General features: G+C 70.7%; 46 protein-coding genes, 1 tRNA gene and 5 pseudogenes (2 of these 52 running past the window's edge). 33 read left to right on the top strand and 19 right to left on the bottom strand.

Annotation, left to right across the window (positions count from 1 at the left end; translation table 11 throughout):
* On the bottom strand, positions 1-78 hold the 5' end (the start) of the coding sequence (locus tag KSNIM_RS00755) for a carbohydrate ABC transporter permease (RefSeq protein ID WP_263101231.1). The gene continues 831 nt to the left of window position 1, outside the view; the window shows 78 of its 909 coding nt (coding positions 1-78); its start codon is at positions 76-78; its stop codon lies beyond the left edge, outside the window.
* Positions 75-1,406 carry an ABC transporter substrate-binding protein gene (locus KSNIM_RS00750; RefSeq protein ID WP_263101230.1) on the bottom strand — a complete coding sequence of 444 codons (1,332 nt, stop codon included), beginning with the start codon at positions 1,404-1,406 and terminating at the stop codon, positions 75-77. Before KSNIM_RS00750 ends, KSNIM_RS00755 begins: the two co-directional genes overlap by 4 nt.
* Before the next feature lie 365 nt (positions 1,407-1,771).
* Here KSNIM_RS00750 and KSNIM_RS00745 point away from each other — a divergent pair, with 365 nt between their 5' ends.
* Positions 1,772-2,572, top strand: coding sequence for a FadR/GntR family transcriptional regulator (locus tag KSNIM_RS00745; protein WP_263101229.1), 801 nt, complete (start codon positions 1,772-1,774; stop codon positions 2,570-2,572).
* Positions 2,573-3,217: 645 nt separating this feature from the next.
* Here the strand turns inward: KSNIM_RS00745 and KSNIM_RS00740 are convergent.
* A complete protein-coding gene (locus tag KSNIM_RS00740) occupies positions 3,218-4,195 on the bottom strand; it encodes an ABC transporter substrate-binding protein (protein ID WP_263101228.1) in 978 nt (325 codons plus the stop codon).
* Positions 4,196-4,452: 257 nt separating this feature from the next.
* On the opposite strand from KSNIM_RS00740, the gene KSNIM_RS00735 reads away from it, so the two are divergent.
* Complete coding sequence (locus tag KSNIM_RS00735; protein WP_263101227.1) at positions 4,453-5,901, top strand: aspartate ammonia-lyase; 1,449 nt, start codon at positions 4,453-4,455, stop codon at positions 5,899-5,901.
* An 88-nt stretch (positions 5,902-5,989) separates the two neighbouring features.
* Here KSNIM_RS00735 and KSNIM_RS00730 read toward each other — a convergent pair whose 3' ends face one another.
* A complete protein-coding gene (locus KSNIM_RS00730) occupies positions 5,990-7,264 on the bottom strand; it encodes a cyanophycinase (RefSeq protein ID WP_263101226.1) in 1,275 nt (424 codons plus the stop codon).
* A 355-nt stretch (positions 7,265-7,619) separates the two neighbouring features.
* On the opposite strand from KSNIM_RS00730, the gene KSNIM_RS00725 reads away from it, so the two are divergent.
* The 6 genes from KSNIM_RS00725 to KSNIM_RS00700 all read left to right on the top strand — a co-directional run bounded on the left by KSNIM_RS00725 (position 7,620) and on the right by KSNIM_RS00700 (position 14,012).
* Positions 7,620-8,573 carry an ABC transporter substrate-binding protein gene (locus KSNIM_RS00725; RefSeq protein ID WP_263101225.1) on the top strand — a complete coding sequence of 318 codons (954 nt, stop codon included), beginning with the start codon at positions 7,620-7,622 and terminating at the stop codon, positions 8,571-8,573.
* Between the two features lies 1 nt (position 8,574).
* Positions 8,575-9,540 (top strand): amino acid ABC transporter permease, encoded by a 966-nt coding sequence (locus KSNIM_RS00720; RefSeq protein ID WP_263101224.1) that lies wholly within the window; start codon positions 8,575-8,577, stop codon positions 9,538-9,540.
* A gap of 4 nt (positions 9,541-9,544) precedes the next feature.
* A complete protein-coding gene (locus KSNIM_RS00715) occupies positions 9,545-10,309 on the top strand; it encodes an amino acid ABC transporter ATP-binding protein (RefSeq protein ID WP_317633974.1) in 765 nt (254 codons plus the stop codon).
* Entirely contained in the window at positions 10,306-11,532 is a 1,227-nt protein-coding gene (locus tag KSNIM_RS00710; RefSeq protein ID WP_263101223.1) for a M20 family metallopeptidase, read from the top strand. The genes KSNIM_RS00715 and KSNIM_RS00710 overlap by 4 nt, the downstream gene beginning before the upstream one ends.
* Positions 11,533-11,676: 144 nt before the next feature.
* Positions 11,677-12,984, top strand: coding sequence for a cyanophycinase (locus KSNIM_RS00705; RefSeq protein ID WP_263101222.1), 1,308 nt, complete (start codon positions 11,677-11,679; stop codon positions 12,982-12,984).
* Positions 12,985-13,127: 143 nt separating this feature from the next.
* A complete protein-coding gene (locus KSNIM_RS00700) occupies positions 13,128-14,012 on the top strand; it encodes a MurR/RpiR family transcriptional regulator (protein WP_263101221.1) in 885 nt (294 codons plus the stop codon).
* Between the two features lie 68 nt (positions 14,013-14,080).
* Here the strand turns inward: KSNIM_RS00700 and KSNIM_RS00695 are convergent, their stop codons facing one another.
* Positions 14,081-14,275, bottom strand: coding sequence for a hypothetical protein (locus KSNIM_RS00695; RefSeq protein WP_263101220.1), 195 nt, complete (start codon positions 14,273-14,275; stop codon positions 14,081-14,083).
* 578 nt (positions 14,276-14,853) lie between these two features.
* On the opposite strand from KSNIM_RS00695, the gene KSNIM_RS00690 reads away from it, so the two are divergent.
* The 5 genes and pseudogenes from KSNIM_RS00690 (at position 14,854) to KSNIM_RS00670 (ending at position 18,261) form a co-directional block, all read left to right on the top strand.
* The gene (locus KSNIM_RS00690) at positions 14,854-15,405 is read left to right on the top strand and encodes an EF-hand domain-containing protein (RefSeq protein WP_263101219.1); all 552 of its coding nucleotides are present in this window, start codon (positions 14,854-14,856) and stop codon (positions 15,403-15,405) included.
* 91 nt (positions 15,406-15,496) lie between these two features.
* Positions 15,497-15,723, top strand: a pseudogene (locus KSNIM_RS00685) (DUF4193 family protein); the annotation flags it as partial.
* Positions 15,724-15,803: 80 nt separating this feature from the next.
* Positions 15,804-16,250 (top strand): hypothetical protein, encoded by a 447-nt coding sequence (locus tag KSNIM_RS00680; protein ID WP_263101218.1) that lies wholly within the window; start codon positions 15,804-15,806, stop codon positions 16,248-16,250.
* 392 nt (positions 16,251-16,642) lie between these two features.
* Entirely contained in the window at positions 16,643-17,296 is a 654-nt protein-coding gene (locus tag KSNIM_RS00675) for a fasciclin domain-containing protein (RefSeq protein WP_411543633.1), read from the top strand.
* A gap of 185 nt (positions 17,297-17,481) precedes the next feature.
* Positions 17,482-18,261, top strand: a complete 780-nt coding sequence (locus tag KSNIM_RS00670; protein ID WP_263101217.1) for a lysophospholipase — start codon at positions 17,482-17,484, stop codon at positions 18,259-18,261.
* Positions 18,262-18,366: 105 nt separating this feature from the next.
* Here the strand turns inward: KSNIM_RS00670 and KSNIM_RS00665 are convergent, their stop codons facing one another.
* Together KSNIM_RS00665 and sigK are read right to left on the bottom strand one after the other, a co-directional pair.
* Entirely contained in the window at positions 18,367-19,122 is a 756-nt protein-coding gene (locus KSNIM_RS00665; protein ID WP_263101216.1) for an anti-sigma factor, read from the bottom strand.
* Positions 19,119-19,703 carry an ECF RNA polymerase sigma factor SigK gene (gene sigK / locus KSNIM_RS00660; protein WP_411543632.1) on the bottom strand — a complete coding sequence of 195 codons (585 nt, stop codon included), beginning with the start codon at positions 19,701-19,703 and terminating at the stop codon, positions 19,119-19,121. The genes KSNIM_RS00665 and sigK overlap by 4 nt, the downstream gene beginning before the upstream one ends.
* A 342-nt stretch (positions 19,704-20,045) precedes the next feature.
* Between sigK and KSNIM_RS00655 the strand changes: the two genes are divergently transcribed.
* Both KSNIM_RS00655 and KSNIM_RS00650 read left to right on the top strand, forming a co-directional pair.
* Positions 20,046-20,423 carry a hypothetical protein gene (locus KSNIM_RS00655; RefSeq protein WP_263101215.1) on the top strand — a complete coding sequence of 126 codons (378 nt, stop codon included), beginning with the start codon at positions 20,046-20,048 and terminating at the stop codon, positions 20,421-20,423.
* Between the two features lie 109 nt (positions 20,424-20,532).
* Positions 20,533-21,018, top strand: coding sequence for an ATP-binding protein (locus tag KSNIM_RS00650; protein ID WP_263101214.1), 486 nt, complete (start codon positions 20,533-20,535; stop codon positions 21,016-21,018).
* Positions 21,019-22,084: 1,066 nt separating this feature from the next.
* Here KSNIM_RS00650 and KSNIM_RS00645 read toward each other — a convergent pair.
* Positions 22,085-22,309, bottom strand: coding sequence for a hypothetical protein (locus KSNIM_RS00645; protein WP_263101213.1), 225 nt, complete (start codon positions 22,307-22,309; stop codon positions 22,085-22,087).
* 742 nt (positions 22,310-23,051) lie between these two features.
* On the opposite strand from KSNIM_RS00645, the gene KSNIM_RS00640 reads away from it, so the two are divergent.
* The 6 genes and pseudogenes from KSNIM_RS00640 to KSNIM_RS00615 all read left to right on the top strand — a co-directional run.
* Positions 23,052-23,333 carry a MerR family transcriptional regulator gene (locus KSNIM_RS00640; RefSeq protein WP_263107783.1) on the top strand — a complete coding sequence of 94 codons (282 nt, stop codon included), beginning with the start codon at positions 23,052-23,054 and terminating at the stop codon, positions 23,331-23,333.
* Between the two features lie 1,260 nt (positions 23,334-24,593).
* The gene (locus KSNIM_RS00635; RefSeq protein WP_030918248.1) at positions 24,594-24,797 is read left to right on the top strand and encodes a cold-shock protein; all 204 of its coding nucleotides are present in this window, start codon (positions 24,594-24,596) and stop codon (positions 24,795-24,797) included.
* Between the two features lie 364 nt (positions 24,798-25,161).
* Complete coding sequence (locus KSNIM_RS00630; RefSeq protein WP_263101212.1) at positions 25,162-26,664, top strand: DEAD/DEAH box helicase; 1,503 nt, start codon at positions 25,162-25,164, stop codon at positions 26,662-26,664.
* A 46-nt stretch (positions 26,665-26,710) separates the two neighbouring features.
* Entirely contained in the window at positions 26,711-27,115 is a 405-nt protein-coding gene (locus KSNIM_RS00625; RefSeq protein WP_263101211.1) for a hypothetical protein, read from the top strand.
* Positions 27,116-27,161: 46 nt separating this feature from the next.
* Positions 27,162-27,461 (top strand): annotated as a pseudogene (locus tag KSNIM_RS00620) (SCO5918 family protein); the annotation flags it as partial.
* A gap of 291 nt (positions 27,462-27,752) precedes the next feature.
* Positions 27,753-28,217: pseudogene (locus tag KSNIM_RS00615) on the top strand (DUF5994 family protein); the annotation flags it as partial.
* Positions 28,218-28,373: 156 nt separating this feature from the next.
* On the opposite strand, the gene KSNIM_RS00610 reads toward KSNIM_RS00615, so the two are convergent.
* Positions 28,374-28,634, bottom strand: coding sequence for a hypothetical protein (locus KSNIM_RS00610; RefSeq protein ID WP_263108260.1), 261 nt, complete (start codon positions 28,632-28,634; stop codon positions 28,374-28,376).
* Positions 28,635-28,842: 208 nt separating this feature from the next.
* Between KSNIM_RS00610 and KSNIM_RS00605 the strand changes: the two are divergent.
* A pseudogene (locus tag KSNIM_RS00605) lies at positions 28,843-29,004 on the top strand (SOS response-associated peptidase); the annotation flags it as partial.
* A 368-nt stretch (positions 29,005-29,372) separates the two neighbouring features.
* Here the strand turns inward: KSNIM_RS00605 and KSNIM_RS00600 are convergent.
* Positions 29,373-29,891: a winged helix-turn-helix transcriptional regulator gene (locus KSNIM_RS00600; RefSeq protein WP_263101210.1), complete on the bottom strand. Its 519-nt coding sequence runs from the start codon at positions 29,889-29,891 to the stop codon at positions 29,373-29,375.
* Positions 29,892-29,990: 99 nt separating this feature from the next.
* Here KSNIM_RS00600 and KSNIM_RS00595 point away from each other — a divergent pair, with 99 nt between their 5' ends.
* The 7 genes from KSNIM_RS00595 (at position 29,991) to KSNIM_RS00565 (ending at position 35,619) form a co-directional block, all read left to right on the top strand.
* Complete coding sequence (locus tag KSNIM_RS00595; RefSeq protein ID WP_263101209.1) at positions 29,991-30,776, top strand: SDR family oxidoreductase; 786 nt, start codon at positions 29,991-29,993, stop codon at positions 30,774-30,776.
* Positions 30,777-30,801: 25 nt separating this feature from the next.
* Positions 30,802-31,161, top strand: coding sequence for a nuclear transport factor 2 family protein (locus tag KSNIM_RS00590; RefSeq protein ID WP_263101208.1), 360 nt, complete (start codon positions 30,802-30,804; stop codon positions 31,159-31,161).
* 121 nt (positions 31,162-31,282) lie between these two features.
* Positions 31,283-31,359, top strand: a tRNA-Met gene (locus KSNIM_RS00585).
* Positions 31,360-31,567: 208 nt separating this feature from the next.
* Positions 31,568-31,939, top strand: coding sequence for a hypothetical protein (locus tag KSNIM_RS00580; RefSeq protein ID WP_263101207.1), 372 nt, complete (start codon positions 31,568-31,570; stop codon positions 31,937-31,939).
* Positions 31,936-34,323, top strand: coding sequence for a telomere-associated protein Tap (tap, locus tag KSNIM_RS00575; protein WP_263101205.1), 2,388 nt, complete (start codon positions 31,936-31,938; stop codon positions 34,321-34,323). Before KSNIM_RS00580 ends, tap begins: the two co-directional genes overlap by 4 nt.
* 6 nt (positions 34,324-34,329) lie before the next feature.
* Positions 34,330-34,866, top strand: coding sequence for a telomere-protecting terminal protein Tpg (gene tpg / locus KSNIM_RS00570; protein WP_263101204.1), 537 nt, complete (start codon positions 34,330-34,332; stop codon positions 34,864-34,866).
* A gap of 543 nt (positions 34,867-35,409) precedes the next feature.
* Positions 35,410-35,619: a hypothetical protein gene (locus tag KSNIM_RS00565; protein WP_263101203.1), complete on the top strand. Its 210-nt coding sequence runs from the start codon at positions 35,410-35,412 to the stop codon at positions 35,617-35,619.
* A gap of 8 nt (positions 35,620-35,627) precedes the next feature.
* Here the strand turns inward: KSNIM_RS00565 and KSNIM_RS00560 are convergent, their stop codons facing one another.
* Positions 35,628-36,959, bottom strand: a complete 1,332-nt coding sequence (locus KSNIM_RS00560) for a transposase (protein WP_263101202.1) — start codon at positions 36,957-36,959, stop codon at positions 35,628-35,630.
* 194 nt (positions 36,960-37,153) lie between these two features.
* Between KSNIM_RS00560 and KSNIM_RS00555 the strand changes: the two are divergent.
* Positions 37,154-37,610, top strand: a pseudogene (locus KSNIM_RS00555) (VOC family protein).
* A gap of 21 nt (positions 37,611-37,631) precedes the next feature.
* Here KSNIM_RS00555 and KSNIM_RS00550 read toward each other — a convergent pair.
* The gene (locus KSNIM_RS00550) at positions 37,632-37,922 is read right to left on the bottom strand and encodes a hypothetical protein (RefSeq protein ID WP_263101201.1); all 291 of its coding nucleotides are present in this window, start codon (positions 37,920-37,922) and stop codon (positions 37,632-37,634) included.
* Between the two features lie 486 nt (positions 37,923-38,408).
* Here KSNIM_RS00550 and KSNIM_RS00545 point away from each other — a divergent pair, with 486 nt between their 5' ends.
* Positions 38,409-41,507: an RICIN domain-containing protein gene (locus KSNIM_RS00545; protein ID WP_263101200.1), complete on the top strand. Its 3,099-nt coding sequence runs from the start codon at positions 38,409-38,411 to the stop codon at positions 41,505-41,507.
* 150 nt (positions 41,508-41,657) lie between these two features.
* Here KSNIM_RS00545 and KSNIM_RS00540 read toward each other — a convergent pair whose 3' ends face one another.
* The 6 genes from KSNIM_RS00540 to KSNIM_RS00515 all read right to left on the bottom strand — a co-directional run bounded on the left by KSNIM_RS00540 (position 41,658) and on the right by KSNIM_RS00515 (position 50,604).
* Positions 41,658-43,157, bottom strand: coding sequence for an alpha-N-arabinofuranosidase (locus KSNIM_RS00540; protein WP_263101199.1), 1,500 nt, complete (start codon positions 43,155-43,157; stop codon positions 41,658-41,660).
* A gap of 44 nt (positions 43,158-43,201) precedes the next feature.
* Positions 43,202-44,080, bottom strand: a complete 879-nt coding sequence (locus tag KSNIM_RS00535) for a carbohydrate ABC transporter permease (RefSeq protein WP_263101198.1) — start codon at positions 44,078-44,080, stop codon at positions 43,202-43,204.
* Positions 44,077-45,057 carry a carbohydrate ABC transporter permease gene (locus KSNIM_RS00530; RefSeq protein ID WP_263101197.1) on the bottom strand — a complete coding sequence of 327 codons (981 nt, stop codon included), beginning with the start codon at positions 45,055-45,057 and terminating at the stop codon, positions 44,077-44,079. The genes KSNIM_RS00535 and KSNIM_RS00530 overlap by 4 nt, the downstream gene beginning before the upstream one ends.
* A gap of 100 nt (positions 45,058-45,157) precedes the next feature.
* Positions 45,158-46,471 (bottom strand): ABC transporter substrate-binding protein, encoded by a 1,314-nt coding sequence (locus KSNIM_RS00525; RefSeq protein WP_263101196.1) that lies wholly within the window; start codon positions 46,469-46,471, stop codon positions 45,158-45,160.
* 72 nt (positions 46,472-46,543) lie between these two features.
* On the bottom strand, positions 46,544-49,507 hold the full coding sequence (locus KSNIM_RS00520; protein ID WP_263101195.1) for a glycoside hydrolase family 2 TIM barrel-domain containing protein: 2,964 nt from the start codon (positions 49,505-49,507) through the stop codon (positions 46,544-46,546).
* A 98-nt stretch (positions 49,508-49,605) separates the two neighbouring features.
* The gene (locus tag KSNIM_RS00515) at positions 49,606-50,604 is read right to left on the bottom strand and encodes a LacI family DNA-binding transcriptional regulator (RefSeq protein ID WP_263107782.1); all 999 of its coding nucleotides are present in this window, start codon (positions 50,602-50,604) and stop codon (positions 49,606-49,608) included.
* 496 nt (positions 50,605-51,100) lie between these two features.
* Here KSNIM_RS00515 and KSNIM_RS00510 point away from each other — a divergent pair, with 496 nt between their 5' ends.
* Positions 51,101-53,905 (top strand): hypothetical protein, encoded by a 2,805-nt coding sequence (locus KSNIM_RS00510; RefSeq protein WP_263101194.1) that lies wholly within the window; start codon positions 51,101-51,103, stop codon positions 53,903-53,905.
* Between the two features lie 175 nt (positions 53,906-54,080).
* Complete coding sequence (locus tag KSNIM_RS00505; RefSeq protein ID WP_263101192.1) at positions 54,081-56,978, top strand: glycosyl hydrolase family 95 catalytic domain-containing protein; 2,898 nt, start codon at positions 54,081-54,083, stop codon at positions 56,976-56,978.
* A gap of 248 nt (positions 56,979-57,226) precedes the next feature.
* Here KSNIM_RS00505 and KSNIM_RS00500 read toward each other — a convergent pair whose 3' ends face one another.
* Positions 57,227-57,671, bottom strand: the end of a protein-coding gene (locus KSNIM_RS00500) for a DUF5996 family protein (RefSeq protein ID WP_263101191.1). 500 nt of this gene lie beyond the right edge of the window; the window shows 445 of its 945 coding nt (coding positions 501-945); the start codon falls outside the window, past its right edge; it ends in the stop codon at positions 57,227-57,229.

Raw genomic sequence — 57,671 nt, 5'->3', positions numbered from 1 at the left:
GAAGGCCGGGCCGGCCCAGCCCCGGCCGGCGCCGCGGGGGCGCCGGCCGGATCCGACCGGGGAGACGGTGGCGGTCACTGCGAGACCTTGTAGCCGAACGACTGGGCGTGCTTGCCGATCGCGTCCTGCCAGGCGGGCAGCTGGGAGACGATGGTCTGCCCCTGGGTCAGGCCCGGCTTGACCGTGGCGGCCCAGATCGCCTCCTGGCTGAACTGGCCCGAGCCCCAGCCCGGCCACACCTGGGAGGAGGCGTCCTTCAGGGCGCCGAGGTCACCGACGAAGTAGCCGGAGGCGGCCTGCGCCTTCAGCCAGTTCTCGGCCGCGGGCGCGTACGCCGGGAAGCCCGGGGCCTTCTCGCCCTGGTAGGCGTTGTCGGTGGTGACCCACTTCAGGAAGTCGGTGGCCGCCTTCAGGTGGGCCGAGTGCTGGGACAGCAGCCAGGTGCCGCCGCCGACGTTGCCGGTGGACGGCGAGGTGTCGCCCTGCCACTGCGGCATCGGGGCCACCGCGATCGTCTTGTCCGCGGTCTTCAGCGTGTCCTTGAACACCGCGCCGCCGTACCACGCCGGGCCGGGCATCAGCAGGACCTTGTCGGCCTGGTTCTTGGCGAAGTCGGTGCTGAAGACGCCGCTGACCGACATGGACTTGTTCTTGATCAGCCCGTCCATCAGCTTGGCCATCTTGGTGCAGTTCTCACCGCCGGTGTTGGCCGTGACGGCCTTGGGACCGGTGATGTGGTTGGCCTCGCACTTGCTCGCCCAGAGGTAGATCTCGGGGGTGTAGGAGTCGCCCGCGTCACCCACCAGGTAGCCCGGGTGCTCGGCGGCCACCTTCTCGCCCAGCTGCTGGTACTCCTCCCAGGTCTTCGGGACGGTGTAGCCGAACTGCTGCAGCAGCGGAGCGTTGTACCAGAGCACCGCCTGCGAGAGGTCGTTGCGCAGGCAGTAGACGGTGCCGTTGACCGTGCAGACGTCGTTGGCGCCCTTGGCGAACCGGCCCAGGGTGTCGGCCGGGATCAGGCCCTTGTCGAGCGGCGCGGCGAACCCGGCGTCGACCGCCCAGGTGGCCTCGTTGTTCTGGGAGCTGAAGACGACGTCCGGCCAGCCCTTGCCGGTCCGGTTGAACAGCTGGACCTTGGTCTGGAGGTAGTTGGACCCGTTGGCGTCACCGTCGTAGGTGACGATGTCGAGCTTCACCTCGGGGTGCAGCTCCTGGTACTGCTTCGCGGCGGGCAGACGGGTCGCGTCGACCCAGACCGTCACCGCGCCGTCCGTCTGCGCCACCTGGGCGAAGCCGTCCTTGGTGGTCTTCTCCGGCGTCGAGCCACCACAGGCGGACACCGCCATCGCCAAGGTCGCAGCGCAGGCCGCGAACAGTACCGCTCGTCTCTTGCTGGGCACGCTCATGAGTGACTCCACTGCAGTGACCCCGAACAGGGTCGGGAGGTGGGGGTGGGGGTGACGCCGGCCGTCCAGGTCGCGCGTCGAGTGTCGAGGACCGGCGTCCCGCTGCCGCCCTCGGGGATTAATTAGCCGCCCTATCGACAGACTCGTCAAGGGTTCAAGCATGCCGATTCGAAACAGCTTTGGGCTGATGGCCCGCCTGTGAGTCGTCATTGTGTGGAGTTAGGCCCAGCTTGTCTGCTTTCGTTCCACGCCCGGTGTCGCCGTCTCCGGTGAAATGAGTAGCACTCATAACTCTCTGCGCTAGGATTGAGTCGGCTCCACAGCGATCAGTCGCCCTCGCGCACGTCATCCCGGAGGCAGGAACGATGAACGACACGCCCACGACCGAGGCCGCCCTGCCTGCGCAGGCCTCTCCCGCCGCCGCGGCAGCGGGGAACGGCCCAGGCGAGGGGCGCCGCGACTACCGCCCCGGCTACGAGATCGTCTCGGAGCAGATCCTCGAGTTCATCGCCGGGGAGGGCCTGGTGCCGGGCGACCGGCTGCCCACCGAGCACGATCTGGCCAAGACGCTCAACACCAGCCGGGCGGTGGTGCGGGAGGCCGTGAAGATCCTCTCGGCCCTCGGCCGGGTCCGGGCCCACAAGGGACGCGGCCTGTTCGTCGCCGACGACGAGGGCATGCTCATCACCAGCCGCTGGGGCGGCTTCTTCCGGCCGGTCGACCTCGACCACGTCCTGATGCTCTTCGAATTCCGCAAGGTCCAGGAGACCGCCGCCGCCAGCCTCGCGGCCACCCGCGCCACCCCCGCCGAGCTGCGGACCATCGAGGTCGCCACGCAGCAGTGCCGGCACGGGGTCCTCCACGGGCAGGTCGACGTGTTCAACCAGGCGGACGACGACTTCCACACCGCCGTGGCCACCGCCGCGCACAACGCCTTCCTGCTCAGCGCCGTCCGCGACGCCCGCCGCCTGCAGCGGCAGTCCAGCGCCATCGGCATCCACGACATGCTCGGCGCGGCCGCCGAGGCAGCGGTCGAGGAGCACGAGGCGATCTACCGGGCCATTCGCGACGGTCGCCCCGAGGACGCCGCCGCGGCCACGGTCGTGCACCTCGACCGGACGCTGGAGGACTACCGCCGGGAGATCCAGCGCCGCCTGTTCGGCTGACGGAACGCCAGAGACGCCCGGTGTCGACGAACGACCGACACCGGGCACTCCGCATGCCCGGTCAGGAGACGGGCGGGGCCTGGAACCGGCGCCGGGCGGTGGAAGGGCATGCGCACTCTGCCCCCCCGATCCTGGCCACCCTCCTCTCCCCACCGGCCCGGCCGGGCTCGCGGAGGTGCGGTTGCGGCGGGCAGAGCCGCCGGCGCCCGCAGAGCCGGACCCGTCGCCGCCGAGGCCCTGTCCGCCGTCCGGCAAACCGGATCCGGCGGCACGGTGATCGTCCGTGTGGACAGCCGGTTCTACGTGGCCAAGCTGGGCAGATCAGTGGACACGCTCCTCGTCCCCGCGGCCCCGCACAGCCCGCCGCTGCTCGCCCCCGGCTCCCGCACACACTCCGGCCGCCGCTCCGGCGGCGTTCAGCGGCCCGGCCGAGTTGGACCGGACGCCGTGGGGTGAGCTCGTCACCGGCGCCCCGCAGCCCTGTGTCCGCTGCGGCCGCCCCACCCCGTACCGCGCGGCCGGCCAGCCGATGCACGTGGGCGGATTCTGCGCCCCTGTCCCCACTGCTGCTGTCCCCGCCATGGAACAGCCCCGGGGGCGTGCCGGTGCAGGGCACGCCCCCGGAGGCAGGCACTGCTGACTCGATCAGTCGAGGGCGCCGTTGATTGTCGCCTGCTGGATGGCGATGTTCGGGACGTGGTAGGCGTCGAGGATCTTCTTGTAGGAGCCGTCGTCCATCAGGGACTGGAGTGCCGCCCGGACGGCCTCCTTGAGGCCCGGTGCCGACTTCGAGATGCCGATGCCGATGGGCGACGCGCTGGTCGGGCCGACCGCCTCCTTGCCGGTGACGGTGTCGAAAGCGGTGCCGTTGTCGGCGGTGTCGGCGACGAAGGCCGCGGTGACCTCGTCGAGGAAGTCGGCGGAGACCTTGCCCGAGCGCAGGGCGAGTTGGGCCTCGGAGTCCTTGGGGAACGCCAGTACGGTGATGGCCGGCTTGCCCTGCTGCTTGCACAGCTCCTGCCGCTGCTCGAGGATCTTCTGGTGGTTGGTGCCGGTCTGGACCGACACGCTCTTGCCGCAGACGTCCGTGACGACCTTGATGCCATCCGGGTTGCCCTTGCGCACCAGCCACCCGGGACCCGCGTTGACGTAGTCGACGAAGTCGACCGCCTGCTGACGCTCCTTCTTGTCCGTCATCGCCGACATCACGGCGTCGAACTTGCCGGCCTGGACGGCCGGCAGCAGGCCGTCGAACTTCTGGGCGGTGAACTCGAACTTCACGCCCAGCCGGGCGCCGATCGCCTGGCCGAGGTCGTGGTCGATGCCCGTGATCTCCTTGCTGCCCTCGGAGACGTACATCTCGAACGGCGGGTACGGCACGTCGGTGGCGACCCGCACCTTGCCGGCCTTGCGGATCGTCTCGGGGAGCGTGGCGGTGAGCTTCCCGTCCGCCGAGATCGGCACGCCCTTGACCGTCACCGGGGCGGACGGTGCGGCGGCGGCCGGAGCCGCGTCCGAGGACTTGCCGGAGGAGCTGGAACAGGCGCTGAGCGACAGTGCGGAGGAGGCCAGCGCGAGGGTGACCGCCGCGTGGCGGAGCAGGGGGGAGCGGAAGGAGGTCATGGGGTGCCCTCTGTCGAAGGAGGAAGGGGAGGCGCGCCGTCATCGGCGCGAAGCAAAAGTTACATCCGTGCGTAGAAGTGAGTGAATGTATTGAGCATTACGTTCTGGCAACGGCGCATTCCCGCGGGTGGGAGCAGCGCTCGGCCTGGTGTGGAGGGTGACTTCACAGTCCGTGCGCGTTACACGTGGACTCAACACGGCAGGTCTTGTAACTTTCGATACATTGCTTTGGCTCCCGACCCACCTGGACTCCCTTCATGACCAGCACCAGCGGCCACTCCTTCTCACCACCATCCTTCGAAGGCCGCGGATCCCTGCGAACCGAGCACGACCTGATCGGCGACCGCGACCTCCCGGCCGACGCCTACATCGGCATCCACACGCTGCGAGCCGTCGAGAACTTCCCGCTCAGCGGCATCCCGCTGTCCGCCCACCCCGAACTCGTGTCCGCGCTCGCCTCCGTCAAGCAGGCCGCCGCCCTCGCGAACCGCGATCTGGGCGTCCTCGACCCGGAACGGGCCGAGGCCATCGCTCGCGCCTGCGAGGAGATCCGGGAAGGCGCCCTCCACGACCACTTCCTCGTCGACGTCCTCCAGGGCGGCGCCGGCACCTCGACCAACATGAACGCCAACGAGGTCGTCGCCAACCGCGCGCTGGACTTCATCGGGGCGGCGCGCGGCGACTACGCCCGCCTCAGCCCCAACGACCACGTCAATCTCGGGCAGAGCACCAACGACGCCTACCCCACCGCCGTGAAGACAGCGCTGTACACGGCCGCCCGCGGACTGAGCCTCGCCCAGGGCGTCCTGGCGGACGCCTTCGCCGACCGCGCCCACGCGTTCGCCGACGTCGTCAAACTCGGCCGCACCCAGCTGCAGGACGCCGTCCCCATGACGCTCGGTCAGGAGTTCGCGGCCTTCGCCCTCGGGGTGCGCGACGACACGGCAGCGATCGAGCACGCCGCCCGCGCCCTGTGCGAGATCAACATGGGCGGCACCGCCATCGGCACGGGTCTCAACACCCATCCCGGCTTCGCGGAGGCGTGCACCGGCCACCTCGCCCGCGTCACCGGCATACCGGTACGGCCGGCCCGCGACCTCGTCGAGGCCACCCAGGGCGTCGGAGCGTTCATCGAACTCTCCGGCGCCCTCAGGCGGTTCGCGCTCCGCCTGGTCAAGGTCTGCAACGACCTGCGCCTGCTCGCCTCCGGTCCGCAGGCGGGCTTCGCCGAGATCCGGCTGCCCGAACTCCAGGCGGGGTCCAGCATCATGCCCGGGAAGGTCAACCCGGTGATCCCCGAGGCCGTCACCCAGGTCTGCTACGACGCCATCGGCGCCGACGCGGCCGTCGCCATGGCCGCCCAAGCCGGCCAGCTGCAGCTCAACGCCTTCGAGCCGCTGATCGCCCACGTCCTCCTCACCGCCCTGCGACGCATGACCGCCGCCTGCAGGCTGCTGGCCGAGCGCTGCGTGGCCGGCATCGAGGCCGATGCGGAGCGCACCTACGCCCACGCCAGCGGCTCCGCGGTCCTCGCCACCGCGCTGAACCCGGTGATCGGCTACCGCAGGTCCACCGAACTCGCCCGCCGCTGCGTCGTGGAGCGCCGCACGGTGCGCGATCTCGCGGGAGAGGCGCGCGTGCTGCCTTCCGAGCAACTCGACGGCATCCTCGATCCGCGCCGCCTGACCGGGCTCCAGCCGGACTGACGGCACGCCGGGCGCCGGGGCGCCGAACGGGCCGGGCTGGCGCGCCGCACGGCGCACCGGCCCGGTTCCGCGGTCGGACCGGGGAAGCTCAGTAGACGTACAGGTGGGTGGTGAGGTTGGTGAAGGACACGGCGGTGCCGCTCCTCCACGCCTGGTAGCCCGTGCCCTTGGTGAGGTCGGCCTCGAAGGTGGGGCCGCTCTCGTAGCTGATGCCGTACTGGTAGGTGCTGCGGCCGGCGTCGACGAGCTCCCTGGCCATGGTGACCATCTGGTAGGGGTGGTCGGTGGAGGAGTCGGGCGAGGAGAAGACGTCGCTCCAGCGACTGCCGACGCTGCCGCCGCCCGGTGCGTAGCCCGGCTTGGTGGAGGACGCCGTCCACGTGGCGGGGGTGTAGGTGTCGCCGCCGGTCAGGTAGCTCCACTTGACGTCGTCGATCGACCAGTAGCCGCTGTGGGTGCCGACGGTGGCGGTGCGGAGGTCGAAGACGGAGACGCCGTTGGTGCCGACGACGGCGTCGGTCTCGTTGGCGGAGCCGGGGTTGGTCACGACGAGTGCGGTGTCCTCGTCGATGCCGAAGGCGCGGGTGTGGGCGGTGTCGGCCGCCAGTCGGGTGAGGCGTCCCTGGCGGCCGCGGGCGGCGAAGTGGGTGTCGAGCAGGCCGGAGGTGAAGAAGTTGAAGCCGCCCGCGGGCCGGTAGGTGAGGTCGTCGGGGTGGCTGCTGCTGACGGTGGTGTAGGAGCCGTAGCGCAGCGCGTCCCAGCTCTCGCCTCCGGTGACCATGTCGCGGCCGTTGGCGATGGTGGTGCCGGCGCTGGTGCCCATGACGGCGGCGCCGGCGGTGAACCTGGCGCGGATGGCCGCCAGGGCGGGGGAGTCGCTGTTGTCGCTCTTGAGCAGGGTGGTGACCAGGCGGCTCTGGTCGCCTCCGCCGAAGAAGAAGCCGGTCATCGAGTTGATCTGGTTGATGACGCTCTGGCTGGAGTTGTTGGCGATGTGGTCCAGGTCGATGGGGATCCACTGGGCGTCCGCGGCGCCGTAGGTGTTCTTCAGCAGGTCGACGTAGTAGGTGCCGTTGCAGACCGAGTTGCTGCAGGTGGCGGGGTCGCCCGCGTGGGGGTCGTCGGCGGGGACGTCGGAGGCGGCGGTGATGACGCCGATCCGTGCGCCGCTCCCGCCGGCCTTGGTGAGGAACGTTCCGTAGACCGCGGAGTTGGTGGGGGCGACCGCGCCGCCGGCGAGCACCAGGCTGCCGGTGATCGGGGCGGCGTGCGCGGCCTGGGCGGGGGCGAGCAGCGCCAGGGCGAGCGCGGCGGCGCCCGCCAGGGGGGCGGTGCGGACGGCGGGACGTACGGACACGGACATGCGTGCTCCTGGGGGAGGCCGGCCCGGAGTCGTGGGGCGGGGCCGGCGATGTGGGGGCCTGCCCCGGGCGTACGGCCCGGGGCAGGGGAGTGCCGCCGACGGGGGAGCGGCGGCGCGCCGAACGGCGCTCGGGAACGGAAGATACAGATCCTGCGTGGTCGGCGATAGATGTAACGGAAGTCCGGGGGAAAATCTTGGCCTTGCGGTGCGGAAACGATGCAGCGGCGACCCGAGGGTCAGGCCGTTATGCATTTGTATCCTGTGTTACATCTGTTCATCTTTCAGCGTTGGATGTAACGTCATGGCTCGCGGCGCGGCCCCACGGGCGCCGCCAAGGTTCCCGAAAGGTAGCGACGTGAACTCCCTCGTCTTCCGCAGACCGGCCCTGCTGGCGGCCGTCACCCTGTGCGGATCCCTCGCCCTGTCCGCCTGCACCGGTGGAGGCGGCGAGCCGGCTCCCCCCGCTGCCGCCCCGGTCACGATCGCAGGCGTCACGATCACCCCCGACGCCGCCCTTCACGCCTCGCTGCCGGAAGCGGTCAAGAAGTCCGGCAGGGTCCGCGTCGCCACCGACATCCCCTACCCCCCGTTCGAGATGTACGTCTCCGAGGGCAGCAAGGAGATGACCGGCCTCGACGTCGACCTCGGCCGGGCCCTCGCCGCGAAGCTCGGCGTCACGTTCGAGTTCCAGGCCCAGAAGTTCGACGGCATCGTCCCCGCCATCCAGGCAGGCAAGTACGACGCCGCGATCTCCGCCATCACCGACAACAAGGAGCGCGAGCAGGTCGTCGACTTCGTCGACTACTCCGCCTCCGGCACCGGCGTCATGGTCGCCAAGGGCAACCCGCAGACGATCGTCACCCTCGACGACCTGTGCGGCCGCTCCGTCGCCGTCCAGACCGGCACCAACCAGCAGAAGCTCCTCGAGAAGCACCAGGAGAGGTGCCGCGAGCTCGGCAGGAACGCCATCCACCTCCAGGCCTTCCCCAAGGACTCCGACGCCCAGCTCGCCCTGCGCTCCGGCAAGGTCGTCGCCGACGTCCTCACCAAGCCCGCCGCCGGATGGACCGCGAAGACCGCCGACGGCGGCGCCGCGTTCGAGGTCGTCGACGACCCCGCCGCACTCGGCGGCTACAACGCCTCACCCAACGGCATCGCGATCGCCAAGAACCTGCCGCAGCTCACCGACGCCGTCCAGAAGGCACTCCAGCAGCTGATCGACGAGGGCTCCCTCGCCACGATCCACGCCACGTACGGCGCCGCGTCCATCGCCATCAAGCAGGCCACCAAGAACGGCGCGGTGGACTGACATGACCGCCTCTCCCGCCTCCGCACCCGCGACCCGGACCGAGGAAGCCGCCGTGCGCGCCGACGAACTCACCGCCGTCCCCGTACGCCACTGGAGCCGCTGGATCGCCGCCGCCCTCGCCCTGCTCTCCCTCGTCGGACTCGTCGGCTCCCTCGCCAAGAACCCCAACCTGCACTGGGACGTCGTCGGCCACTACCTCTTCGCCGACCTCATCTTCGACGGCCTCGTCACCACCCTGTGGCTCACCGCCGCAGCCATGGCGATCGGCCTGGCCCTCGGCACCCTCGTCGCCGTCATGCGACTGTCCGCCAGCCCCGTGCTGTACGCGCTGTCCTCACTGTTCGTCTGGCTCTTCCGCGGCACCCCGCTGCTGGTGCAGATCATCTTCTGGGCGTACGCCGCCGCCCTCTACAAGCACGTGATGATCGGCATCCCGTTCACCACGATCACCTTCGTGCAGCTCGACACCAACAGCCTGCTCACCCCGTCGATCGCCGCCCTGCTCGCCCTCGGCCTCAACGAGGCCGCCTACGCCTCCGAGATCGTCCGCGCCGGCATCCAGTCCGTCGACCCGGGCCAGACCGAGGCCGCGCACTCCCTCGGCATGAAGCCCGCCCTGACGATGCGCCGCATCGTCCTGCCGCAGGCCATGCGGGTCATCATCCCCCCGATGGGCAACGAGACCATCAACATGCTCAAGACCACCGCCTACGTCTCGGTGATCGCCGCCCACGACCTGATGTCGAACATCCAGGACGTCTACGCCCAGAACTACCAGGTCATCCCGATGCTCGTCGTCGCCGCCCTCTGGTACCTCGCGCTGACCACCGTCCTGTCCGTCCCCCAGGCCTGGCTGGAGCGCCGCTACGGCCGCGGCACCACCCGCATGGCCCAGGTCTCACCCCTGCGCCGCATGTTCGTCGGCGTCACCGACCTTCTCACCACCAACCGCGAACGGAAGGGCTGAACCGATGGCCCAGCCCATGGTGCACGCCGAGGGCGTGCGCAAGCACTACGGGAAGCTCGACGTCCTCAAGGGCATCGACCTCACCGTCGAACGCGGCCAGGTGTGCTGCCTGCTCGGGCCCTCCGGCTCCGGCAAGTCCACGTTCCTGCGCTGCATCAACCACCTGGAGAAGGTCGACGGCGGCCGCCTCACCGTCGACGGCGACCTCGTCGGCTACCGTCAGGCCGGCACCCGCCTGCACGAGCTCCGCGAGTCCGAGGTCGCTGAACGCCGCCGCGAGATCGGCATGGTCTTCCAGCGCTTCAACCTCTTCCCGCACATGACCGCCCTGGAGAACGTCATCGAGGCGCCCGTCAGGGTGAACGGCGTCAACAAGGCCGACGCCCGCGCCGAGGCGCAGCTCCTGCTGGACCGGGTCGGCCTCGGCGACCGCGCCGGCCACTACCCCTCCCAGCTGTCCGGCGGCCAGCAGCAGCGCGTCGCGATCGCCCGCGCGCTCGCGATGAAGCCGAAACTGATGCTGTTCGACGAGCCGACCTCCGCGCTCGACCCGGAGCTCGTCGGCGACGTCCTGGACGTCATGCGCGACCTCGCCGCCGACGGCATGACCATGGTCGTGGTCACCCATGAGATCGGCTTCGCCCGCGAGGTCGGCGACACCGCCGTGTTCATGGACGACGGCGTCGTGGTCGAGGCAGGCGACCCTCGCACCGTGCTGGTGGACCCGGAGCAGGAACGCACCAAGGCGTTCCTGTCCAAGGTCCTGTGAGCGCCCCCGCCGAGCAGGCGCCCACCACGGACCGAGGGCCGGCCGGCCCGGCCGTCCTGCGGGCCGCCGCCGAGGCGGCCCTGCCGGACTACCTCGCCGACCTCGCCGACCTCGTCGCCCTCGACTCCGGCTCCTACAGCCCCGCGGGCGTGAACCGGGTCGCCGACCGGGTCGAACAGCGGCTGGACCGCATCGGCTTCACCACCGAGCGCATCCCCACCCGTCTGCCCGACGGCCGACCGTGCGGCGACGTACTGATCGGCCGTCTCGCCGGCACACTGCCGGCCGCCGACGGCGGTGCCCGGATCGTACTCGTCGGCCACATGGACACCGTCTTCGAGGACGGCACCGCCGCGGCCCGCCCCTTCCGCACCGACGGCCACCTGGCCCACGGCCCCGGCGTCAGCGACGACAAGGGAGGACTGCTCGCCGGCATCACCGCCGCCGACCTCCTGGTCCGGCACGGGCGGACCGCGTTCGCCGAACTGATCGTCCTCGCCACCCCGGACGAGGAGATCGGCTCGCCCGCCAGCCGCCCGATCACCGAACGCGTCGCCGCCGGAGCCGACTACGCCCTCGCGCTCGAGTGCGCCCGGGAGAACGGCGACCTGGTCGTCGAGCGCAAGGGCGTGGCCGACCTCCTGGTGACGGTCACCGGCCGCGCGGCGCACGCGGGCATCGAACCCGAACGCGGCGCCAACGCCGCCCTCGCCGCAGCCCACCTCGTCGTCGACCTCCAGGCACTCAACGGCCGATGGCCCGGCGTCACCCTCAACGTCGGCGTGGTCCGGGCCGGCACCCGGACCAACATCGTCTGCCCCGAGGCCGAACTGCACATCGAGGTCCGCGCCACGACCACCGCCGGGCTGCACACCGCGATCGCCGGAATCCGCGAGGCCTCCGCCCGCCCCGTCGTCGACGGCACCACCGCCCGGGTGCACCAGGTCGACCTGTGCCCGCCGATGGAGAACACCCCCGCCGCCCAGGCCGTCCTGGCCCTCGCCCGGGAGGCCGCCGCCGAACTCGGCCTGGACATCGACGCTGCCTCCACCGGAGGGGTCGGCGACGCCAACCTCACCTCCGGCCTCGGCATCCCCACCCTCGACGGCCTCGGCCCCGTCGGCGGCGCCGACCACACCCCCCAGGAGTGGCTCGACGTGGCCAGCGTGCCCGGCCGGATCGCCCTGCTCGCATCCCTGATCGAACGCCTGCGCCGCACCTGAGCACGCACCCAAGGACAGGCCCGGCCGGACGCAGCGGCACCCGCCGGCCGGCCGGGCCGCCGACACCGGGTACGCGTCGCCGACGGGCTGCGCACACCCGGAACCGCACGGTTCCCACCCCTCGACCCCCACGGGAGAACCCGGATGAACCGACACCACCTGCCCCCACGCGCGGCGATCGCCGCGGCCGCCGCCCTGACCGTCGTCGCAGCGGCCGCACCCACCGCCTCCGCAGCCCCGCAGACCCCGGCCCGCCCGGACCACCGGGGCGGCGGCACCCTGATCCTGGTGGGCGGAGGCCTCAAGGACGACAACACCGAGATCTACCACGAGATCATCGCCAAGGCGGGCGGCGCCGGGCGGGCCCGCATCGGCGTGCTCACCGCCGCCTCCGTCCCCGAGAGCCAGGACCCCGACGCGGCGGACCCCGACCGGTGCTCGAACTCCGTGTGCAACGGCAGGTACTACGCCGATCTGTTCAAGCACCACGGAGCGGCCGACGCCCAGTGGATCCCGATCGACATCGACCACGTCGCCGCCGCCGACTCCGACGCCGCGGCCGCCCAAGTGAACGCCATGACCGGGTTCTTCTTCGGCGGAGGCGACCAGTACCGCTACCTCACCAGCCTGCTGCACGGCGACGCCCACACCGATTCCAAGGTCCTCGCCGCGATCCGCGCCAAACTGCGGGCCGGGGCCGTCGTCGCGGGCTCCAGCGCCGGCGCTCAGATCGCCTCCGGGCCCGACATGGTCAGCGGCGGCGACAGCTATCCGGCCCTTCGTGACGGCAGCACGCCCGGCTACTTCGAGGACCCCGGCCGCCTCGGCTACATCCCCGCCGGCGGCTTCGGCTTCTTCGGCTCCGGCCTCATCGACACCCACACCGGCACCTACGGCCGCGAAGGCCGCGCGATCCGGCTCGCAGCCGACACCGGACACACCCGGGTGTTCGCCCTCGACGAGAACACCGCCCTCGAGGTCGAGCACGCCGGGTCCGCCGACGAGTCCCTGCGCGTCCTGGGCACCCACGGCGTCTCCGTGTTCGACCTGCGCCGCGCCCGCACCGGCACCACCGGCGGTCGGTGGACCATCGAAGGCGTCCGCTACAGCTACCTCACCGACGGCGACCGGTACGACGCCCGAACCTGGCACACCGAGCCGGCCGACGGCAAGAAGCCGCTCACGCCAGGCCCGCAGAACACCGTGCCGGCCAACCACGACGCCTTCTACTCCGTCGACAACCCGGACGGCACCCCCTACTCCTTCTCCGGCACCGCCCGGGCCCTCACCGCCGCCGACCGGCGCACAGCGACCGCCACCACCTTCGAGACCGGCCCGACCTTCGAGATCACCTTCCGCAAGCGGGGCGACAGCCGCGCCTGGAGCGCCGACGGCACCACGACCGCCTCCTTCAGCGACCTCGACGTGCGCATCGCCCCCGCCACCGACTGACCGCCCGAACCACCCGAGCACCTCCCCGCAGCCCGGCACTTCGCTAGGCTGCGGGGATCACGATCAAGCTCCCGCAGCCCAGGCCACCCGGGGCGACCGGCCACCGCCGGCCTCTCCGAGCCCCAGACCGGGAAAGGACCCCCATGGCCCCCGTCACCCTCGCCGAGGACATTCGGCAGCGACTCGGCGAATGCAGCCCCGCCGAGCGAAAGGTCGGCCGGGTCCTGCTCGCAGGCTGGCCCGCGTCCGGATTCGAGACCATCGCCACCCTCGCCGAACGCGCCGACGTCAGCGCCCCCACGGTCATCCGCTTCGTCAACCGACTCGGCTACCGAGGCTTCCCCGACTTCCAGGCAGCGCTGCGCGCGGAGCTGGACGAGCGGAACGCCTCCCCGCTCACCCTCTACACCGCGGGCGGCTACGGCGCCCCCACCGAGGACGACTCGGTGGACCGGACCGGACCGGCAGGCCTGCTCGCCTACGGCAGGGAGGTGTTCACTTCGGCTGTCGATCGCACCCTGGCCGAAGTCACCCCGCACGACCTGGAGCGGGCCGTGCAACTCCTCGCCGACCCCAAGCGCCGCATCACGCTGGTCGGTGGCCGCTTCAGCCATCTGTTCGCCCAGTACCTCGGCCTGCACCTGATGCAGATGCGCGACGAGGTACGGATGCTGCCCGACCGGCCCGTGGAGCGCACGGCTCAGCTGTCCTCCCTGGGCCGGCGGGATGTCCTCGTCGTGTTCGACTACCGCCGCTACGAGGAGGACAAGGTCACCATTGCCGAGCTGGTCCGGGAGGCGGGCGGGCGGGTCGTGCTGTTCACGGACACCTGGCTCTCGCCCGTGAGTACCCAGGCAGAGGTGGTGCTCTCCAGCCAGGTCGGGGCCCCCTCGCCCTACGACAGCCTGGTGCCCACGCTCGCCGTGGTGGAGACCGTGGTCGCCGGAATCGTTGCCGAGCTCGGAGACAAGGCGCACGGTCACATGCAGGGCGGTGAGGAGACCGCCCGCCGGCTCGGTCTGACATGACGGCTCCTCGAACGTGCGGCGGCCCGCGGAGCAGGATGCTCAGCGGGCCGCCACGCGTTCGAGGGTGCTCAGCAGACTGCCGTCCCGGAATAGGGGTTGGCGTCGGCGACGCCGTTGGTGACGCTGCGGGTGCAGTAGCCGCAGGCCGGGCGGTTCTTGTAGTCGTGGGTGTCGCAGGGGCGCAGCCGCCAGATCCGGTAGTGGGAGAACGTCAGCGGCTTGCCGGAGACGGCCTGCTCCGGCTGGTGGTCGCCGAGGACCACGTACGCGTCCTGGCCGGAGAGCGTGGCCTGGCGGCAGCCGCCATGATGGCGAATTTCTCGATCACGCCGTGGCCAACGAGCGACCCGTCAGCGAAGGGACACCGGCTACTGCCTGCGGAGCACCCCGCTGGGCAGTTGGAGTGAACCGGACTGCCGATCCCGCCCCACGGCGGCCGCCGCGCCCCGGACCCTGCCGCCGCGGCCCGGCGCTGCGCCGGTCCGGACCGGTCGCAGCGCCCCTCACGGCCTTGAGCGGGCAGTGCCCGGCCGCAGGCACCACAGGCGGCCGGGGGCCGGGCGTGGCGGCGGCGTTTTCGGGGAGGTGCTGGCGCGCGGCGTGCGCGGGGCAGCGAAGGCAGCCCGCGGGCCGCGTCACGGGCGCAGGTCCAGGCGTGGCATGCACCCGATGTGCCGTCGGCCGCCGGTCCCGGAGGGGCTGATCGTGGGCGCGGCGTACAGCGGTTCGTGTGAGAACGGGGTCCGGTCCGGATGTCCCTTGCACGGTCCGGGGAGTGTCCGGGGTGGCCTTCCCCCACCCCGGGAAAGCGCCACACCCAGGATCGCGAAAGGAATGCGGCATGACCACGACGGTGCGGGACATCATCACCACCAAACTTGAGCGCCAGTTCGACACCATCGACGCCGACAAGGACGGCTACGTGGACTGCACGGACTACCAGAGACTCGCCGACCGCTACATCCAGGCCTACAAGCTCGACAAGAACGACCTCCGTGCCCGCGCCCTGCAGAGCTTCTGCCAGATCTACTGGCTGGAACTGCTGCGCCACTCCGGCGCCGGAGGCGACCGGCTGACGAAGGACCAGTTCGTCACGGCGAACCGCCTCGCGTGCATCGACACCAGCCGGCTGAACGTGGTGGACGGCGGCGGCCACGCGATCTTCGACGTCATCGACACCAACGGCGACAACGAGATCAGCAAGGACGAGTTCGCCCGGCTCCTGCGGGACGTGTGGAGGAGCGAATCGCCCGACGCGATGGACGTGTTCATGAAGCTGGACACCGACGGGAACGGGGCGATCTCGCGCCAGGAGTTCATCCGCGCGGTGCGCGAGCACTTCATGTCCAACGACCCCGACGCCCCCGGCAGCATGTTCTTCGGCCACATCTGACCTACCCGCCCCTCCGGGCGGGCCCTGATGACCGGGAGCCTGCCGCCGCCCCCGGGCCCCGGCCCGGGGGCGGCCGCCCGCCCGGCGGCCGCAGGGCCGACGCGACGACAAGCAAAGCGCCGCGGTCGACGCCGAAGCCGAGGCCGTCGAGGGGCTGGAACTTCCGGGCACCGACCTGTCCGGCGAGGAACCGTCCAGGTCGTGCCCCTGCAGGAGGACGCGTTCACCTGCATGACCTGCTTCTTGGTCCACCACCGCACCCGACCCGCCGGCCAGGACAGGAACGGCCGGCCGATCTGCCGCGACTGTGCAGCCTGACCACAGCGCCCTCCGCCGCCCTGTCAGCCGTCCGGGCCCGCCCGTCCGGGCTGTACGCGTCCCGTCCGGAGGTCTGCGGCATGGTCTGCTTCAACACCCGCAGCGCAGCAGACCTGCTGTTCCTCTTGGAGACCGGGTCCGCCGAGCGGGACGCCACCGTGGTGATCGCCCGGACGATCACCGCCACCCTCGAACTCGATCCGCAGAACGCCGCCGTCCTGATCGCCCGCATGGCCCGCCGGGTGGACTTCCCCGTCCGCCTGCTGGAGCAGGCAGTCGCCGAGAACCCCGCCCACACCGGCCTGCTCGCCACCCGGACGCTCGCCCAGGATCTCCCGCACTTCCGCTCCCGGATCCCGGTCATGATCCGGCAGCAGGCGAACACCCTCACCGCGGAAGTCCTGCGGCAACCGGCAGACCGCGACCAAGACCCCCAAGCCGGATGGGAGCTGATCCGCCAGGCTCTGCTCGACGGCGCCACCGCGGCAGCCCTCGCCAACGCCGACGCCTATATCGCAGGACTGTGAACGCTGCCCAACGTCTCCCCCCGGCCCGGCCCGGCGCGGCCCGGCCCGGCCACCTCGCTGCATTCCGGCAGTCCCCACGCACGCCTGTGGTTGCCACACCCGGCCCGAAACCGCCCCGGGCTGGTCGGCGGAGTGCAGCAGCGACCCGGGCGGCCGTCAACGGAGTCCGCCCTCCCCTGAGGCATTGTTCTGCCCGGTCACCACTCGTCCGGGTGAGTCCGGGGACGGCGCCAATCCCGGGGTCCGGCGGCGCCGAACGGGTTGTGTGACAGGCGAATGCATCTTCCGCCCCGGCAGGCAGTGCGGCCGGTGGCGCGGCACGCCGTCGGACGTCATCCGGCCGGGCGGTCCTCGCCCTGGCCGCGCCACTCTCCCGTAAGGAGCACCTTCTCGTGTCGACCATGTCCCGCAGCCGTTCCTTCGCCGTACTTGTCGCCGCCGGTGCCCTGGCGCTCGGGATGAGCGCCTGCGGCAGCGGCGGGGGTTCCAGCAGCGGAGCCGCCGCCGATGCGGCGTCGTCCAAGGCACCGCAGGCCGTGCCGAGCGCGGCAGTGAGCACGGCCATGGCCGCGGCCCGGCCGTTCGGTGCCGCCTGTGCAGCGGTTCCGAAGGACGGGGCCGGCTCGTTCGCCGGCATGGCGCAGGATCCGGTCGCCACCGCCGCCTCCCACAACCCGCTGCTGTCCACCCTCGTGAGCGCCGTCACCAAGGCGGGTCTGGCCGACACCCTGAACTCGGCGCAGAACATCACGGTGTTCGCGCCGACCAACGACGCCTTTGCCAAGCTGCCGAAGAAGGACCTGGACGCCGTCCTCGCCGACCAGGACAAGCTCACCAAGATCCTCACCTACCACGTGGCGCCGGAGCGTCTCGCACCCATGGACCTGTCGGGTGATCACAAGACGCTCCAGGGCGGCACGGTGACCGTTACCGGCGCCGGGCAGGACTTCACCGCGAACGGCAACGCCAAGGTGCTGTGCGGCAACGTGCAGACCGCCAACGCCACCGTGTACATCGTCGACACCGTCCTCATGCCGACCTCCTGACCCGCCCCTGGGCGTGCAGCCCCGGCCCTCCTCCGGTGCTCCCGGCCGGGGCTGCACGTCTGCGGACGACCTCCGTCCCGGCTCCGTCCGCCCGGCAACACCGGCCCTGGCCCGGTCCGTGGTCGCAGGCGACGGTGGCGCATTCGCCGTTCCGGCCGATCACCCGAGCAGGAGAGTGAATCCTCATGAACCGGAGCCGTACCGCCCCGGCAGCACTCGATGTCCTGCACGCCCCCGACAGCCCGCAGGCCGTGGTGCTCCTGCTCCACGGCGGCCGCGCCGACAGCCTCGCCCCGCCCACGCTCCTCAACCTGCCGGCGCGCCGGATGCATCTCCTCGCCCGGGCGCTGCGCCGCCAACTGCCGGGCGATGCCGTCCTGATCGCGCGGGTCCGCTACCGGTACCGCGGCTGGAACGGGCACGCGGCGCACCCGGTGCAGGACGCGCACCGCGCCTTGGGTGAGCTTGCCCGCCTGGTTCCGGGGCTGCCGGTCGCCCTGGTCGGTCACTCGATGGGCGGCCGCGCGGCGATCGCTGCCGCCGGGCGTCCCGGGGTGCGGGGCGTGGTCGCCCTCGCACCGTGGTGCCCGCCGGGCGAACCCGTCGCCCACCTGGCCGGGCGGAGCCTGGTGATTCTCCACGACGAGCGTGACCCCGTCACCTCCGCGGCGCAGTCCTGGGACCTCGCCCGCCGAGCCGCCGCGGCCGGCGCCCGCGTCGGCACGATCGTGATGCCGCGCGGCCGGCACACCATGCTGCTTGACGCCTGCGGCTGGCACCGGCTCACCGTGGACGCGGTCGCGGCGGTGCTCACCGGAGCGCCGCTGGTGCTGGCATCCGCGACACCTGTCGGCCCGCACCCCCGTGCCCCCTATCCGGAGAACCGGCACGGCACGGCCGCGCGGCATCGGACTACCGACGACGGCGGCTTCGGGCCGACGATGCCCGGCACGCTGCCGCGTTGAGGCGCGCCAGCCGGACGTGCTGCTCGCGGGGGTGCTTCCCACGCCGTGGACCCGATCGCACGACCGGCTCGCACGCGCTTCTTGCAGGAACCGGGCCCTGGTGGGTCAGGGCAGGGGGAGCAGCAGAACGGGATCGGTGGTCGGCTGCGGCGAGCCGGTTGCGGGTTCCTGGGAGACGGCGAGGGCCCGTGCGCCGTCGATGCCGGAGGGCAGCAGCAGCGTGCCGTCGGAGGTGTGGAGGAGGCCGGCGGGGCGGGGCGCGCCACCCTTGTCGAGCCACAGCTCCCAGGCGCGGCCGGCGGGCAGCGGTGGCAGGTCGGCGGCGAGGAACGCTGCCCGGTCGCGTTGACGGGACCACACGGCGGTGCCGCTTCCGCTGCCGTCGCTGGTAGAGGCGGTGGCGCTGCGGACGTCCGGCGCGGCCAGCAGCGCACCGAATTCGGCGAGTTCGGTGCGCAGCTGTGCGGTTCGGCTTTCGGCCCGCTGCGCCTGGTCGTGCTGGTGGACGGCGAGGCCGCCGAAGACGGCGGTGAGGGCGAGGCAGGCGGCCAGGGCGAGGCGGGCGGCGGTGCGGCCGGGCCGGCGGCGGACGCGCTCGGGCAGCAGTCGGTCGGCGACGGTGCGCGGTGGGAGCTGCCGGATGCGGGGGAGGGCGGCCATCGCGCGGTCCTCCATGCCGGGCGGCGGCACGGTCGCGGCGGCGAGGCCGAGCCTGGCGAGGGTGGCGGCGAATCCGGCGATTTCCGTGCGGCAGGGCTCGCACCGGGCGAGGTGGCGTTCAAAGGCGGAGCGTTCGGCGTCGCCGAGGGCGTGCAGGGCGTAGGCGCCGGACAGTGTGTGCAGGTCGGCGGTGTCGTTCACGGGTGCACCCCCAGGCAGTCGCGCAGCCGGACGAGGCCGTCGCGCATCCGGGTCTTGACCGTGCTCAGCGGTGCGTGCACCAGGTCGGCGACCTCCTGGTAGGTCAGGCCGCGGTAGTACGCGAGCGTGAGGGATTGCCGTTGCAGACCGGTGAGCGCGGTGAGGCACCGGCGCAGCCGCTCGTGTTCCAGACGGTCCTCGACGGCCTCGGCGACCTCGTCGAAGGCGGTGGTGTGTGCGTGGGCCGCGGCGCGTTCTTCGCGGGCGCTGGTCCTCTGTGCCTGGCGCACCCGGTCGACGGCGCGGCGGTGGGCCATGGTCATCACCCACGGCACGACGGCGCCGCGCTCCGGCCGGTAGCGGGCCGCGCACTGCCACACCTCCAGCATGACCTCCTGCGCGACCTCCTCGGACTGGGCCGGGTCGCGCAGTACCCGCAGGACGAGTCCGAAGACCGGCCCGAGCAGGGCCCGGTAGATCCTGCGGTAGGCGTCCTGGTCGCCCACCGCGACCTCGGCCATCAGCGCCTCCAGCAGGGGTCCGTCGGTGCAGGCCGTGGCGGCCTGCGCGGGCTCGCTCACGGCGTGGACCCGGCCGCGGCCTGCGACCCCGGCCGGGGGCAGGGGCGACGACGGGCCTGGTGGGGACGGTGGTGCTTCACGATCTGGCCTTTCGCGTGGCCGGGAGAAGGAGTGAGGGACCTGTGCACCCTCCTTCTCTGGTTCGTTCCCCGGTCGGAACCGGACGGGTCCGGGCCGGCGAATGTAGGCCGTCCGAGTGTCGAACGTTCAAGCGAAAGAAGTCGGGCGACCCGCCCGTCCAAGCATCATTCGCGCACGAATCAAGGTCATGGAACACCGCCCGATCCGGACGTCGACCACTCTGCGCCCGGTGACGAACCCTCAGGAAGGAGGTGCAGGACGATGACTGCCGCACGCGCCGGGCGCTCGCTGGCGACCGCCGCGGCCGGTGTGGTCCTCGCCGGCGGCGCCGCCGTGGCCACCTCGGCCACCACCGCCTCGGCCACCACCACCGCGTCCGCCACGTCCTCGGTCATGCACGACAAGGAGTGCCGCTGGTACCCGGCGCACTGGGAGCACAAGCTCGTCCACGGGCACTGGCAGAAGGTCTGGCACCACGGGTACGGGAAGAACGTCTGGCACCCGGGCTGGTGGGACTCCCACCACCACTGGCACCACGGCTACTGGCACAAGGTCTGGCACAAGGCGGGCTGGGAGTGGAAGTGGATTCCCACCCACTGGGAGAACGTCTGGGTCCCGGCCGGCTGGTACTGCCGCTGACGACGCCCGCACGTCTGTGCCATCGGCGGGCCCGGTGCCGCCCGGCGCCGGGCCCGCCCCGTCCCGTACTCAACAGCCCGCGGGCCAGTGAACTGAAGGACCCGATTCCATGAACACCGCCCTGCTCCCGCCACCCGTCCCCGCCCCCACACAGCCGTCGGTCCTCGAATGGACCGTGGCTTTCGGCGACGCCGACCGGTGCGTGGCCGAGGCCCGGGCGGGCGCCCGCGCCTTTTTGACCCGCGCTCACCTGCCCCGGCCGCTGCGCGAGGACGCGCTGCTGGTGATCAGCGAACTCGTCACCAACACCGTCCGCCACACGCACGCTCCCGGCAGCCTGCACCTCGCCCACGGCCCGGCCGGCCTCGACGTCGACGTCAGCGACACCAGCCGCGTCCTGCCGCAGCCCCGCCTCGCCGACCCCGGCGCCGCCCTCGGCGGCCGGGGCCTCATCCTGGTTGCGGCCCTCTGCGACAGCGTCTCGGTGACCCTGGACCCGGCCAGCGGAAAGACCGTGCACGCCCACCTCGCCCCGCTCCCGCCACCACCCAGCCCGCCCGCGGCGCGGCCGCCGGGTGCGGCCCGCCCCTGGTAGGACGGCGGCTCCAGGACACGGGACGCCGCTGCCCCCGCACTGCCCGGAACCGCCCGCGGCCCGCTGTCCGGCTCCGTTGCCGCGGCCCGATTCCCGGGCCGCGGGGCGAGCCGCCCGCCTGTGCGTCGGACTGGATCGGCGAACGGCTCGGCCCCGAGACCGCCCGGTCACCGCCTTCCGGCGTCACCGGGCACTTCCGGTTCGCCGCCACCTGGGACGAGGACTGCTGCCGACAGGCAGAAGCCCCCGATCGGACCAGCGCACCCATCGCCTGCGGCCGCCGACCATACGAAGTGGGGGACGGGCGGCCTCAATCTTGAACGGTCAACGTTGTGCCGTCTCTGGCGTTCTGAAGGGCAGTTGGTTGTCCGACCTGTGGGGCTGCAGGCTCTGGGAGCTGCTTGCTGATCTCGATGTCAGGCTGGTTGACGTGGGCGGATGCCTGCTTGGCTGGCGGTGCGTTCGGGCTGGTAGGGGTTCCGGCCTGCTTGGCTGCGCGGTCTCGGAGGCATGCCGCCCTGGCACCTGCTCCTGGCGATGCCCAGAGGTTGGCGTCGCTGCGAGCCGGTGAGTGCCGGCCGGCCGTGCCGCTGTCCCCGTGCCCTCGGGGGGCCTGTGTCGTTGAACCCGGGCGAACCCCGACCAGGGCGCGTGGCGAGCTCCTGGTCTCGTCCGCCCGGCACGTACACCTCCGACGGCGCCGGGGCCGGGGCCGCATCACCCGCCGGGGCGGTCGACCGTACTCATCGGCCGCCTCCGACCGGCGGCCCGCACCCGCCGGCGCCGCTGCCCTGCGACCCGCGGGGCGGCGGCCTTCATACCTCATCGGAAACCGGCGTGCCGTGTGACCGTCAGCCGCCTCAGCCGCTCTGGCCGGTCGGGCGCAGCGAACCGACTCGGCGGGTTCGCCGAAGACCGGCAGGTCGTCGATGACGACGAGGTACGGCCGGGGTAGCCCGGCCCCGACGTACCGTCGCTCACGGAGGGTCCACCGGTCTCCCTCCGCGGTCCGGCCGCTCCCTTTCGGCGCCGGTCGCGGCCGGACCAAACCAGAGGCGCATCGCTCCTAGCCAATCGCCGGACCCTGCCCGCGGTCACCGGACGGGCGGACCGTGTCAAGGGCGTCGCGCAGGGCGTACAGGTCGGCGGTGGTGGCGAGTTCGGCGAAGCGGGCCAGCAGCCGCCGGACGGTTCGGTCGTCGCCGTCGCGCACGGCCTCGGTGATCGCTTCGACCAGGGCCGCCTGTCCGCCCCGGGTCCTCTCCGGTGCCGTGGGCGCCGGGTTCTCCACTGCCGCCTCCCTGCACGGTGTCGCTCGTTCCTTCGGGCGCGAGGCGGCGACTCAGGGGGTTGCCGCCGCCGCGCAGCGGAAGGTTAGCTCACCCGCGGGCGGCGCAAAATCTATGCGCGCCGGAGTAGACATTGCCCGCGGGCGGGTCTAGCGTTTCTCTCGTACACAGCAGTCGGCGATGCCGGCCAGACATGAACTGGCCGGGTTGTTGGACAGAAGTTCGCGGTTCGGTCCGGCAGTGGACTCTTCCGAAGCCAGGCAGGTGCAGGACGGCGACGGGACTGACTGCCGGACCGGGCGGCCCGCAGGTATCAGGGGCCACCAGCAGTACCCGTAGTACGCAGTTCAGTGAGTGCAGTACCAGTAGTACGAAAAGTGACAGTTCGGCACAGAGGATGAACGGAGGGCACAAGCGCCATCAGGATCGCCCGGCCCGTGAACACCGGCCCGGGCGGACACCGCAGACCCCAACGCAAGGACGGTGGTTTCCGGTCACGCATACGCGATCCCCGCACACCCCAACCCCCGGGGCCGTGCGAACACGAAGAAACCGGCCCCAAGGCCGGAAGATGGTGTAGAACCCTTCGGGGCCCCGGGAGTGCGACACTCCCGGGGCCCCTCGACGCGTCCCCCCGCCCCGACACGAAGAGGTGCAGTGACCACGGCAACCATCCGACCGCACACCCCCGCCACCCCCGACCGCCCGAACCGGCTCGACGACGACGACTACCCCGCCTACACCATGGGACGCGCCGCAGAGATGACCGGCACCACACCCGGTTTCCTACGTGCCCTCGGCGAGCACGGACTCATCACCCCACTGCGCTCCGACGGCGGACACCGCCGCTACTCCCGCTACCAGCTGCGCATCGCCATGCGCGCCCGCGACCTCGTCGACCAGGGCACCCCGATCGAGGCGGCCTGCCGCATCGTCATCCTCGAAGACCAGCTCGACGAAGCCCTGCGCATCAACGAACAGCTCCGCCGCTCCCCGCACGGCCAGGAACCCACCGCCGACACCTGACCGCCCACCCGCCGCCTCGGCCGCCAGGACCGGTCCGCGGTGAGCGCATGCCGTTCACCGCAGGCCGCCCCGGGAACGGAGACCAAGCCGGCCCTGCCGCCCCCGAGCGCGAGCCGGAGCAGTCCAGTGGTGCAGCATCGCGCCGGTCCGGTCCCCGGACGGACCGGCGAAGGCCGCCCCGGCGCCGCCACGACGACTCGCAGTTTTCGGAGTTCACGCAGGTGGTATTCGTCCACAACCGTTCTGCGCGGGTCATGACGCGTGCCCTGCGGCGTGGGCCCGGGCCCGGCCATCGTTTCGTTGACCGGACCGCGCCCACGCTCACAGCGCAGGCAGCGCCCAGCCGATGCTGACCCCGCGACCGGACGTGCCCGGGGGACAGAAGCCCCCTCAGCCAGGCAGCCCGTCAGCTCCGGAGAGGGGCGTTCTTCATTCGGATCGCCGGTCCTTGCGGGCCCGACACGCCGTGCGTGGCCCTTGTTTCATCCGTTGCCGACATCACCTGCAACAGCCCATGCCTGACGAGCCCCTGACCATTCCTGCCCGCCCGCGGTCGCCGGGGGCCTGGCTGCGGTCCGGCTGTGCGGACGCGTGGCCGTCGGGTTCTCCGCCCGCTCCGGCTGGGGCCGCACCCGCGTTCGCGGGCCGTCGGGGTCAGTCTCCCGCTTCGCGGGCGCCCCCCCCGGGCCGCCGAGGCCGGGCCGCAAGGAGTCCAGGTGGCCGTCCCGCGCAGTTCCACCCGCCGCTGCTCGTCCACCCGTCCCTGCTCGACGTCCGCCTCCGGCCCGGAGCCGACGGCCCCGTGCTCGACGCGGTCGGTGAGCTCGACCAGGACACCGGCCCGCTGCTGAGGGGTGACAGGGTGGCCGGCCGGTGACCGGGCCGCCGTGGCGGGAGTTCATCCGGTACCCGCCGCAGGTCCGTCCGAGTTGCGCTTCCACGTGGCCGCCGCGCATACGGGCGCGTGGCCGCGCCGTCAACAAGCATGCTCGCAAGGTGTGTTGATGCCCGTGGTGATTCGGTGGTGACGGCTCCGAGGGGGGCGCCGGCGGGCCGGGGGCGAAATATCCACTGCGATCGGCCGCGCCCTGCTAGACTCGTCCTAGTTGCAGTAGTGGTTCCCATGAACTTTGTGTGCGCCTGCTGATGTATCGCAGGCGCATTTTTGTTTCCCGGCTCTTCCCCGGGTGGGTGCTCATCGCGGCGACTCGAAGCGCGCGCCGTGCGGGCTTCGGACAGCCCCTTGAAGGAGATTTTTTTATGGCTAATGGCACTGTGAAGTGGTTCAATGCGGAAAAGGGCTTCGGCTTTATCGAGCAGGAGGGTGGCGGTCCTGACGTGTTCGCCCACTACTCGAACATCAACGCCAACGGCTTCCGTGAGCTGCTCGAGGGCCAGAAGGTCGAGTTCGACGTCACGCAGGGCCAGAAGGGCCCGCAGGCGGAGAACATTCGTCCGCTGTAGTTTTTCTGCCACGGCACCCGCCTAGCAGCGAGGGGCCCGCACCGCGTACAAATTTCCCGGTGCGGGCCCCTCGGCATTGCGCCACGACGCATTTCCCGGCCGTTCAGGCCCCTGGCTCCGCCACCGGCGGCCATCCCCACGTGAGGCGTACAGCGCCGCGTCCGGATCGGCGCCCTGCCGTGACATTCACGGTTCGAGGATCTTCGCTCCTGCACTGCCGGCGAGCGTCGACCTGAGGTGACGTGCCGCACGGTTTCACCGTCCACGCCCCGCTCTTCACACTTTCGGCCCGTTCCCCGCGACCTCCTGCCGGCGCCTTGCGCTGCGGAGCCCGTCGCGACGTGCCGCCCCAGGAAGGTTTCGTATGAACCGTTCCAGCCGCTCCTCGTACCAGAACGCCAACTCCCGCTCCTCGGCCTCCTCACGCTCCGGTGGCGCCTACGGATCCCGCTCCGGCGGCAGCTCCTTCTACGGCGACCGGCCCGCCGGCGGACGTACGTCCCGTCACAACTTCTCCTCGCAGGGCGAGTTCGCGATGCCGGTCAGCATCACGCCGCCGCTGCCCGCCGTCGAGTCCTTCGAGGAACTCGACATGCCGAAAGTGCTCCTCGAGACGCTGACTCGTCAGGGCGTCACCGCGCCGTTCCCGATCCAGGCGGCGACACTGCCGAACTCGCTGGCCGGACGCGACGTTCTGGGCCGGGGTCGCACCGGCTCCGGCAAGACCCTTGCGTTCGGCCTCGCCGTGCTGGCCCGCACCGTCGGTCGGAAGGCCGAGCCGCGCCGGCCGCTGGCCCTCGTTCTGGTGCCCACCCGTGAACTCGCCCAGCAGGTCAGCGACGCTCTCACCCCGTTCGCCCACGCGGTGCGGCTGCGACTGGCGACCGTGGTCGGCGGGATGTCGATCGGTCGTCAGGCGCAGGCGCTGAACCGCGGGGCGGAGGTCGTGGTGGCCACCCCCGGCCGGCTCAAGGACCTGATCCAGCGCGGGGACTGCCAGCTGGACGGCGTCGGCATCACGGTGCTCGACGAGGCCGACCAGATGGCCGACATGGGTTTTCTGCCCCAGGTCACCGAGCTGCTGGAGCAGGTCGCCCCGGGTGGCCAGACGATGCTGTTCTCCGCCACCCTGGACCGCAACGTCGACCGCCTGGTGCGGCGCTTCCTCGACGACCCGGTCACCCATTCGGTGGACCCGTCCGCGGGGGCGGTCAGCACCATGGAGCATCACGTGCTGCACGTGCAGAACTCCGACAAGAACGCCACGATCGCCCACATCGCCTCCCGCGACGGGGGAGTCATCATGTTCATCGCCACCAAGCACGGCGCCGACCGCCTGGTGCAGGACCTGCTCGCCAACGGAGTGAGGGCCGCAGCTCTGCACGGCGGCAAGTCCCAGCCCCAGCGCACCCGGACCCTGGAGCAGTTCCGCACCGGCCAGGTGACCGCGCTGATCGCGACCAACGTCGCCGCCCGCGGCATCCACGTCGACGGCCTCGACCTGGTCGTCAACCTCGACCCGCCGAACGACCACAAGGACTACCTCCACCGCGGCGGCCGCACCGCCCGGGCCGGACAGTCCGGCACCGTCGTCACGCTTGTCCTGCCCGGCCAGCGCCGCGAAATGGCCCGCATGATGGCCACCGCCGCCATCACCCCCGTCACGACCAGGGTCAGCGCCGGCGACGAGGACCTGGCCCGCATCACCGGGGCCCGCGTCCCCACCGGCGTGCCCGTCACCGTCCCCGTCACCGCGCCGACGGTCGAGCGGCGCAAGCGCAGCGCGGCCCCCCGTGCTCGGCGCAGTCCGGCCTCGGCCGCCCGGCGCCGGGGCGTGCGGCGGTCCGCCTTCGACGCGGCGGCCTGAGCAGCACGTGATCAGGACACTGACCCATCTCAGCAGGAGGTACGTTTTGACGCTGGTCCAGGTGCAACCCCGCCCCGCGGTTGCCGCTCCCGCGCACAGGACGGCGACCGACGCCGTGGACCCGGACGGACCGCAGGTCTGTGACGACATGACCGTCGAGGTGGCCCTGTCCGTTCTGGCAGGCGCCCGGGTCGGCCACCTGCTCGTCTGCGACGACGACGGCCTGTGCACCGGACTTGTCACTCAGGCCCAGCTCGCCGCCGTCCGTGACAGCCCCGCCTACACGGACCGGGTCCAGCTGCGCGACATCTTCGGCCAGCCCGGGCCGTTCACGTCGCCCGTGGCACCGAAGGCCGAAGCCGCGCACGCCCTGCACTACCGCCGGGCCGCTGCTCGGCCCGGCCGCGACATCCAGGGCAGCGCTGAGGGTGTCCCCGCCCTTACCCGCTGAACCGCCTCATCGCGGCAGACCATCCCCTTCTTCTCTGTGAGGCACCATGCGCTGCGTCATCGCCCGCTTCCCGTTCGACCTCACCAAGAGCGGCGTCCTGGAATCGATGAAGAGCATCAAGCCTGAGCAGGTCACCGGCGAGTCGGTGATCATCGGCCGCCGCGCCTACCCCGTCAAGCAGATCGGCCAGGTCATCACCCGTCAGGACCGCCGCGATTTCAGCGCCGGTGAGGTCCTGCGGGCCATGGCCCAGCTCGGCTTCACCTGCCGCGGCCTTCCCCGGACCGCCGCGCCCACCCGCGTCCTCGACCCGCTCCAGCAGGCCTCCGCCATGCTCGGCGTCCCGGGGCCGCCTGACGGACAGGCAGACGGGAGCCGCCATCGGAACAGTGGTGAGGAGCCCACCGCGCGGTGAGGCGGCCTGTTCGGCGCAGCCGACCAGGGTCCGGCCGCGTTCTTCGCGGTCGCGTACGGCTTTGAGGATGGTTGCGGCTGGCGATGCCGGGGTGTCGTGCGCTGACTCGGCGCGGCCTGCGCCGACACCAGGGCCCTGAAGCCTCACCCGGAGCCCGCCCCCCACCGGCAGGATCGATCCCGACCTCGCAGGCCGGTCGGGCCGCATGTCGGGTCGCCGACCATGGTGGGTTCGGGATCGGCAGAGAGTACCCTGGGCATCACCGAAGGCATTTCGCATGCCAGCACTGGATTCTGGCGTCGTCTCCGGCGAACGGCTACGCCGAATCCCGCCGGATCCGGAGACAGGTCCTTCATCATGACCGCGACCTTCGATCGTTCGACAACGCCCGTGGCCCTGGAGTCCACGCTGCGCCTGTCCCTCGCCCCTGACGGCGTGCGCGCCGGCCGGTTGGACGGTGCCTGGTGGCCCCGGTCGCGTGATCTTCTCCTCGAACTCCCCTCCCTGGCAGCCGAACTCGACCAGCGGTGGGGCCGCATCACACGGATCACCGTGAACCCGGCGCAGTGGCCGGTCGTTCCGCGGCGGATCCCGGTCGCGGGGCACGTCGTTCACGCGGGTTGGTTCACCGTCGAACAGGACGAGCACATGATCATGGTGTGCTCGTACGCACCGCGTCGGCTGAACCTGCTGGTCGTCCCGCCGTCGACGGACCGCGCCCGGGCCGCCCGGCTGATGTCCCTGGCTGCCGACCCGGGTAGCACCCGGACGGCTGGCGCCCTGATCGCCGCGGAAGCGGCCGACCATGCCGAAGCGGGGTTCCCACGGCCCCAAGCGTGGAGGCTACCCGGGCGGCGCGGTGTGGGTGAGGGCGGCGCGATGGTCGATCCGGGCCGGTCCCTCCAGGGTGGCCCGGTAGTCGTCGGTGCCCAGGGCGTGGGCGGCCTGCCGCTCGGCCTCGCATAGCCGCGCCGACTCGGCGCGCCGCTCGTCCGTCACCTCCACCACGCCGGTGGGCAGGGTGGGCAGGTACTCGGAGACGGCCGCGCGCGCCGCCCGCAGGGCGGCCTCCTTCGCCAGCAGCCCGGACGAAAATTCGATCACGTGTCCGCTGTTTGGCGCAATGCCACCGTACGAACCGGCACCCCGCCGCCACGGGTCGCCCCGCCGAAGACGACCGCAATTCGACCTGGCCGGCCGAGCAAGAACGGCGGCGTCGCCCACGCGCGAGCCTCGGGCCGAGCCCGAACCCCGCGCCGGTGCGGCCCGTTGTCGGTGCGCGGTGGCGCAGTGGGAAGCTGTGCGGCACGCCGATGCCTGGCTTGACCCCGCCCACACCGACCCCGACGAACTCCGCGCCCTGCGCCGCACCCCCGCCGACGGCCTGCTCACCGCCACCCCCGTCTCCACCGTGGTCGACAACGTCCGCAACAACGGCCCCCAGCTCCTGGAACCCGTCCCCGAACCGGCGTGATCGGGACGAGTGACAGCGGGTCAGTCGGTGCAGGACCAGCGCCCGGTGATGTGAGACCCGCTGCGAGGCATCACGTTGGGAGTCAACCAGACGTCCACCGTCCCGGACGCGAACCCGGGATCGGTCGAGAGGGCTCCCTGGAAGTTGTGATCGCTCGGGATGTAGCAGCCGACGCCCCAAGGTTCCACTGATCTGGTGGGGTCGTCCGGGTCCTTGTCCGAGTTCACGGCGATGCCGACTCTCGATTGTCCGAACCGTCGGCGATGCGGGGATCCGCAGCGACGTGACCGCCAGGTGCGGGGAGGCTGGTCGGGTGCAGCCCGTGCTCGCGGCCCTGCTCAGGCTGTCTGAGGCTCTTCCGCGCCTGCTTACGCCTCTTCCGCGGGAATGGCCGGCCGTGCCGCGTAGCGGCTGCGCATCGCGTCGCTGGCTGCGGGGCCCGCGGTGAAGACGTAGGCGGCGCTGTTGTCGAGTCGGCGGCCGGTTCTGGCGTCGACGACGACGGGCTCGACTTCCTCGCCGGTGTGCGCGTCGACAAGGATCATGCTGCGCTCCGTCGGCGCGAGTCGGGAGTTGCCCCACGCGGCCAGGGCGACGATCACCGGGCGCAGGGAGCGCCCGAGTTCGGTCAGGACGTACTCGTGCCGGACGGGGCTGGTCTGGTAGGGCCGGCGCTCCAGCAGACCGTCCGCGACCAGGGTCTTCAGCCGGGTGGTGAGCATGCTGGAGGAGATGCCCAGGCTCTCCTGGAACTGGTCGAAGCGGGTGTAGCCGTCGAAGGCGTCGTGGAGGATCAGCAGTGTCCACCACTCGCCGACGTGTTCCACCGTCGTGGACAGCGGGCACTCCCGGTCCTCCAGCCTGATGCGGCTCGCCACGGCGACCATCCCCTCGGTTACTGCTAATGTCGAAGTTAGTAGCTTCTATTTTAGCAGTCGAGGTGGGGGCGGCGCCTCGCATACCCGCGCCCGGGAACGGAGCACAACGTGACCACATCCATCAGTGAACCCCTTGAAGGCCGACGCGCTCTGGTCACCGGCGGCACCAAGGGCACCGGAGCCGCGATCGCCCGGCGGCTCGCCGAGGCCGGCGCGACCGTGCTGGTCGCCGCCCGCAGCCGCCCCGACGACGTCGAGGAGAAGACGTTCATCGGCGCCGACCTGTCCACCGCTCAGGGCGCCGCTCACGTCGCCTCCGAGGTGGACGCCCGCGTGGGAGGCGTCGACATCTTGGTCCACACCCTCGGCGGCTCCGAGGCGCCAGCAGGAGGATTCGCCGCGCTCGGCGAGGACGACTGGGCAAGGGAGCTGAACACGAACCTGCTGGCCGCCGTCCGCCTGGACCGCGCGCTCCTCCCACACGTGATCGCCACGGGCAAGGGCGCGGTTGTGCACGTCACCTCGATCCAGCGCCGCATGCCGCTGTGGAACGGCACCCTGGCCTACGCCGCCGCCAAGGCCGCCCTGACCACCTACAGCAAGGGCCTGGCCAACCAGGTCGCCCCGCACGGCGTCCGCGTCAACACCGTCTCGCCAGGCTTCGTCCAGACCTCGGCCGCCGACAACCTCGTCGCCCGGATCGCCCACGAGGCCGGCATCAGCCAGGAAGCGGCGCTGGGCCGGCTCATGGACTCCCTGGGCGGCATCCCCCTCGGCCGTCCCAACCGGCCCGAGGAGGTCGCCGAACTCGTAGCCTTCCTCGTCTCCGACCGCGCCTCGGCCATCGTCGGCGCCGAACACGTCATCGACGGCGGAACCACCCCCACCGTCTGAACCCGCCACCACCATGAGGAGCGTCATGCGCGACAACCAGCCCCGGACCATCACCCCGGACGACCTGCCCGAGGTGATCACCCGCTACCTCGCAGCGCACCGCGTCCACGACACCGCCACCGCGGTCTCGACGTTCACCGACGATGCCACAGTGATCGACGACGGCAACACCTACCAGGGCAGCGCCGCGATCGAGCGGTGGCTGGACCGATCCGCCACCGAATTCACCTACACCATCCACCTCGCGAACGTCCAGCAGACCGACTCGGCCCACTACATCGCCACACACCACCTCGAAGGCAACTTCCCCGGCGGCACCATCGATCTCCGCTATCGGTTCACGCTGCGCGACGACCTCATCGAACACCTCGTCATCGAACCCTGAACCCGCTCCCATACCACCTGTTCCCGCCCACGAGAGAGACCCCACCTACGTCGAGGTGCGGCACCGAGCCGCAATGCATTTCCCATGTTCAGGCGCGGTGCCGTACAGTCGTGCCTACCGACGCGGGGTGGAGCAGCTCGGTAGCTCGCTGGGCTCATAACCCAGAGGTCGCAGGTTCAAATCCTGTCCCCGCTACCAACCCCGGCAGGCCCGGCACCCCAGGTGCCGGGCCTGCCGTGTTTCCGGGGCACTGCTTTCGCCTGCGCCCCGAGCCGTCCTCTCCATGACTGATCGTCAGCCATGCGCGTTCGCACCTTCGTTGGATTTTATAAGTTGATAAACAGCATTGATGTGACCTACGATTGCATCGTAGGGCTTGCCATGTCTCGGTTCGGGGGAGGGTCTCGTGCTCGCAGTGGACGTCCGGCAGGCGCTCAGAGGCGGTGAGACGGTCCTGGAGGCCGCGTCCCGCTGGTGGCGGTTCGGCGAGCAGACCGTCGCCGACCACGGCGACTTCCTGCTCGCGTTCGTCGACGGCGGCGTCTGCGTCGGCGCGTTCGAGATCCGCGCCGCCGAACAGGACCCGCAGGCCGGCGGCAAGTACGCCTTCGACCTCGCGCCCGCCGAGCGGTTCCGCTGGGCACTCGGCGAGCGCCTCCCGCTGCCGCCCGGCCGCAACCCCGCCCGGATCATGACCGGCGCCGCCCTGCGCACCTTCCTCGACGCCGACCCCGGCCGGGCACCGCTGCCGGCCCAGACCACGGAGAGCGGGCGATGACCGACACTCCCGACGCCATCGACGCGCTCCTCGGCGCCGGTCCGCGCCGTGCCGTCGCCCTGCCCGAGCCCGCCGAACGCGAATGGCTGCGCACCGAGTACGGACTGACCAAGTCCGAGACCGCAAAGGCCCTCGGCATCAGCACCAGCACGTTCACCGCCTGGGAGTCCGGCCAGCGCGACCCGCAGGGCGAGGGCCGCGCCGCCTACGCCAAGCTCCTGGACGGCATGGCCGCCCGCCTCATCCCAGCAGCCCCCGCACAGCCCACCCCCGCACAGCCCACCCCCGCTCCGGCCCCGGCGCCCGCGCACACCCAGCCCGTCGCACCGGCAGCTTTCGGTGGCCCGGCCGAGCTGGACCGGACGCCGTCGGGCGAGCTCGTCACTGACACCCCACAGCCCTGCGTCCGCTGCGGCCGCCCCACCCCGTACCGCGCGGCCGGCCAGCCGATGCACGTGGGCGGCTTCTGCGCCCCCGCCCCTGTCCCCACTGCTGCCGCCGCCGCCACCGAACCGGCAGCTGTCCCCGCGGTCCCAGCCGCTGCGCCCGCGCCCGCACCCGCACCCGCACCCGCCCGCCGGCCGGCGCCCACTGCTGCTCCGGTCCGGTCGGCCCGGTCGGCGCCCGCTTCGCGTTCGAGTGCTCGTCCAGCGCGGAAGGCTGCGTCCAGGGCTGCCGCCCCGGCTTACGACGCCCGTGCCGCGGCGGCGGAGAAGTTCCCGAACGGGCCGCTCGCCGTCGTCGCCCCGGCCCCGTTCGACCGTCACTTGGTCGCGCACCTGGTCGAGGGCCGCGCCCTGGACGTGCCGGCCCTGACGCTGCCGGAACTCACCGAGTGGACGCTGACCGCGGGCCTGGGCGAGCCCCGGCTGCACAAGCACGGCAAGGACGGCGACCCGCTGATCGTCCTCACCGACGCCGCCGCCACCCTCCTCGGCCTGCCCCCGATGGGCAGCGACGCCGACGGGCACTTCGAGCGCCGACTCGGCCGCCTCCCCGAGAGCCACAAGACCGTCAAGGCCCTGACCAAGGCCGGGTGGCAGCTCACCCAGCGCGGCTTCGGCCCCTGGGCCCGCGTCTACCGCACCCCCGACGGCGCCAAGCGGAGTTGCGTCCAGTACTGCATCCCCGCCTGGGCCGCCCTCACCTCCGCCGGCTGGACCATCCCCGACGGCCTCGACCCCGCCCAGCTCGCCGCCCTCCTCGGCGGCTACGCCGAGCGCGTCATGACCCCCCGCGGCTCCACCGCCGTCACCGGCCTCTCCCTCATGGAGGCGCTGCGCCCGCCGACCCGCGCGGTGCGCACCGAGTCCGGCTGGACGTCCGGTCCGGTGGAGGGCTCGCGGACGCGGGCGTTCGATCCGGCGCCGCCGGAGGCCCCCTCCGAGCACCCGGTCGCGCAGGACCGCGACCCCGCCGATGTTCTGGTCACCGAGGCGTGGGACTGGATCCGCCCCGTCGAGGCGATCGGCGAGGCGGAGCGAGCCCTGCCGCACGTGGTCGGCCTGGACATCAACACCGCGTTCCTCGCCGCGGCCGGACGCCTGACGATGGCGCTCTCGGAGCCGGTGCACGAGCTCAACCCGGTCTTCGATCCGAAGATCCCCGGCAGCTGGAAGTGCGACTTCTCCACCGCCCAGTTGGATCCGCGGCTGCCGAACCCGTTCACCCCGGACGGCCTGCCGCCGACCGGCCCGGCCTGGTACACCACCGCGAAGGTCGCCTACGCCCGCGAACTCGGCCTCGACGTGGCACCGACCGAGGGGTGGCTGCGGCACGAGTCCGGGCCGTGGCTCGACCCCTGGCACAAGCACCTGCGCGCCGCCTACCTCACCACCATGGACAGGCTCGGCGTCCCGCTGAACCTCGGCGAGCAGGACCCGGAGGCGTTCCTGGACGCCATGGCCGGCCTGAAGGAGCACGGCGACCCCATCGAGCTCGCCATCCTCGCCGCGGTCAAGGCGACCGCGAAGGGCGGTGTCGGCAAGCTCCGCGAACGCCCCCGCGGCGCCTCCTACCGGCCCGGCCAGCGCTGGCCCGCACTCGAGCGCCCGACCTGGGACCCGCTGAACCGGGCGCTGATCATCGACACCGCCACCGTCAACCAGCACCGCAAGATCCGCCGCCACGCCGCCACCACCGGGCAGCTCCCGATCGCGATCCTCTCCGACTGCACCGTCTACCCGTCCCCGGGCCCCTCCGCCCTCGATCTGCTCCGCGGCCCGGACGGGACACTGACGAGCGTGTGGCGGCTCGGGACCTCGCCGGGCATGTGCAAGCACGAGGGCACCCAGACCATGGACTGGGCGCTGGAGTTGATCGCGGACGACACCAACCCGGGCCGGCACATCAAGGGCGGCGACGCGGTCGCCGAGGGGGAGTAGTCCAGCATGGACGCCATCGACCGCGGGCTGGAACGTGCCATGCAGACCCAGCCCATCCCCAAGACCCTCCCCGGCCGGGTCAACTTCCTCATCCGGCAGCTGAAGGGCACGCGCAACGTCGCCGCCGCGCTCGGCGTCTCCATGCGTTCCGTGGAGCGGTGGCGCAAGGGCGCCGGCATCGGTCCCGACAACGCCCGCAAGGTGGAGGACGCGGTGCGTGAGCGCTGGCAGCCCCGCGTGCGGCAGCGCGTCCGGGAGGCCGCCGAGGCCCGCGGCTTCACCGTCGAGGTGATGGCCAGCTTCGGCTACACCTCGGCCGGCCAGAGCACCGACGACCCCCGCGAACGCATCGTCACCCAGCGCCTGCCCGGCAGCGTCGCCCGCGACCTCTTCGCCGCCCGCGACCGCGGCGCCACCCCACAGGAACAGCAGCAGATCATCGCCAACGGCCTCGGACAGGCCTACTTCCAGGACGGCGGCCGCCGCGCCCGCGGCCTCCAGGTCACCCTCACCGGCCTCGACTGGGCCGACTTCTCCGTCTGACGATCACGCCGTAGCCCACCGCGGATCCGACGGGACAGGTGCCTGACGCGGCGCCTGAGCAGCTCATTCGATGCTCAGGGCGGCTGGGCGAGTACAACGTGGCCGGCCTGGAGCAGAGATGCGGCTGCGAACCGGCCGGACGAAGGCCGTTGCGGTTCGGGACTCAGCAGGGGCCGTCCAGGCCTCCCGGCCCGCGGGCCGAGCGGCCTCCAGGGCCGACCGGTGAATCGGGCCGCTCAACCGGCTCCGAACTTGTGGCAATGGGGAACGACCACCGACATGATGGCGCGGCGGCCGGCCGGATCGGACGGCGGCCGGCGGGCCGGACAGCGAAGCTCCGCGCTGGCGAACCGATCGTGGTTACTTATCGGGCGGCCCCGGCCAGAAGCACATGTACCGGTCGGGTCGGGTTCGACCCTCGCCGGGCACCGTGCCGCACCTGCATTGCTGACCGAGTCGCCCCCCCACCGGGTCCGGCAGGGTCTCTCACATCGCGGCGCAACAACGTCCATCGAAAAGGGGCACGGGTGGAGGGAGCACCTGATGAAGATCACCACCAAGATCGCTCTAGGGATCGCGGTCGTCGTCGGATATGTCCTTGGACGACTAAAGAAGGGGCGATGGGCCCTCGCTCTTGCGACGTACTTCGCTGGACGGCGCCTCGATCCACGGGAGCTCGCCACCGAAGCACTGCGGAAGCTGGGGGACGAGGTACCCGAAGTCGCGAAGTTCACGAGCGCGTTCATGCCCTAGCTTGATCTTTAACCTGTGCGGCGGGGGCGAGGAGTGCTGGACTTCTTCGGCTTCGGCGGTTTCGTCGGGTCTGTCTTGCGGACGTGGACGTCGTGGCGTGGAGTCGGGTGGGTGTTCTTGCGGCCGGGAGGCCGTCCGGGGCCGGGGCGGCTGGGTTTCGGTGCGCCGGCCGGGCAGGCGGCCTTCGGGTGGAGGTTTCGGAATCCTCGCCGGACGCGGGCCGGGGTCAGGGTTCGGATCTTCGGGCAGGTCCAGCCCAGGGTCTGTTTGAAGAGCCGGAAGGTGTGCTCGATGTCGAAGCGGCGGAGGAATGCCCGCCAGAGGCGGTCGGTGTCGGCGGGGGCGGCGTCAGTGCCGGACCGCCACAGCCAGACCGGCGTGGGGGTGGCACTGCTGGGCAGGTGACCGACGTCCAGACGGATCACCGTGCCTTCGATCACCGGCAAAGTGCCGTCCTGCGTGGCCCAGGAGGACCGGTGGGTCAGCCTCGGGTGCAACCGGTCCCAGGACCGTGCTCTCGCGGTGCCATAGAGCCGGGTGGCGGTGACGGTCTCGGCTTTCGGGGCTCCCCAGGTGGCCGGGTCGCCGAAAACGAACTCGCCGCCGTGGCGGGGCGGACGACCCCTGGTGCCGGGTAGCCGGGGCGGACACGTCCTGCGTAGGACACGGTCCGAGCGCACCCTCGCCGGCACCTGCACGGGCAGGTCCTTCAGCAGGAAGGCCAGGTGCGGGGCGTCGTACCCGGCGTCCGCGACGATGAGTACCTCCGGGTCGCCCGGCTGCCGCTGGCCGGCGGTGATCAGGCGGTGGACGAGCTCGCGCAGTTGCTGTGCGGTGGCGGCGTCATCACCCGGCGCCAGTCTCAGCGGGTCCAGCGGTGCGGTCCACGAGCTGCGGCCGGGCTCGAGGGCGGTGATGACCGAGTAGGGCCAGCCTGGGACGGGGATGTGCTGGTCTTTCCCGCGGCCGCAGGTGTGGCAGAGGATCCGCTGCGGTGAGGTGTGGGCGTCCGGCCGCAGCCAGCACGTGATGTCCACCGCCAGGACCAGCCGGCCGTCGGCGGCCCGGGGCAGCGGCACCGCCGCGAGCGTCTGCCGAAGCCGGTCGGCATCGAGGCGACCGCGGGCCATGGCGTCGTAGAGACCTCCGTGGCCGCGGCGGTGTTCGCCGACCGGCGAGAGCTCCACCAGCGACCTGACGGGCCCGTCGGCGCACAGCACCGCGTCGGCCGGCTCGAACACCGCATCCCCGCGCCGCGTCAAACAGGCGTAGAACTCACCTCGGAAGCGTGACAGTTCAGCGACTCCGTCCGGACGGACGCTCTCGTACAGCAGGCTCATGCCCACGGCCTTCGTTCTGGTCCTGCGTGTTCCTTGGTCGGAGCACAGGATCAGGCGAAGGCCGCTTCCGTGTACGGCGGTTACCGATACGAGTGATCAAGTTCGGCAGCCCGTTCGAGGCCGTTGCTTAAAGATCAAGTTAGGGCGTGTTGCGAAAGTGGCCGTCTGTCAGACCTGCCTGGGATGCTCCGAGGATGGAGATGACAGTGCAGCTGACGATCGACTGCTCCGATCCGCAGAGAATGGTCACCTTCTGGGCCGAGGCCCTGGGATACGTGCCTGAGCCTCCGCCGAGCGGGCATGCTACGTGGCGCGCCTACTGGACAGCTACGGGGGGTCCCCGAGGCAGAGTTGCCGGCCGGTGCCGGGGACATTCCGGAGTCGATCATCGATCCCACGGGGCGTGGACCGAGGGTGTGGTTCCAGCAGGTTCCGGAGCCGAAAGTCGCCAAGAACCGGTGGCACTTCGACCTGAAGGTCGGCGGGGGCCGTGACGTCCCACTGGACGTCCGCACACAGCGGGTCAGGACCACGGTGGAGCGGCTGGTCAAAGTTGGTGCCACCGTGCTGCGGATCAAGGATGAGCCGGACATGGGGCTCTACGCCGCCGCCATGCAGGACCCCGAGGGCAACGAGTTCGACGTCGTCTGAGGGCCGCCGTGACGGTGCTGGTCACAGGCACTCGTTGATGGCAGCGACCAGCACTGCCGGTTCGTAGCGGACGGCGAGTTTGTCACTCCGGGTTGCAACGGCCCGGTGGCGTTCGAGCCGGTTGATCCCGAACTCCACGGCGTGGCGCATCGTGTAGTCGTCCTTGTCGAACTTCGGCGGCCGGCCACCTCGGGATCCGAGCTTCTTACGGTTGCGGACCCGGTCGGCCTTCTCCGGGATCGTGCAGCCGGTCCGGCGTCGTCGCAGGTAGGAGCAGTTGGCGCGGGAGCCGTAGGCGTTGTCGGCCCGCACCTTGTCGGGAGTGGTGCGTGGTCGGCCCCGTCCAACGCGAGGAACCCGGATGGCGCTGGGCACCGGCACGACGGCCCACCGATCAGCCCGACACGCCACGAGTTCCCCAGCCCTCATGAAACCAGCGAACTACCGAACACAAGTCGTGACACGAGCACCTGACAAAGCACTACGGGGCGATGGTTTGACGCTCCCGCACCGGCCCCGCCGCCCCGATGGGCAGCGGGGCCGGCTCGTTCGCGCTCCGGAAATGAGTAGTACTCATGTGGTGGCCAGATTGCACGTCGATGGCGCCGAGGAGAGAAGGGACTTAGGGAGTTACCGACCATATTCCTACCCTGGTGACGTCAGTGCGCCGTTTCATCGAAATGAAGCATGTGCAAACCCTTGACTGGGTTGGCGATAGGGCGGCTAATTTCACCGACAGAACTCGCCGGGCCGCGATGAGCGTCTGCTCGACCGTCCGGACCACCAGGATGGATCAGGATGAAACCCCTCACCTCCGTCGTCGGCAAGGCGCCGGTGGCGCTTGCGATGGCCGTCTCTGCCACGCTGCTGACCTCCCTCGCCGCACCGCCCCCGGCCTCGGTCGCGACCCAGGCGACGTACTACGTCGCCCCCGGCGGTGACGACGCCAACTCCGGCACCATCACGGCGCCGTTCAAGACTCTGCAGCACGCGCGGGACGTCGTGCGCACGGTCAACGACAACATGACCGGGGACATCAACGTCTATCTCCGGGGCGGCACGTACCCGGTGAGCAGCACCCTCGACTTCACCTCGGCCGACTCCGGCACGAACGGGCACCGTGTCGTCTACGCCGCCTTCCCGGGCGAGAAGCCGGTCCTGGACGGAGGCGTTCAGGTGTCCGGCTGGACCCAGCACAGCGGGAACATCTGGAAGGCCACCCTCAACCGCGACGACAAGCTCCGCGCCCTCTACGTCAACGGCACACGCGCCGAGATGGCCTCGAAGACGATCAACACGACCGGCTGCTACGGGACCTACACCGTCACGGCAGGCCAGGCTCCCTGGGCCTGGGAGTCGGGTTCGCAGTGCGACGGGGCCAAGTACAGCCTCTCCGACCTGCCGGCCATCGCGTCCAACCAGGACGACGTCGAGATCGCGTCGGCCACGACCTGGACCACGGCCATCGTGGGCATCCGTCAGATCACCACGAGCTCGGACGGTGCCAACCGCGTGGCCCTGTTCCAGCAGCCGGGTGCGGCCATCGCCCAGGCGCCACCGTACGGCCCGTTCAAAGCCAGCGGCAGTCATACGTTCATGAACGCGTACGAGTTCCTTGACCAGCCGGGCGAGTTCTACTTCAACAAGACCACCCACACGCTGTACTACTACAGGTCCAGCTCCGAGGACATGACCACGGCGAACGTCTTCGCGCCGAACAACGTGTCCACCCTCCTCAAGATCGCCGGCACGTCGACCACCGACCACGCGCGGAACATCACGTTCTCCGGGCTCACGGTCGAGCACTCCGACTGGAACCTGGTCAATGTCGCGGGCTCCGTCTTCCGGCAGGGAACGCAGGGCAACGCCAGCTCCACCGTGTACGCGAGGCAGAACTTCCACGCGTACACCTACCGCAACGTCGACCTGCCGCCCGCGGCCGTCCGGATCGAGAACGCCGACGGGATCGTCCTGCAGGGCAACACGGTGCAGCACACCGGCGCCGACGGAATCACCATGGCGAACGACGTGACGGACACGCAGTTGACCGGCAACGTCACGAATGACATCGCCGGGTCCGCGATCACCGTGGGGCACCCCCAGCACGTGTACATCGGGGACTACACCTCGGCCAACCACGAGAAGTACCCGGTGAACGTCGAGGGGGTCTGCAAGAACATCTCGATCACGGACAACTACCTCTACGACAGCGCAGTGCTGTTCCAGGGGTCCAGCCCGGTGTCGGCGTACTTCGTCGATAGCCTTTCCGTGCAGCACAACCGGATCGAGAAGTCCCCGTGGGCGGGCATCACGCTCGGCTGGGGGTGGTGGAACTTCGACGGTTCGACGAACTCCATCAATCCCGGGAACCCGACCACCACGGCGAAGAACAACACCATCAGGTACAACCAACTCCTCGACACGATGCAGGTGCTCGGCGACTCCGCTCCCATCTACACGCTGGGCAGCCAGCCGGGAACGGAGATCGGCGGCAACTACATCAAGGGCGTCCCCGCCGGCCACAAGTACGGCCTGCACCCCGATGAAGGCTCGGCCTTCCTCAACGAGCACGACAACGTGTTCGACGTCGACCCGGGCCTGGCGTTCACCGTCAACTCCGGCACCTGGGGCCGGCAGCACGACCTGAGCATCACCAACAACTACGGCACGGTCAACAAGATCGCCGGCAGGAACGTCCCGAACAGCACGATCCAGGACGTGCGGGGGTACGGGGACAACGTGTGGCCGTCGCAGGCGTACAGCATCGCCCTGAACGCGGGTCTGGAAGACGCCTACAAGAACCTCGTCCCCCAGAGCAGGGTGGCTCTCCAGGACCACACCCTGCCCGCGAGCACGTTCGCCGGCACGGGCGTGGTGACCATTCCGGTGCGCAGCCCCGGAGACGCGACCAAGACGCTCTGGCTGGCTCCCTCCGGTACGACGACGTTCGCCGCCGGTCCCACCATGACCAGCGCGCGCGGCACCTCGACGAGCATCAGCGTCCCGAAGGCGGTGGGTGACTACCGGCTCTACATCGTGGACGCCCAGGGGAACGCGTCCGCCGCGTCGAACGCCCTCGTGCGGCAGCGCTGGAACCACGTCGACGACAAGGCCGCGGGCGTGACCTACTCCGGGACCTGGTCGAACTGGAACGACACGAAGGACATGAACGGGTCCGAGAAGTTCACGAGCACCGCGGGCAACTACGCCGAGTTCTCTTTCACCGGCTCGGGCGTGCGGTACCTCGGCATGACGCAGCCGAACATGGGCACGGTGGACGTCTACCTCGACGGCACCCTGACCCAGGCGGGCATCGACGCCTACGCCCCGACGGTGACGAAGCAGGTGCCGCTGTTCGAGAAGACAAACCTGGCCGCGGGCCCGCACACGATCAGGGTGGTGTGCACCGGGACGAAGAACACCGCCTCCTCCGGCACCGTCTGCGCGGTGGACGCCTTCGCCTCCATCCAGTTCCCCGCGACGAACGCCAACTACAAGATGGTCAACAAGAGCAGCAACAAGGCGGTCGATGTGTCAGGCGGATCGTTGTCCGCCGGAGCCAACGTCATCCAGTGGACCGACTCCGGAGCCGGGAACCAGAACTGGCGCTTCGTCCCGGTGGGCGACGGCAGTTACAAGATCGTCAGCCGGAACAGTGCCCTGCTCATGGACGTCAGCGGTGCTTCCACCGCGGACGGCGCGTCCATCATCCAGTCGTCCGACAGCAACGCCGCGAGCCAGCACTGGACACTGGTCGCCACCGGAACCGGCTACTACAAGATCAAGAACGTGAACGGCGGCAAGGTGCTCGACGTGTCCTCGGGAGGCACTCAACTCGTCCAGACGACGGACACGAACGCCGACAGCCAGGTGTGGAAGGCGGTCAACGTGGACTGACCTGGTCCGCGAAGGAAGCAGCCCGGCGTAGATCCGGCGGGCCGCCTCCACCCGGACCGACCGCAGGGCGTCCCGCTTCCTCGGCGAAGCGGGAAGCCCTGCGGCGCGCGGGGCCCCCGGCCACCACGCGCTCTCCTGTTGCATTCAGGGTCAGTGGAGTGCGACCGCGGTCCAGGACACCGGCGGCAGTTCGATGGTGAGCACACCGTCGGTCAGGGTGGCGTTCGGGTTGGTGCGGGGGACCACGCGGTTGGGTTCGGCGAGGGTGTTCTTCGCGTACACGTCCCGGTCGGCGAGCGTGAGCGCCTCGAGGATGCGCGAGGAGCCCAGGCTGCGGACGTCGACGGTGACCTGGGCGGGCTGCGAGAGGCCGCGGTTGACGAGGAAGAGCGCGGACCGGCCCTCCTCGACGGTGGCGACGGCGTCGATGACGGAGGCCTCGCCGTAGCGTGCCGTGGTGTACGCCGGCGACTCGACCGCGGGGCGGATCACCTCGCCGGCGGCGAGCCGGCTGGTGATCGAGAACGGGTGGAAGGAGGTCTGCCGCCAGGCCGGGCCGCCGGGCTCGGTCATGATCGGCGCGATCACGTTGACGAGTTGCGCGAGCGACGCCGAGGCGACGCGGTCGCTGCGCTTGAGGAGGGTCATCAGCAGGTTGCCCACGACCACGGCGTCGGCCGCACTGTAGACGTCATCGAGCTGCCGGGGGGCGTGGCGCCACTCGTCGTTGACCTCGCCGGACTCCTGGTGCTCCTTCTGGTACCAGACGTTCCACTCGTCGAAGGAGATGCCGATCTTCTTGGACGAGTGCTTCTTGGCACCCACGTGGTCGACGGTCGCGACGACGCCGTCGATGAAGAAGTCCATGTCGAGGGCCGAGGCGAGGAAGGAGCCCAGGTCGCCGTCGTGCTCCTGGTAGTACGCGTGGCAGGAGATGTGGTCGACGTGCTCGTAGCTGTGCTCCAGGACGGTGCGTTCCCAGTCGCCGAAGGTCGGCATGCCGGCCGAGGAGGAGCCGCAGACGACCAGTTCGAGATCCTTGTCGGCCATCTTCATGGCGGAGGCGGTGCGGGCGGCTAGCTTGCCGTAGTCCTCGGCGTTCAGGAAACCGGTCTGCCAGGGCCCGTCCATCTCGTTGCCGAGACACCACATGCGGATGTTGTGCGGCTCCGGCGTGCCGTTGGCGATGCGCAGGTCCGAGAGCGCGGTGCCGGACGGGTGGTTGGCATACTCCAGCAGGTCAAGGGCGGACAGGATGCCACGGGTGCCGAGGTTGACCGCCAGCATCAGCTCCGAGCCGGTGAGCTTGAGCCATGTCGCGAACTCGTCCAGGCCGACCTGGTTCGACTCCAGCGAGTGCCACGCCAGATCGCGGCGCACCGGGCGCTTGTCGCGCGGGCCGATCGAGTCCTCCCAGCGGAAGCCGGAGACGAAGTTGCCGCCCGGGTAGCGGATCGTGGTGCTGCCGAGCTCACGGACGAGGTCGACGACGTCCATACGGAAGCCGTCCTTGTTCGCGCTCGGGTGCTCCGGTTCGTAGATCCCGGTGTAGACGCAGCGGCCGAGGTGCTCGACGAAGGAGCCGAAGGTACGGCGCCGGACCGGAGCGACGACGGCCTGCCGGTCGAGGACGATGCGAGCGCGGTGCAATGCGGTGGTCCTTTGCTGTGAGGCGGAGTGGCGTGGCGGACGTCCTACTTGACGGCGCCGGCGGTCAGGCCCTTGCGCCAGAACCGCTGGAGACTGACGAAGGCGAGGAGCAGGGGGATCAGGGACAGGAATGCCCCGGTGATCGGCACCAGCGGCGGCACGCCGTTGGCGAACTCCGAGCGCCACTGCACCAGTCCCACGGTGACGGGCTGGAGTGAGGAGGAGTTGAGCATGAGCGAGGGCAGCAGGTAGTTGTTCCAGATGCCGACGAACTGGAACAGGAAGACGGTGACCAGGGCCGGTGCCATCAGCGGCAGGCCGACCCGGAAGAAGGTGCGCCGTTCGCCCGCCCCGTCGAGCCGCGCTGCTTCCAGCAGTTCGTCCGGGACGGATGCCGCGGCGAAGATCCGGCACAGGTAGACGCCGAACGGGCTGACGCAGCTGGGCAGCAGCACCGACCAGTAGGAGTCGGTCAGGTCGAGCTTCGCCATGAGCAGGAACAGCGGCAGGGCGAACATCGGCGCCGGAATGAGGACCGAGGCGAGGATGACGTTGAAGACGCTCTCCCGGCCACGGAAGTGGAACTTGGTCAGTGCGTAGCCGGCCATCGCGGACAGCAGGGTGCTGACGGTCGCGCCGACGAGGCTGTACAGCGCGCTGTTGGCGAGCCAGGTGGAGAAGATGCCGCCCTCGAAGCTGAACACGGTCCTGACGTTGGCGACCAGGTCGAAATGGGAGAACCACAGCGGCGCACCGGTGTAGAGGTAGCCCGACTTTTTGGTCGCGGAGACCAACAGCCACCACAGCGGGATCAGCGTGTACAGGGCCATCAGGCCCAGCACTCCGTTGACGGCGACCTTGCTCGCGATCTCCGTGCCGCGGGGGGCCGGTCGGGTCGGTCGGCCGGCGTGGATCACGCTCATGCCATCGCTCCCTTGCGCTGGGTGTACTTGAGGAACCCGAACGAGAGCACGAGGGTGAGCAGTGCGAGCACGACGGACTCGGCGGCAGCCAGGTTCTGGCCGCCCAGGTCCATGCCCAGGGTCGTGTTCATGATCGGGGAGAACTTCGGCGAGACGCCTGGTACGCGCGCGCCGACCAGCACCGCCGGCTCGGTGTACATCTGCGCCGTGCCGATGATGGAGAAGACCGTGGTCAGCACCAGCGCGGGACGCACCAGCGGGATCTTCACCGCCCACGCCAGGCGCCATCCGGTGCAGCCGTCGAGCGCGGCGGCCTCCAGCACCTCGGCGGGGATCGTCTGCAGCGCGGAGTAGATGATCAGCATGTTGTAGCCGGTCCAGCCCCAGGTGATCATGTTCCCGATCGAGACCGGGACCCACGACGGCGACAGGAAGTCGATGTCGATCCCGAGGTGCGACAGCGGTCCGGTGAACGGCGACAGGCTCTTCGCCATGAGGAAGGACCACATCACCGCGGCGATCGCACCCGGCAGCGCGTAGGGCAGGAAGAACGCGAGCCGGAAGCTCTTCCGCAGCCGGGCCGAGCGGGAGTCCAGCAGGAGCGCGAGCAGGAGGGCCAGGCCCAGCATGACCGGGACCTGGACGCAGCCCAGCAGCACGACCCGGACGATCGACGCGATGAAGTCGTGGTCGCCGAAGGCGGCGGCGTAGTTGGACAGTCCCGCGAACTCCGTGGACTGCGTACCGCCGAACAGCCCGGCGCGGTGGACGGTGAAGAAGCTCTCGTAGATCGCGTAGCCGATCGGCGCGATCATCATGGTGAGGAAGAGCACCGCGAACGGCGCCAGGAAACCCGACGCGGTCAACGCGGTACGGCGGCCGGCGCGCCGAGGCCGTCCGGCGGGGGAGACGCGGGGGATGACCGCGGGCACCGACCGCGGCGGCGACGCGGTCCGGGCGCTGCTGGGACTGCTCATGGAAACCTCGCTGGGCGGTTCGTCGTCAGGGGGCGGGTCCCCGCGGCGCCGGGTAGGGGCGGCCGCGGAAACCCTTCGGGGCGGCTCGAGTCCCGCCACCTCAGCCGTTGGTCACCGACAGTCCGAGCTGCTTGATCGCGGCGACCGTCGAGGCCTGGACCTTGGCGACCGCGTCCGGGTAGGTGCCGGAGCCGATGGCAGTGGTGAAGTCCGTCTCGACCTGCTGATAGGTCGGGCCGTTGGTCCAGGTGGTGGGGACCTGCGCGGCGGAGACCTTGTACAGGTCGCCGACCTTCTGACCGCCGAAGAACGGGTCACCCTCCGCGAGCAACGGATCGTCCTGTCCGGCCTTCGACGCCGGGTACAGCCCGCCCTCGATGCCCGCCTTCACGGCCTGCGGGTCGCTGGACAGGAACGCGGCGAACTGCGCCGCTTCGCGGGGCGTCCTGCACCCGGTCATCACAGAGGTGGCCGAGCCGCCGTTGAAGGAGCTCTTGCCGTCGCCGGCCTCCCAGGTCGGCATCGGGGCGACCGCCCACTTGCCGGCCTGGTCCTTCAGGTCCGACTTCAGGCCGCCGGAGGACCAGGACGCGCCGACGAACGTCAGCACCTTGTTCTCTTCGGAGGCCTTGTCGAACTGCGGGTCCCAGGCGTTGCCGGTCTTCGTCACCAGCTCCTTGTCCTTCATCTCCTGCCAGTAGGCGGCGACCTTCCGGGTGCCGGGGTTGTCGATGCTGACGGTCCAGCTGTTCCCCTGGGTCGAGTACCAGGACTGGCCGGTCTGCAGGCTCAAGGCGGCCATGTCGTTGCCGTCGCCGGGCCCGCTGGTGCCGAACTTCACGCTCGGATCGGCGGCGGTGACCTTCTCGGCGTCGGCCCTGTACTCGGCCCAGGTGGCCGGCGGAGTGGTGATGCCGTACTTGGCGAACAGGTCGCTGCGGTAGAAGAGGACCATCGGGCCGACGTCCACCGGGACGCCGTAGATCTTGCCGCCGATGCTGGTGGCCGAGACGGCGGACGGGAGGTACTTGGCCATGTCGGCGCTCGCGTACTTCGTGATGTCCATGACTGTGTTCTTCACGAGCATCGACGGGATGGTCTGGTACTCGATCTGGGCCAGGCACGGGCCCTTGCCGGCGGTGATCGCGTTGCTGATCTGGGTGTAGCCGCCCTTGCCGCCCGACGGGATCTTCTTGAAGGTGACCTTGCTGTCCGGGTGGGCCGCGTTCCACTGGTCGACGATCTTCTCGTAGGGAGCCCAGCCCCAGAACTCCATGGTCACCGGCCCGGCCTGGCTCTTCTCCGTGCTGTCGGAGCTGCTCTTGGTGCTGCTGCACGCGCTGACCCCGGCCGCGAGGACCGCCACGGTGGCGAACGCCAGGAATCTGCGGGTGGGTATGGTGGTGGTGTTCATGTGAGGGTCCCTTTGGTGACGGTGAGTGGGGGGCCGTGCAGGACGCCTGGTGGGCGGGCGGGCAAGGCCCGCCTACCAGTTGGTGCTGAACTCGACGCCGAACGCGGTGGGGACCGCTGCCAGGACGGACGGTGCCGAGGGGCCCGGTCCGCAGGCAGCGCTACCCAGGCCGTGGTGCGCCTGGTCCAGGTGCAGGTGCAGCCGGCCGCCGGGGACCAGCTCGTGCTGGTGGGCCGCGGCGGTCAGGGCTGCGGTGCTCCAGGGCCGCACGGTCAGGTCGATGACCGGGTCGCCGTTGATGAGCAGGGTGCCGGCCGGGAGGGTGATCCTGGCGTGGCGGACGTGGTGGCGGTTGCCGTTCTCCTGCGGGCGGACGTAGGGGGTCTGCATCGCCGAGACGGCCGACCGGTAGCGGCCGACACGCGCCGCGGCGCGGGAGTCGCGGTAGGCCTCGCCGGGACCGGGGCCGAACCACTCGACTTCGGCGTCGGTGCCGGTCAGCGACATCGCGACCCCCAGTCGGGGCAGCGGCACCGGCCAGGCGCCGTCAGGGGTGACGGTGGTGTCCAGCCGGAGCCGGATCCCGTCCCCGCCGGGCCCGTCGCAGGCCGTCCAGCGGTAGACCACGTCGAGCCCGGAGGAGGAACCGGCGGCGGCGAGCCGGGCGGTGACCGTGAGCCCCGATTCGTCGGGGGCGACGCGCAGGACCTCGTGGCGCATCCGGTCCAGTCCGGCGGCGAGCCAGGATTTGATCTGCGGCTCGGCGAACGCGCCGAGCAGGTCGTTGTCGGTCGGGGCGCGCCAGACGTCCAGCCGCGGACCGTCGAGCTCCAGGTCGGCGAGCCGGACCAGCAGACCGCTCCGGGCGTCGAACCGCGCGGCGCCCAGTGCGAGGTACCCGTCGTGGGCGGTCGCCGCCACCGGAGTGGACGGGCCGGGCGAGCTCGCCGGAACGATCAGCCCCTGGCCCCAGGCGACCTCGTGGCCGGCCCCGGCCCAGGTCTCGTCGGTGGCGAGCACCGCGGTCACGGTCAGCCACACCTCGTGACCCGGACCGTCCTTGCGTGCGGAATCGAGCGCGGCGGTGAGGTCGGCGGGCCACTCGACGGTGCTCGTCGCGCCCGGCGCGGTCGCGGGAACGGCCAGGCTGCCGGAGCCGACCGGCTCACCACCGTCCTCGACGGTCCATCGGAAGTCCAGGTAGCCGCTGTGGCGGACGTGGTGCAGGTTGTGCACGGCCATCCGCCGCGCCGCCGGATCGATGCGGATGCGGACCGGCTCGATGACCTTCTTGTACTCGACCAGGCCCGGCGACGGCGTGCGGTCGGGGAACAGCAGCCCGTCGGCGACGAAGTTGCCGTCGTGGACCTCCTCCCCGAAGTCGCCGCCGTAGGCGTAGAAGGACCGGTGGTCGTCCGGCCCGGTGCGCCGGAGGATCCCGTGGTCGAGCCACTCCCAGATGAACCCGCCGACCAGGCGAGGGTGCGCCTCGATGACCTCCTGGTACTCGGACAGCCCGCCGGGGCCGTTGCCCATGGCATGCCCGTACTCACACAGCACGACCGGCAGGGAACGGCGGTGGGCGTCGTCGGCCGGGTCGGCGGTCGGGGGCTCCTGGCGACGCCCCGCGGCGGCCAACTCGTCCAGGCCGATGTACATCCGGGAGTACAGGTCGACGTAGGAGCAGCTCGCCCAGTCGCCTTCGTAGTGGATCAGGCGGCTGTCGTCGCGGTGCCTGATACATGCGGCCGCGGCGGCGAGGTTGGCCCCGGTGCCGGACTCGTTGCCCAGCGACCAGACGATGACCGAGGGGTGGTTCTTGTCCCGCTCGACGAGCCGCGCGGCCCGGTCCAGGTAGGCCTCGCGCCAGGCGGGGTCATCGCTGGGGTTGCGCCGCCAGCCGCCGGGCTCGAAGCCGTGCGTCTCGAGGTCTCCCTCGCAGAACACCCACAGCCCGTGCTCGTCGCACAGGTCCAGGAAGCGGTGGTCGGGCGGGTAGTGGCTGGTGCGCACCGCGTTGATGTTGTGCTGCTTCATGAGCAGCACGTCGGCCACCATGGTGTCCTCGGTCAGGGTCCGACCCGTCAGCGGATGCCACTCGTGGCGGTTGACGCCCCGCAGGGAGATCGGCCGGCCGTTGGCGGTCAGCACCCCGTCCACCACGGCCACGGTGCGGAAGCCGATGCGCAGCGGGATCCGTTCCCCCGCCTCCGAGACCAGTTCGCCGGAGTACAGGCACGGGTTCTCGTCCGACCAGGGCTCGACACCGTCGACCATGTGCGGCCCGGCCGGGTCGGCGGCGGTGATGCCGAGTTCGGGCACCGACAGCCACACCGGCGTCGGGGCGGTGACGTCGACGGCTAAGGTGCCCCGGCCGGTGGTGTGGTCGTAGGCGGCGTGGACGAAGAAGTCCTCGACACCGCGGGCGGCCACGGACACCGACCGGAAGATTCCCGACAGCCACCACATGTCCTGGTCTTCCAGGTAGCTGCCGGACGACCACTGGTGCACGCGGACCGCGAGCACGTTCCGGCCCGGCCGTAGAGCGGCGGAGACGTCGAACTCGGTCGTCAGCCGGCTGCCCTTGCCGTCGCCGAGCCGGACACCGTTGAGCCAGACCGCGAACGCGGAGTCGATGCCCTCGAACCGGAGCACCGCGGCCGCCGCCGGGAACCCGTCCGGAACCTCGAACGCGCGGCGGTACTCGCCGGTCGGGTTCTGCCCGGGCACCCGCGGCGGGTCGACGGGAAACGGGTAGCGGATGTTGGTGTAGGCGGGGGCGCCGTAGCGCGGCTCACCGGGCAGGCCGGTCATCTGCCAGCAGGACGGCACGGCGAGCAGGTCCCAGTCGCTGTCGTCGAAGTCCGGCGCGGCGAGGTCCCCGGTGAGGTCGTCGAGCCCTGACGCCAGCCGGAATCTCCAGTCGCCGTCGAGCCCGATCACGGGCAGGTCGGAGGTGAACGCGGCACGCGGCCGCAGCCGCCCGGTGCCCGGCGACGGGTCTTCGACGTAGGCGTGGGGGTCGAGGCCGTTCATCGGAGGGGCGTTACCTTTCGGGGCTCGTCGAGGTGGCAGGAGGCGGCATGGCGGGAAGGCCGCCGCTCACGGGGCCGCGTGCCGGCCGGGGCCGGGCGCTAGGCGGTCGCTCGGGGCGGGGCGCTGCTCGCCCGGACGGTCAGGGTCGGGCGCAGCAGTGAGATGACGTTGGTCGGGGGCCGGCCGGAGTCGACGGCGCGCAGCAGCAGTTCGACGGCCTGCTGGGCCATCTCGCGCTTCGGGAAGGTGACCGTGGTCAGGGCCGGTTCGATCCGTCCGACCTGGGCGATGTCGTCGAAGCCGACGACGCTGACGTCCTCGGGGACCCGTCGGCCGGACCGGACCACCGCCTCGATGGCGCCGAGGGCCAGCACATCGTGGGTGGCGAAGACCGCCGTGAGCTGCGGATCGGCGTCCAGCGCCGCGCGGGCCGCGGCGTACCCGCCGGCGGCGTCGTCGCTGGTGCGGGTGAACACCATGCGGTCGTCGATGGCCAGCCCGTCGGCGGCGAACGCCCGGCGCAGCCCGCCGACGCGCAGCGTGTGCGCGGGGAGGTCGGCGATCACCGCGACGTTCCGGTGGCCGAGTTCGCGCAGGTGGCGCCCGGCCAGGAAGCCGGCGTGCTCGTAGTCGATGGACACCACCGGGAGCGTCGTCGGCGGCTCGCCCTCCCAGGCGAACAGCGCGACCGGGAAGGCGGCCGCAGTGAGCATCGGCAACTGCTGTTCGACACCGTTGTCCCCGGCGACCAGCAGCGCGTCCACCGAGCGCGCGGCCAGGTTCTCCAGGTGGGCCCGGGTGTAGTCGGGATCGTCGCGCGTCGTGGCCAGCAGCAGGTTGTACCCGTGGCCGACCAGGACGTTCTCGACCTCCTCGACCACCTCCGAGTAGAACGGATTGGCGACCGACGGCACGAACAGCCCCACGGTCGAGGTGCTGCCGGTGCGCAGCGAGCGCGCCACCAGGTTCGGCTTGTAGCCGAGTTCGGCGATCGCCGTGTTCACCTTCGCCAGGGTCTCCGGCCGCACCTTCTTGCCGGACACCACGTTGGAGACGGTCTGCTTGGTGACTCCCGCCCGAGCTGCCACCTCCGCCATTGTCACCACGTACGCTCCCCAAAACTTTTATCGATCCACGAAAGTGTCGTCAGCGTAGGGCAACTGTCGCAGCAGGGCAAGGCTTCGCACGGCGGCGGCGATTCAGCGGTCACAGCAGCGCGGTTGGGCTTCACAGGCAGGTCACGACTGTTCCCGCGGTTTGACGCGCGCGGAGCATTGACGGCTGCGGAAACACGGCAGTAATCTCCCCGCCACGTCTACCTCCGTGGATCGGTCAACGAGGTGGAGCCACCGCGGTCCACCGCGCGAAACAACACTCGACGTCCCCCGCGCGCCATCGTGCTCGGTGCGCCGTGGTGTCCTCTCGGCCTCGACGGCCCGACGGCCCGACGGCCCGACGGCCCGACGGCCCGACGGCCCGACGGCCCGACGGCCGTGGTCCGGCCGCGGCATCGCGCATGCTCCGCGCCGTCTCCAGCGGACGGCGAGCGCCTGAACAGACCTGGAAAGGTCTCGTCCTGAGGAGAGACTGGGCATGATCAGACCCGCCGGCGGCGACGCCGACCCGAACCCCGCACCGGCGCGACGCGGCTCCCGCGTGCGCCGCCTCATCGCGGCCGCTGCCGGCGCCACCATGACGGCGGCGAGCCTCCTGCTCGCCGGCGCCGTCCCCGCACACGCCGCCACCACCGTCCACACGTACGCACCGACGGGAGTGGGAGGCGGTACGACGACGTCCCCGGACGTGGCGTCCACCAAGTACCAGGTGCAAGTCGCCGGCACGTCCGTCCAGGCTGTCCAGTACACCGAGAACGGCCACACCTTCGACATCGCGCGCTTCGCGTCGGATTCCCGGACACCGACGATCACGGTCACGCTGCCCAGCACCACGATCGACACGGTGACCATCTACCCGGCGCGCCACTACCCGTCCGGCAGCGTCTCGGTGAGCACGGACAAGCACACCCTGACGTTCCAGCTGTCAGCCGCCGCCGGGTTGAACCAGGCGATCGTGATGGTCAACGGCGACTCGACCAATGCCGCGGGACAGCCCTACCTGGCGGTCGTCAACGACCCTCCGGAGGACCCGGCGCAGCGTCCGGACACCACCAGCGCATCGGACGGTTCCGGCGTCAGCCTGCAGACCGGTGTCGTCAACTTCCAGGAGTTCGCCGTGAAGTACCTCGCGGCGCACCCGAACAGCGCGGCTCAGAAGGCTCCCGCCCCGACGACGAGCTCCATGGCCGGCAAGACCGTCAACGGCACTGCCGTCCCCGCCGGTCAGCAAACCTCGGCCGGGAGCCTGGTGAGCGCGAACAGCGTCAATGTGCGGTACCCGAAGGTGCGGGTGATGGCCGCCAACGACGTCACGTACGCGCTGCAGGCGGCCATCGACACCATCAAAGCCAACCCCACGGCGCTCAACACGCTCTACTTCCCGAACGGCACGTACGTGTGGTCCGGTCTCCTGGTCAACGGTCTGGACGGCAGCAAGCTCAAGGGCGGCAAGCTGAAGATCTACACCGACGAAGGGGCCCTGCTGAAGAACCGCGTCCAGGCGTACATGGAGGCGTTCGAGCCGGCGATCGGGATCATCAACTCGAGCAACGTCGAAATCGACGGCCGCGGCGTCTTCGACGGCAACGGCGTGGCGAACTACAACGCCCGCAGCAGCGGTGACTCGCACGACGCCTACCGCAGCCAGCACCAGGGCGGCGTCATGGTCATGCACTCGTCGGACATTGCGTTCAACGACACCTACGAGCGCAACGCGAAGCAGTGGAACTATGAGACCCACACGGCCAACAGGGTGACGTTCACCAACATCAAGGCCTTCACCCCGTACCGCCAGCCGTGGATCGACGGGACGGACTTCGCGAGCGGCCAGGACATCACCGCCAACGGCGTCTTCACCCTCGGCAACGACGACGCTTTCGCCTCCGGCCACTACAACCCCAGCGACGGATTCACCCCGCTGGCCTCCGGCGTGTGGAACAACTTCCAGCTCGGCACCTCCACCGCCGACGTCCAGGGCTATGTCGACGCGGTAGCCGCCCACGACACCGTCGCCGACGATCTCGGGTTCGACTCCTACCACTGGGACCACGAGGACTCGAAGAACATCTCGGTCAGCAACACGCTGAACTGGTCCGTCGCTGCCGGCAACGCGATCCGGCTCGGATGGAACTCGTACGGATACCGGCTCACCAACTACGCGTTCGACAACTTCAACTCCGTGTCGCCGTTGGCCGGCGGCATCTTCACGCACAACGGCCCCAACCCGTACCCGCGCATCCAGAGCATCGTGGTGAAGAACAGCTCGATCGACACCTCCCGGTTCACCAAGGGACCGATCGGGCTCAACGGCGGCAACGGATCCACCCAGACCATCACCGCCGACCAGCAGGCGACCTACGGGTTCGCCCCCAACCCCGACGGGTCGGGCACCGCGTACTCGTACACCAGGGCCCCGATCGGCACCTTCGGCCTCGACAACGTGTGGTTCTCGCAGCAGAACACGAGCAGCACACTGAACGGCGCCACGAACGCGACGCTGAACGACATCCGCGTGGCGGGCCAGCTTGTCGAATACACCAGCCAGCTCCCGCTGACGACGAGTGGGATCGGCGCGCTCACCACCACCTACACGGACGCGAACGGCCAGTCCCGGAACGTGAAGGCCGGCGCCCTCACCAACGGCGACACCTGGGTCGGCGCGTGGACCGGCGACCAGACCAAGAACAACTCCTCGGACCTGACCCTCATCACCCGCAACACCGGGGTCGGCCTGATGGGCGAGCAGTACACCACGGGATCCGGCGACGGAAAGCTCTCCTACCTCCAGTTCCCCCTCAGCAGCCTCACCAGGGCACCGAGCCAGGCGACACTCCATCTCACCTACGTCGGCCACCGCTATTCGTCGGTCCCGTCGACCGACACCGATCAGCTCCTCGTGCAACCCGCCAGCGACACCACCTGCGCCGGCGGCAGCACGTCCTGCCCGGTCAACACGATGACCTGGCAGAAACGGCCGAGCTTCACCGCCACGACCTCCTCCGTCGCGAAGTCGGCCACCTTCACCCTCGGTTCGACCGTCATCCCCGAGGGCGGCGGGATCCACCAGGGCAACGCCATCGACGGCCGCGACATCAGCGTCGACATCACCTCCTTCGTCCAGAACGCCTACGCGGCCAACCAGTCCACGCTCCTGCTCGCCCTCTGCAACACGGCGGGCGCCAGCCACGAGCTGCGCTTCGTCAGCTCCGAAGGCGCTACCGGCTCCGGAAAGCTCACCAACGGGACCGCCGAGATGGCGCCCGGGGTGACCGTGACCCCGTAGACACTCGAGGCCGGTCCGTCCCCGCGGGGCGGGCGGCCCCCAGCCGTCCGGTTCTGCCGTCGACGGCTGACGCAGCCACCGCATGTCCGACAAAGCGCTGTTGTCCACCACCGGACCCGCACCGGTGTCACCCCTGTGCCCAGTTGTACGCACCGTCCGACAACGGAGTCCGCCCATGTCACTGCCCGACCTTCCCCTCAACCGTCGGCGTTTCCTCACCACGGCCGCCCTCGCCGCCGGCGCCGCGGCCCTGCCCGGCTACGTCTTCGCCGCCCGGGCCTCCGCGGCCGTACCGCCCCAGGTCACTCTCCCGGACCGCGGCATCTGGGACAACGCCACCGCTTCGGCCTGGACCGACGGCTTCCTGAGCGGCAACGGCGAATACGGGGTCGTCTACTACGGGGCGCCCACGCTCGAGAAGATGATCTTCAATCATCACCGGTTCGTGCTGCCCAACGGCAGCCGGAGCGTCATACCCCCCGTGATCTCGCCGTATCTCGAGACCGCCCGGGACCAGGCGCTGGCCGGCGACTACTCCGGTGCCTCCTCCACCTTCGTCCACGGCTGGAGCCTGCGCTGGACCCAGACCTTCCACCCCGGCTACGAACTCCAGCTCAGCACCCCGGGCATGACCACCGTCAACGACTTCGCCCGCCTCACCGACTTCCGCACCGGCGAGATCACCCACACCTGGACCGACCAGTACGGCACCTGGAAGCGCCACGTCTTCGTCTCCCGCGCCGACCAGGTCATCGTCCACGAGCTGCTGCCCGCGACCGGCCGCACCGTGGACACCACCATCAGCGTCAACACCGCTCTTGCGGGCGTGCCGACCAGAGTGTCCTTCTCCGCCACCGCCACCGCCACCAGCGGCGACGGCTACCTGAACCTGCGCGGCACCTACCCCTCCGGCGGTGCCTACGGCTACGAGGGCGTCACCCGCGTCGTGGTCTCCGGCAGCGGCTCCTCCGTCACCGCCGACGGGCAGACCCTGGTGGTCGCCAAGGCCACCAAGGTGCTGCTGCTGACCAAGCTCGGCCGGTACGAGACCTCCACCGGCTGGAACAGCCAGCCCCTGCAGACCGCCCTCGCCGCCCTGACGGCCGACTACGCCACCCTCCTGGGCCGACACGCCCCGAAGCACCAGGCCATGTACGACCGCTCCAGCATCGACCTGAACGTCTCCGCCGCCGACCGTCGGCTGGCCACCGGCGAGCTCATAGCCCGCCAGAACAGCGACGCCTCCGCCATCGACGTCGCACTGCTGGAGCGGATGTACGACTCCGGCCGCTATCTCTTCATCAGTTCCAGTGGTGTTCTGCCACCACGCCTGACCGGCATCTGGACGGGCACCTGGAACGGCTCCTGGGCCGACGACTTCACCACCGACGCCAACATCAACCTGCAGGTCGCCGGCGGCAACATCCTCGACCTCACCGATGCCATGCAGGGCTACTTCGACCTCATCCTCGGCCAGCTCGCCCACTGGCGCGACAACGCCACCAACCTCTACGGCACCCGCGGCTTCCTCGCCCCGTCCCGGACCGACGGCGAGTACGGGCACATGCTGCACTTCAACAGCGGCAGCTTCCCCGGCGAGGCCTGGACCGGCGGCGCCGACTGGCTGCTCTACCCGCTTCTGGAGTACTACCAGGTCACCGGTGACAGCGCCTTCCTGAAGAACAAGCTCGGTCCTGCCCTGATGGAACTGGCTCTGTTCTACGAGGACTTCCTCACCCGCACCGACTCCAGCGGCAAGGCCGTCTTCGTCCCCTCCTACTCCATGGAGAACACCCCCACCAGCACCAGCCAGGCGTTCTCCGTCAACGCCACCGGCGACATCATGGCCGGCCGGCACGCCCTCCAGGCCGCGATCGACGCGGCCGACACCCTCGGCCTGGAGCAGGGCAGCGGCCAGGGCGTGCAACGCTGGACCGCCCTGCTCGCCAAGCTGCCCGACTACACCGTCAACAGCGACGGGGCGCTCGCCGAGTGGTCCTGGCCGGGCCTGACCGACCGCTACAACCACCGGCACGTCCAGCACCTGTACGGCGCCTGGCCGCTGCACGAGATCAACCCCGAGGACAAGCCCGACCTGGTCAAGTACGCCCGCACGGCCCTGGACAAGCGAGGCGACCAGAACTATTCCGCCCACGGCAGCCTCCACCGGGCGCTGGCCCGCGCCCGTCTGAAGGACGGCCCCGGTGTCTACAGCAACCTGCTGAAGATCTACGGCAAGAACATGGTGTGGCGGAGTCTGATGACCTCCCACAACCCCAACCTGGACATCTACAACTGCGACGCCGCCAACACCGTCCCCGCCGTCCTCGGCGAAGCACTCGTCTACACCCGTCCCGGTGTCCTTGAGATCCTCCCCGCCCTCCCCGACCAGCTCACGAAGGGCACCATCAACGGCGTCCGCGGCCGCAACCGCATCACCATCCGGTCGCTGTCCTGGGACACGGCGGCCCGCACGGCCACCGTCACGCTCACCTCCGACATCGACCAGAACATCACCTTCATCTGCCGGCGCGGCATCACATCCATCAGCACCGGCGCGACGGTCACCAGGTCGTCGCTGGGCAACCACGCCCGCATCGTGTCGTTGACCGCAGGAACGAGCACCACGATCACGATCGGCCTGCTGACCGGCCCGTTCAAGCTGGTCAACCGCAAGAGCGGCAAGGTCATGGACGTCTCCGGCTCCTCCACCTCCGACGGCGGGGCCGTCATCCAGAACACGTGGTCCGACAGCGCCAACCAGCAGTGGAAGCTGCTCCCCGACTACGACGGGTCCTACCGCCTGTGCAACATCAACAGCGGCAAGGTGCTCGACGTCCCGGGCGGCTCCACCAGCGCCGGCACAGCCCTGGACCAGTGGTCGGACACCAACGGCGCCATCCAGTGGTGGAAGCTCCTTCCGGCGGCCACCAGCGGCTACTACCGCCTCGTCAACATCAAGAGCGGACTGTGCGCAGACGTGCAGAGTGGATCCACCGCCGACGGCGCCAAGGTCATCCAGTGGCCCGCCAACGGTGGCTCCAACCAGGAATGGCAGCCAGCGGGGCTGTGACGGCCCTGGACACATGAGCGGCGGCGATCCGACTCGCCGCCGCGGGCTCCGGCATCACAGGATGGCCAGGTGGCGGCCGGTCAACGGCACCGGCCGACTGGCCGATAGTCATCCAACGCGGGCCCAGAACGCCACCGGCGCGCAGCCCGCCATCACGATGACCTGGCAGACCCCGCCGAGCTTCACCGCCACGGCCTCCTCCGTCGCCAGGTCGGCCACCGACCGGCGTTGCAGCTGCAGTGACGTGCTCAGAGCGGCGGGGCCGGCAGGCGCGGGTCCGTGATCCCACCCGGACAGGCCAGTCGGCCGACGTCCCAGCCGGCACGGACGGCTCCGGCTTGGTAGGCGCTCTCATAGAAAGCGAGTACGGCCGCTCTCGGATCGGCCTCGGCACGGGCCGCGTCGTAGCGCAGGACCGCCAGGTGGCTGTCGTTGAGCACGATCCACTGTGCGGACGCGGGTGTGAGCGGGTCCTCGGCCAGCTGCGGGGGCTCGGGAGTCGTGTAGGAGTAGAAGGCCGGTTCGCCCAGATCGGCGTCGCCGAACCAGAATCCGAAGCTGATCAGTTCCCGGGAGTATGCCTCGCGGGTCACCGGGTCTACCTGCGCCGGCTGGTCGAGGGTGTGTCCGGAGAACCGGGTGTGGGCGATGTCGAGTGAGTGCCAGAAGAGGTGGACAGGGCTGACCTTGCCC

Source organism: Kitasatospora sp. DSM 101779, assembly GCF_025655475.1.
GTDB lineage: Bacteria > Actinomycetota > Actinomycetes > Streptomycetales > Streptomycetaceae > Kitasatospora.
This window is presented reverse-complemented; position numbering and strand designations above follow the sequence as displayed.

Bases quoted from the DNA above. Each gene is read 5' to 3' on its own strand.
- KSNIM_RS00590 (WP_263101208.1), top strand. From the start codon at position 30,802: ATGCGCGACAACCAGCCCCGGACCATCACCCCGGACGACCTGCCCGAG.
- KSNIM_RS00690 (WP_263101219.1), top strand. From the start codon at position 14,854: ATGACCACGACGGTGCGGGACATCATCACCACCAAACTTGAGCGCCAG.
- KSNIM_RS00715 (WP_317633974.1), top strand. From the start codon at position 9,545: ATGGCCCAGCCCATGGTGCACGCCGAGGGCGTGCGCAAGCACTACGGG.
- KSNIM_RS00635 (WP_030918248.1), top strand. From the start codon at position 24,594: ATGGCTAATGGCACTGTGAAGTGGTTCAATGCGGAAAAGGGCTTCGGC.
- KSNIM_RS00720 (WP_263101224.1), top strand. From the start codon at position 8,575: ATGACCGCCTCTCCCGCCTCCGCACCCGCGACCCGGACCGAGGAAGCC.
- KSNIM_RS00565 (WP_263101203.1), top strand. From the start codon at position 35,410: ATGAAGATCACCACCAAGATCGCTCTAGGGATCGCGGTCGTCGTCGGA.
- KSNIM_RS00600 (WP_263101210.1), bottom strand. From the start codon at position 29,891: ATGGTCGCCGTGGCGAGCCGCATCAGGCTGGAGGACCGGGAGTGCCCG.
- KSNIM_RS00740 (WP_263101228.1), bottom strand. From the start codon at position 4,195: ATGACCTCCTTCCGCTCCCCCCTGCTCCGCCACGCGGCGGTCACCCTC.
- KSNIM_RS00530 (WP_263101197.1), bottom strand. From the start codon at position 45,057: ATGAGCAGTCCCAGCAGCGCCCGGACCGCGTCGCCGCCGCGGTCGGTG.
- KSNIM_RS00705 (WP_263101222.1), top strand. From the start codon at position 11,677: ATGAACCGACACCACCTGCCCCCACGCGCGGCGATCGCCGCGGCCGCC.
- KSNIM_RS00640 (WP_263107783.1), top strand. From the start codon at position 23,052: ATGGGACGCGCCGCAGAGATGACCGGCACCACACCCGGTTTCCTACGT.
- KSNIM_RS00545 (WP_263101200.1), top strand. From the start codon at position 38,409: ATGAAACCCCTCACCTCCGTCGTCGGCAAGGCGCCGGTGGCGCTTGCG.
- KSNIM_RS00630 (WP_263101212.1), top strand. From the start codon at position 25,162: ATGAACCGTTCCAGCCGCTCCTCGTACCAGAACGCCAACTCCCGCTCC.
- KSNIM_RS00525 (WP_263101196.1), bottom strand. From the start codon at position 46,471: ATGAACACCACCACCATACCCACCCGCAGATTCCTGGCGTTCGCCACC.
- KSNIM_RS00510 (WP_263101194.1), top strand. From the start codon at position 51,101: ATGATCAGACCCGCCGGCGGCGACGCCGACCCGAACCCCGCACCGGCG.
- tpg (WP_263101204.1), top strand. From the start codon at position 34,330: ATGGACGCCATCGACCGCGGGCTGGAACGTGCCATGCAGACCCAGCCC.
- KSNIM_RS00560 (WP_263101202.1), bottom strand. From the start codon at position 36,959: ATGAGCCTGCTGTACGAGAGCGTCCGTCCGGACGGAGTCGCTGAACTG.
- KSNIM_RS00700 (WP_263101221.1), top strand. From the start codon at position 13,128: ATGGCCCCCGTCACCCTCGCCGAGGACATTCGGCAGCGACTCGGCGAA.
- KSNIM_RS00745 (WP_263101229.1), top strand. From the start codon at position 1,772: ATGAACGACACGCCCACGACCGAGGCCGCCCTGCCTGCGCAGGCCTCT.
- KSNIM_RS00535 (WP_263101198.1), bottom strand. From the start codon at position 44,080: ATGAGCGTGATCCACGCCGGCCGACCGACCCGACCGGCCCCCCGCGGC.
- KSNIM_RS00750 (WP_263101230.1), bottom strand. From the start codon at position 1,406: ATGAGCGTGCCCAGCAAGAGACGAGCGGTACTGTTCGCGGCCTGCGCT.
- KSNIM_RS00730 (WP_263101226.1), bottom strand. From the start codon at position 7,264: ATGTCCGTGTCCGTACGTCCCGCCGTCCGCACCGCCCCCCTGGCGGGC.
- KSNIM_RS00650 (WP_263101214.1), top strand. From the start codon at position 20,533: ATGAACACCGCCCTGCTCCCGCCACCCGTCCCCGCCCCCACACAGCCG.
- KSNIM_RS00655 (WP_263101215.1), top strand. From the start codon at position 20,046: ATGACTGCCGCACGCGCCGGGCGCTCGCTGGCGACCGCCGCGGCCGGT.
- KSNIM_RS00670 (WP_263101217.1), top strand. From the start codon at position 17,482: ATGAACCGGAGCCGTACCGCCCCGGCAGCACTCGATGTCCTGCACGCC.
- KSNIM_RS00505 (WP_263101192.1), top strand. From the start codon at position 54,081: ATGTCACTGCCCGACCTTCCCCTCAACCGTCGGCGTTTCCTCACCACG.
- KSNIM_RS00680 (WP_263101218.1), top strand. From the start codon at position 15,804: ATGGTCTGCTTCAACACCCGCAGCGCAGCAGACCTGCTGTTCCTCTTG.
- KSNIM_RS00735 (WP_263101227.1), top strand. From the start codon at position 4,453: ATGACCAGCACCAGCGGCCACTCCTTCTCACCACCATCCTTCGAAGGC.
- tap (WP_263101205.1), top strand. From the start codon at position 31,936: ATGACCGACACTCCCGACGCCATCGACGCGCTCCTCGGCGCCGGTCCG.
- KSNIM_RS00520 (WP_263101195.1), bottom strand. From the start codon at position 49,507: ATGAACGGCCTCGACCCCCACGCCTACGTCGAAGACCCGTCGCCGGGC.
- KSNIM_RS00515 (WP_263107782.1), bottom strand. From the start codon at position 50,604: ATGGCGGAGGTGGCAGCTCGGGCGGGAGTCACCAAGCAGACCGTCTCC.